Genomic DNA, 54,798 nt, shown 5'->3' on the forward strand with positions numbered 1-54,798 from the left:
AGATTGCATTGGCCATTGGCGAGCCGCCGGCGACCAAGGGTTATCCGCCTTCGGTGTTTGCCAAGCTGCCACAGCTGGTTGAGCGCGCCGGCAATGCCGAGCAGGGCGGTGGGTCAATTACCGCGTTCTACACGGTGCTGTCCGAGGGGGATGACCAGCAGGATCCGATTGCCGACGCCTCGCGGGCGATTCTCGATGGGCACGTGGTGCTGTCCCGTCGCCTGGCCGAAGAGGGGCATTATCCGGCCATTGATATCGAAGCTTCGATCAGTCGCGCCATGCCGCAGATTGTCCCGCAGGCGTATTTGCAGAAGGCGCAGCTGTTCAAACAGCTCTATGCCCGTTATCAGCAAAGTCGGGATCTGATCAGTGTGGGTGCCTATGCCGCAGGCTCGGACCCGTTGACGGACAAGGCAATGGAAAAGATGCCTTCGATGCAGGGCTTTCTGCGTCAGGGGTTGCACGAGAGCGTGTCGCTGACCGACAGTCAGACCGGCCTGGAACAGATTCTGGGCAATGAGTGAAGCGCGTATTCGCCGGCTTGCGCCGGTACTGGATATGGCGCTGGACGAGGAGCGCAAGGCAGCCAAGGTGCTTGGACAATGCCAGAAGCAGTTCGAAGAGGCTGAGGTTCGTTTGCGTGATCTGGAATACTACTGCTCGGAATACGCCAAGGGTTGGAGCCAGCGGGGCTCCCAGGGCGTTGGTCGCGACTGGTTGATGAACTACCAGCGCTTCATGGCGCAGATGGAGGTGGCGATTGATCAGCAGCGGCAGACCGTACGCTGGCATGGCGAGAGTATCGACCGTGCGCGAGAGCACTGGCGCCAGCGCTATCAGCGGCTCGAAGCGTTGCGCAAGCTGATCGAAAAGTATCGGCAAGAGGCGCAGGCCAGAGCAGACAGGCAGGAGCAGAAGCTGCTCGACGAGCTATCCCAGCGCGCCCACTCGCAGCGCACAAATAATTCCTGACAGTAGCCGGACCCTGTGCTAAAACAAATTCTGAGTTGGCGTTTGCCAGCGTAGGACCTGACAGGGAGAAAACATGTCGATTCAGGCGTCAATGTCCACCGATAGCCAGGTTTTGACCATCAGCGTAAACGGGCGTTTTGACTTCAGTGCCCATCAGGATTTTCGCAACGCCTATGAACGTGGCGGCTTGACACCCAGGCAGTATGTCGTTGACCTGCAGGATACCGACTATATCGATAGCTCGGCGCTGGGCATGCTGCTGCTGTTGCGTGATCATGCTGGTGGCGACAGCGCCGATGTGCGTATCGTTCACTGTAACCCGGATGTACGCAAGGTTCTGAGTATCTCCAACTTCGAACAGCTGTTCAGCATCGAATAATCATGTCCAGTACCGGCGCTGACGGCATAGACCCGGATCAGGGTGCCCGGCCGTTGATGGTGCTGGTGGCTGATGACAACCCTGCCGACCGCATGATCCTTCGGCGCCTGGTCGAACGCCTTGGGCACCAGGTCCATGAGGCAGAGCATGGGCAACAGGCCGTCGAGCTGTTCGCCTTGCATTCCCCCGATATTGTGCTGCTTGATGCGCTGATGCCCACCATGGACGGCTTTGAAGCAGCCCGCAGTATCAAGCTTCATGCGGGTGAGGATCTGGTGCCGATCATTTTTCTCACCAGCCTGACGGAGACGGGTGCGCTGGTGAAGTGTCTCGAAGCCGGCGGTGACGACTTTTTGACCAAGCCCTATAACCCGGTGATCCTGGAAGCCAAGATACGCGCGTTCCGACGCATGCGTGAAATGCATCAGACCCTGCAAAGCCAGCGCGATGTCATCGCCGGGCAGCATGCCGGGCTGCTGCGGGATCAGCAGCTTGCCAAAATCGTGTTTGACCGGGTGGCGCACGCTGGTGCACTGAATGACAGCTGCCTGCGTTACCTGCAATCGGCCTACGCGATGTTCAATGGCGATATTTTGCTGGCGGCGCACCGACCGTCCGGTGAGCTGCACCTGCTTCTGGGCGACTTTACCGGCCACGGGCTCTCTGCCGCGATCGGGGCGATGCCACTGGCTGAAGTGTTTTATGCCATGACCGCCAAGGGGTTTGCGCTGCGGGATATTCTGCTTGAGCTTAATTGCAAGCTTGGCCGCATCCTGCCGGTGGGGATCTTCTGCTGCGCAGTACTGATCGAGCTGAACGCCGCCAAGGGGCTGGTGGAAGTCTGGAACGGCGGTCTGCCTGAGGTGCTGATTCTCGGCCGCGATGGCGCGTTGCTGCAGCGGGTGCCGTCCTCCAATTTACCGCTTGGGGTGGCCAATCGTGAGCGCTTCAATCCCGAGCCGACGGTGATGGCAATGCAACCGGGCGAGCGTTTGCTGTGCTGGACCGATGGCATCATTGAATGCCGCAATGCTGCGGGCGAACAGTTTGGCGAGCATGGGGTGCTGCAGGCGGTCGCTGCGCATGCCGGTCGGCCGGATGAGGTGTTTGACGGATTGCTTGACGCTCTGGCGCATTTCCACGGCAGTGCAGAGGACGATATCAGTCTGTTACAGGTTGTCATGCCAGAGCGTGAGCTGGCGCAGGCGGTATTGCCCGCGGCCATGGGGGCGACAGCCCAGACAGGGCAAGACTGGCAGCTGAGCTACACCTTTCGCGCGGCAGCCATTCGCGAGCAGAACCCGTTACCATTTCTGATGCAGACGCTGATGTCGGTACAGGGGCTGCGCAGCCGCGCCGGGAGTCTGTTCACGGTGCTCAGCGAGCTCTACAGCAATGCTCTCGAACACGGCCTGTTGCGACTGGAGTCAGCCTGGAAGCAGGACTCCGACGGCTTTGCGTTCTACTATCAGGAGCGCGGTGCCCGTCTGCAGAGGCTGGACAATGGCTGGATTCGCTTCTGGCTGGACCACCAGCCTGTTGCCGGGGGGGGTTGTCTGACCATCGAGTGCGAGGACAGTGGCGCCGGTTTCGCGTCGCCTGGTGCCTCGGCTGACTATGCCGGGCGCGGGCTGGCGCTGATCAGCGCGTTGGCCGATGAGGTCAGCTTCAGCGCGCAGTGCAGCCGGGTCAGGGTGGTCTTCCACTGGTCGCTTGGGCATACTGATCCGCACTGAGAATTGAACATACCCCCATCGAAAAGGAATACAGCGCGATGGCAGATCGCAAGCCGGACATGGATGTGACTGTGCAGCAGGGCCTGCGGGAGTTGATGCAGGATGACTACCCGCTGTTGCTGGAGACGTTTCTGGCCGATGCCGGCAAGCGTTTGCGTCAATTGCACGACGCCCTGGCTCAGGGTGACATGAATGCCTACCGTCAGGCAGCGCACAGCTTCAAGGGCAGCGCCGGCAACATGGGAGCCCTGGCGCTGGAACAGGCCTGTCTGGACGCCGAAGCCGCTGGTGTAGCGGGGGATCAGCAGGTCGCAGCCAGCGTGCTGATCGAGATTGAGCAGGCGTTTGACCGCCTGCAACCGTTGCTCGCGTAGTCTTTACTTCCCACGTTTTCAATATTGGCCCGCAGTTTGCAGATACTCTCCTGACATATTGGCCAAGCCTTTTCAGGTGGAGATGACATCATGCCGGTCGGGCAGAATCTGATGGCGCTTTTCAGCGCCGACTTTTCCCGTGACACAGTCTCCGGTATTGCTTCCGGTCGCAGCAAGGCAGGCGATTCCGGGGCAGTGGCGGCGTTTTCGGCGATTCTTGCCGAGCAGACGCCAGAGGATCTGGATGCCCTGATGCAGCAGCTTGCTCAGGCGACCGGCGCGGACCAGGCGGCGCTGCCGCTGCCTGCCCTTGTTGCCGCAGACGGCAAGGATTTGCCGGAAAGCATGCAGAGCTGGTTTCAGCAGTTGGCGCAGCTGGTGGGCGCCGCCGACGCTGCCTCTGCAGAGGATGTGGCTACGGACGATGGACTGGCTGGGGATGACTCCGACAGCATCCTGGCGGGAATCAGTGAACAATGGCAGCAGTGGCTCGCACGTCTGCCGAGTCAGGAAGCATCCGCTGGTACTGAAGCTGGCGACGGGGCTTTGACGCCTGGCGTCAATCCTGCTGCCGCTGCGCTTGTCGCTGTTGAGGCAGCGGCGCAGGCTGCTCCTGCTGAGGATGAGGCGGGTGACCCGCTGCTTGCGGGCGCAGGACGCGGCCCGTCCGGAGTCGATCTGGCTGCGCAGCTGCGCGCGCTGCTGCGGGGTGACGCTCAGGCCGGCGCGTCCGCCGATGCGTCTGCCCGCGAGGCGGCAACCCGGGCGGCGGAGGGCACCACAGCTCAGGCTGAGGCCGGCAATCGTCAGGTGCTCTCCGACACCCAGCAGCAGCGTGTGCTGCAGGGGGTGGGCGGTGAACAGCCGGCCTCTGTCGGCAAGCTTATCGAGCAGCTTGAGTCACGCCTCGCGGCGCGCGCTGGCGGCCTGGATGCTGAATCAGCTGATGCCGGCAAGAGCGCCGCGGCGGCGCAATTGCATGCCAATGGGCAGTCTGCGCTGACCGCTCGACCGGTCACTGGCGTGGCTCAGACCCTGGGTGTACCCATGGGGCAGGCCGGCTGGAGCGAGGCGGTGGTCAACAAGGTGATGTGGATGTCCAGCCAGAATGTGAAGTCGGTTGAGATTCAGCTCGATCCGGCTGAGCTCGGGCCGCTGGAAATCCGGATTCAAACCCGTGGACAGGAGCACCAGGTGCAGTTTGTCAGTCAGCATGCAGGCGTGCGCGATGCGCTGGAAGGGCAGATGCATCGACTGCGTGAAATGTTTACCCAGCAGGGGGCATCGCTGGTCGACGTCAACGTATCCGATGGCTCGGCGGATGGACGTCAGTCCCAGAGCGCTTTCGCCGGTCTGGCGGATCAGGGCGGCAGCAGTGGCCGCGGCAGTCATGGCGCTGCTGCGTCCCATGGTAATGAAGACATGCCAGTCGATGATCCTGTCGCTACACTGCAGACCCGACTGGCGGCCGCGCGGCTGGTTGACTACTACGCCTGATACACCCGCTCAGGGTTATCTGACATCGAGGTAGCTTCGGCTGCCTCGGTTCTGTCGCCCGGCCCGCACCGGGCAGCAAAGACATTTTTCCTTCAAGTCAGTATCCTATGACCTTTGCTGGCGCGTCGGTATTGCTGCAGTGCGCTGGAGCGCACAGTTGGCCTGATACTGGCACGCTGGATGCATGCATCTACATGAACCGTGGCTGAAAGGCCTAATTGACGGAATATTGGCATGGCAAAGCAATCGGAATCTGTCGAAGACGACGTGCAGGAAAAGCCGGCAAAGAGCCGCAAGAAACTCTTCATACTGATCGGTATCGGGCTGCTTGCTCTGCTGATCTCGGCGGGCGGCGTTGCCTTCTTTCTGCTCGGTGGCGAGGATGCCCCCGAGCAAGAGGTGCCGGCAGAGCCGGTACAACAGGAGGCCATTTATCAGCCGCTGGATCCGGCCTTTGTCGTCAACTATGCAGTGTCCGGTCGCCAGCGCTACATGCAGGTCAGTGTGGTGCTGATGAGTCGTGATGCCGCCGGCATGGCCAAGCTCAACCAGCACCTGCCGCTGATTCGCAATCAGCTGGTAATGCTGTTTGGCAGTGAGGATTTCGAGTCGCTGATGACTCCTGAAGGCAAGCAGGCGCTGCGCGACAAGGCGACCCTGGCCGTCAAGGCGTTGCTTGAAAAGGAAGTAGGTAACCCGGTCATCGAATCGGTGCTGTTTACCAACATGGTTCTTCAATAGGACACATCTATGGCCGTACAGGATCTGCTGTCCCAGGATGAGATCGACGCCCTTCTGCATGGTGTGGATGATGGCGCCATTGATACCGATCTCGACAGTGACCCCGGTTCGATCAAGAGTTATGACCTGACCAGCCAGGATCGTATCGTACGTGGGCGTATGCCGACGCTGGAAATGATCAACGAGCGTTTCGCCCGCTACACCCGTATCAGCATGTTCAACCTGATGCGTCGCTCCGCTGACGTGGCCGTTGGCGGCGTGCAGGTGATGAAGTTTGGCGAGTACGTCCACACCCTGTATGTGCCGACCAGTCTCAATCTGGTGAAGATGAAGCCGCTGCGTGGCACGGCCCTGTTCATCCTGGACGCCAAGCTGGTGTTCAAGCTGGTCGACAATTTCTTTGGTGGCGATGGTCGTCACGCCAAGATCGAAGGGCGTGAATTTACGCCGACCGAGCTGCGCGTCGTGCGCATGGTGCTGGACCAGGCGTTTGTGGATCTCAAGGAGGCCTGGCAGGCGGTTCACGATGTCACCTTTGAATACGTCAACTCCGAGGTAAACCCGGCACTGGCCAACATTGTCAGTCCGAGCGAGGTGGTGGTGGTCTCAACCTTCCATATCGAGCTCGATGGCGGCGGTGGCGATCTGCATGTCACCATGCCCTATTCGATGATCGAGCCCCTGCGCGAGGTTCTGGACTCGGGCGTTCAGTCTGATGTGGACGAGCATGACGAGCGCTGGGTGCGTGCCCTGCGAGAAGAGATCACCGGTGTGAAGGTGCCGCTGAACGCGACCGTGGTCAAAACCGAGCTCAAGTTGCGTGATCTGCTGAGCATGCAGGCAGGTGATGTGATCCCGGTGGAGATGCCCGACTATATGGTGCTCTGTGCCAACGGCGTGCCCACCTTCAAGAGCAAGCTGGGGTCGGTCAAGGGCAACCTGGCGCTGCAGATTCTTGGGCCGGTCACGCGACCGCGCTGACCGACCACCACAATCAATAACAGGGGACAGCGAGATGGCTGACGACAACAAACCCGATGAAATCAGCCCGGAAGAGCAGGCTCTGGCGGATGAGTGGGCGGCGGCGCTGGATGAGGCCGGTAACGCCAATCAGGACGACATTGATGCGATGCTGGCTCAGACCGGTTCGCAGCCACGCATGCCGATGGAAGAGTTCGATGCCCCGGCACGCACCAGTCGCTCCGCCGAGGACATGGACCCCGGCGACAGCCCGAACCTGGACGTCATCCTTGATATTCCGGTTACCATCTCGATGGAGGTCGGCAATACCGAGATCACCATTCGCAACCTGTTGCAGCTGAACCAGGGCTCGGTGGTGGAGCTGGATCGGCTGGCCGGGGAGCCGCTGGACGTCAAGGTCAACGGTACGCTGATTGCACATGGAGAGGTGGTGGTGGTGAACGAAAAGTTCGGCATCCGTCTGACCGACGTGATCAGCCCCTCCGAACGCATCAAGAAGCTGCGTTGATGCGCACGTTGATCGCGACGCTTTTGGCGTCTGCGCCGTTGCAGGTGCTGGCGCAAGGGACTGAGCCTGCAGCCGTCGCGGCAGTCGGTAATGTCGGCGGCGGATCACTGGCCTTGCAGCTTGGCCAGTTGGCCCTGGGGCTGGGGTTTGTGGTTGGCCTGATTGTGCTGCTGGGGTGGCTGCTGCGTCGAGTCGGCCCGCTCGCAGCCCAGGGTGGCCAGCATATCCGTCTGGTCAGCAGCCTGCCGCTCGGGCCTCGCGATCGTTTGCTTCTGGTCGATGTGGGGGGGACGCAGATGCTGCTCGGGGCTTCCCCAGGTCGTATCAATACATTGCATGTGTTTGACCATCCTATAGCGGATCTTCAGGCCGATGTCGCAGCCAATGGCGATTTTGCTCGCAAGCTGCAGGCGCTGCTGAAAAGAGAGGGGCAATCGTGATGCGCTGGCTGGGACTTTTCCTGATCCTGCTTGCGCCGTCGGTTCTGGCCCAGTCGGCTGCAGATCCGCTGACCATGCCGGCGATCACCTTGAGTACCGACAGCGAGGGGCAGCAGACCTATTCGGTCAGTCTGCAGATTCTGCTGCTGATGTCGGCGCTGACCTTTATTCCCGCCTTTGTCATGATGATGACCAGCTTCACCCGGATCATCATCGTGTTCGCTATCTTGCGTCAGGCGCTGGGCTTGCAGCAGACGCCGTCCAGTCAGGTATTGATCGGTCTGGCGCTGTTTCTGACCCTGTTTATCATGGCGCCGGTGTTCAGCAAGATTAACGAATCGGCCCTTCAACCCTATCTCAATGAGCAGATGCAGCCGCAGCAGGCGCTGGAAGCGGCCAGCCTTCCACTGCGTGAGTTCATGCTGGCGCAGACCCGTGAGACGGATCTGGAGCTGTTTGTACGTCTGGCCAAGCGTACCGATCTGACCGGGCCGGACGAGGTGCCATTTCATATTCTGGTGCCGGCGTTCGTGACGTCCGAGTTGAAAACCGCCTTTCAGATCGGCTTCATGATTTTCATCCCCTTTCTTGTCATCGACCTGGTGGTGGCCAGCGTGCTGATGGCCATGGGTATGATGATGTTGTCGCCATTGATCATATCGTTGCCGTTCAAGATCATGCTGTTCGTACTGGTTGACGGCTGGGCGCTGATTATCGGTACCCTGGCCGCCAGTTTCGCGGTTCCCTAGGAGGCCTGCAGATGAGTCCGGAAGTGGCGGTTGGTCTGTTCAGTCAGGCGTTGTGGCTGACCTCGGTGGTGGTCGCCATTGTGGTTCTGCCCAGTCTGGTCATTGGTTTGATCGTCGCCATGTTTCAGGCTGCGACCCAGATCAACGAGCAGACGCTCAGTTTTCTGCCGCGTCTGCTGGTCACCTTTATTACGTTGATCTGGCTTGGCCCCTGGCTGGCTACCCAGATGGTCGAATTTACCGACACGCTGTATCGCCAGATTCCCGGATTGATCGGCTGATGATCGAGTTGTCCAGCGCCGAGCTCAGTCGCTGGGTGGCAAGCTACCTGTGGGTGCTGTTTCGCATAGCCTCCCTGTTGATGACCATGCCGGTACTTGGCACCCAGCTGCTGCCTGTGCGCGTGCGTCTGTATTTCGCATTGGCTCTGACCTTGCTGATTGCGCCGCAGGTGGGTGAGGTGCCGTTGCTGGACGCGCTGTCCCTGAGTACCTGGATAGTGATTGGCGAACAGATCCTGATCGGCGCGGCAATGGGCTTCTCGTTGCAATTGCTGTTTCAGGTCCACGTGTTGGCGGGGCAGATTATTGCAATGCAGATGGGCCTCGGTTTCGCCTCCATGAATGATCCGTCGACCGGCATTTCCGTTGCTGTGGTGGCGCAGGTGTTTACCATGCTGGTCACGCTGCTGTTTCTGGCGATGAACGGCCATCTGGTGGTGCTGGAAGTGCTGGCCGAGAGTTTCACTACTCTGCCAATCGGAGAGAGTCTCGGGCGTATGGACTTTCAGGCCCTGGTGCTGCGCTTTTCCTGGGTGATGGCCGCGGCCATTCTGATCGGTATGCCGGCCATTACCGCGCTGCTGATCGTCAATATCTCATTTGGCGTCATGATGCGCGCGGCACCGCAGCTGAATATCTTCTCGATCGGTTTTCCGCTGACGCTGGTTTTCGGCCTGTTCATCATGTGGGTCATGATGGGTAACGTACTGGGGCAGTATCAGGAGCTGGCGTCGGATGCGCTGATCTGGCTTCGCGGTTTGGTGAGGGCGAGCTGATGGCAGAGTCCGACAGCGGTCAGGAACGCACAGAGGAACCCACGAGCAAGCGACTCAAGGAGTCGCGTGACAAAGGGCAGGTTGCGCGCTCGCGCGAGCTCAATACGCTCGCCGTCGTGATGGTCGCAGCGGTTGGCTTGCTGATGCTGGGCCCGGCAATGGCGCAGAAGATGATGGACCTTATGGTCTTCAATTTCTCGCTGGAGCGTGAAGCGCTCTATGGTACCGATGCCATGGGGTTGCATCTGTTTGCCTCCTTGCGCGAGGGTCTGGAGATCCTCGGGCCGCTGTTTGGCCTGTTGCTGATTGCATCCATTGTCGGCCCGATCATGCTCGGGGGCTGGCTGTTCAGCATCAGCTCGCTGGCGCCGAAGTTCGAGCGCATGGACCCGTTGGCGGGTCTCAAACGGATGTTTTCGATCAAGGCGCTGGTGGAGCTACTCAAGGCGCTGGCGAAGTTTCTGGTGGTACTGGGTGTGGCGCTGGTGGTGCTGCAGGTGCGCACCGAGGACTTGCTCAGCATGGCCAAGGAACCGCTGCCGGCCGCCATCATTCACAGCGCCTGGGTGCTCGGCTGGTCGCTGCTGATTCTGTCCTGTTCGCTGATTTTGATCGCAGCGGTGGATGCGCCTTTCCAGCTGTGGGATCACAAGCAGAAACTGCGTATGACCAAGCAGGAAATCAAGGATGAGTACAAGGATTCCGAAGGCAAGCCCGAGGTGAAATCGCGGATCCGTCAGTTGCAGCGGGAAATGGCCGAACGGCGGATGATGAGCAAGGTGCCGCAGGCAGACGTCGTCATTACCAACCCGACCCATTTTGCGGTTGCCTTGAAGTATGATCCATTGTCTTCTGGTGCGCCTGTGGTACTCGCCAAGGGGGCTGATTTTATCGCCCAGCGTATTCGCGAGGTAGCTAACGAGAACCAGATCATCATCCTCGAGTCGCCGCCGCTGGCGCGAGCAGTTTATTACAGCACCGAGATCGACCACGAGATTCCATCCGGGCTGTATCTGGCTGTGGCGCAGGTGCTGGCATACGTATTCCAGTTGCGCCAGTATCGGGCGGGGCAGGGTAAGCGGCCGGGGCCGATGCCGGACCCGACCATCCCGGATGATCTCAAGCGTTGAGGCTTAAGCCAGTTCAGGGCTGGCTGGCTGGCGCCTGATGCAGTTCCAGATCCTGAATCAGATCGCCAAGATCCTCCTCCATCAGACGGCGCAATTCGGTTTCGTACTCTTCAATGGAACCGGACAGATCAAGAATAATTTCCACCCGGCGATTCAGGGCGCGGGTCTCTGGCCACTCGTTGCTGGCCCGCGGGCGCGTTTCTGCATAGCCTTGTACGCGCATGCGTTCGGGTTTGATCGTCTCGTTGTACAGCAGCGCGTTGGCTACCGAGGATGCACGGGCGGCCGACAGATCCCAGTTGGACTGGAAGCGGCTGGTGTTGATGGGAATGTTATCGGTATGGCCTTCGATGGTGATTTCACCCGGCAGCTCGGCGAGTACCGTGGCGATGCGATCGAGCATGTCCTGGAACTCGGGGGTCATCTCTGCTGAGCCGGAGGGAAATGAACCCTTTTCCTCGACCCGAATGATGATGCGCTTGCGGTCATTTTCCAGCTGCAGACGACCTTGAGCCAGTTCGTTTTCGAGCACGTCGCGCAGGGCATCCATGCTGGTGTCGATCTGCTCTTTGGTGGTGTCCTGAACCTGCTTCTGGACATCCGCTTCCAATTCCTCACGCAGTGTTTCGAGCTTTGGATCCTGTTCGGTCGTTTGCTGGCGTACGCTGTCTACCGGCGTTGGCTCTGGCTTGCCTGGCGAGAACTTGTCAAAGATAGGGCTGGTTCCCATGGGGATCTCCAGCGCCGGTACCTCGCGTTGCACGCCAAAGGCCGCAGACAACTCGCCGGCGATTTGCTTGAACTTCTGCGCGTCGATCTCGGAGAACGACAGCAGCAACACGAAAAAGCACATCAGCAGCGACATCAGGTCGGCAAAGGTCATGACCCAGGCGGGTATGCCCGGGCTGTCGTCTTCCTGCTCTTCCATCAGCCTTCCTTCGCCTCTTCGCCTGTCTTGCCGCGCTTCTCGGCAGGCAGATAGCTGCTCAGCAGTTGCTCGATAACCCGAGGGTTGGTGCCTTCCTGAATCGCGAGGATGGCATCAATCCAGAGCGATTGCATGCGCGCCTCTTCGGTCATGCGCAGTGCCAGCTTGTCGGCAATGGGCAAACAAACCATGGTGGCGAGCATCGCGCCGTACAGGGTTGTCAGCAGTGCGACCGCCATGGCCGGGCCAATGGATTTGGGGTCTTCCATGTTGGACAGCATTTGCACCAGACCGATCAGCGTCCCGATCATGCCCATGGCCGGGCCGACATCGCCGAGGGCGGAGAAAATTTTGGCCCCCCAGCGGTTGCGCTCCATGGTCAGCACCCGTTCCTTCTCGAGAATGGCTTTCACGGTCTCCTGGGGATGACCATCAATCAGCAGCTGGATGCCGCTGGCGAGGAAAGGGGAGGCGATTTCCTTTTCCTCGAGGGCCAGCAGACCGGACTTGCGGGCGATGGTGGCGAGCTCAACCAGTTCGTTGATGCTGCTCTCGGTATCGGGCAGCTTGAATCGAAAGGCGCGGCCGGCAACTTTTATGGCGCCAATAAATTGACCAACATTGAATTTTGCAAGTACCACAAACAGGCTGCCACCAAACACGATAAGCATCGATGGTACGTTGAAGAACACCTGAGCGCCGGTGCCCAGCAGAATGGATGCGGCGATGATGCCGAGTGCGCCGATCAGGCCAATCAGGGTTGCGAGATCCAACGGGGACTCCTGGGGTGTGTTGCGACGGGATGCACAGCAATGATCGCCCGCATTAGGGCCATAGCGGCTATTCTAAGGGGGATGGCCAAGATTGCAAACGCCGATTGAAGTCGGCTTTGTGCCAAATTTACCGGTATTCGGAGCGTTGTCATGGCGGGAGTTGCTCGTGTGTCCTCAGGCTCGGTGTTGGCAGCGGTGCTGCTGGCAGGAGCGCTGGTCTTTATCGGATTTAGTCTGAAAACCGGGTTGCTCGAGTTTCGAGGGGCCGACCGGATTGTCAGTGTCAAGGGATTGGCGGAGCGTGAATTACCGGCTGACCTGGCTCTCTGGCCGATCAATTTCAGTGTTGCGGGCGACAGCCTTGATCGCCTTCAGGCAGACGTCGAACATCAGCAGGGGCTGGTACGGTCTTTCCTGCTGCTCAAAGGGTTTGAAGAGCAGGACATTCAGTTGTCGATGCCCAAGATAGTCGATCAGCACGCCAACAGTTACGGGGCTAATCTGCCACCCGAACGCTACCGGGCCGAGGTGACGGTTCTGGTTCGCACGGCGGATGTGAATGGCGTCAAGGCAGGCATGCAAACGGTCGGGGAGCTGGTCAAGTCGGGGGTCGCGCTTACCCAGAGTTATGAATTTCAGCCCACCTTTCTGTTCACCCAGCTGGACTCGATCAAGCCTGACATGATCGCGGATGCCACCCGTGACGCGCGCGCCGCTGCGGATCAGTTTGCCCGCGACTCCGGCACCTCCGTGGGCGCCATTCGGCGCGCCTCCCAAGGTTACTTCTCGATTGATGATGTTGATCCGTTTACCCCGGAGATCAAGCGAGTTCGGGTGGTGACCAACATCGATTACAGCCTGGAGTAGCGCCTAACCTGCTGTGTGCCGGCGGACAAACTCGCTGATCTGCAGCGGCCAGCGCTGCAGGTCGCTGGCGCTGTCAATGATGTGCAATTCCGCTACTGGCAGTGCCTCAGCCAGGAGCTCCGCGCTTTGTGTCGGATGAATCGGATCATCGCGCCATCCCAGAATCAGTGTCGGCACCTCAAGTTGACGCAGTGCGCTGCGGGCCGGCAGGTCGCAGGCGCAGGCAGCCTCAAGTATCGCGTTCAGTGTTGGCGGGTGCATGGCACTGAGCGCCTGTTGTGACGCTGTGGCGTGCTGCGGATGGGCTTGCAGCAACCAGTCAGGCAGGGCGGGGTTCTGCATTGTCAGATTGACCAGGCTGGCCAGGCCGCGTTGCTCGATGATGCGCTGCATCTGTCGATAGCGGCGTACCTGCCTGGACCTCGTCTGCCAGGCGGTTGGCGGGGTTGCCAGAATGAGGCAGGAGGTCAGTTCGGGGGATTTCAAGGCTGCGAGCAGTGCGCTGGCCGCGCCCATCGAGTGGCCGCCCAGTGCGCGCGGCAACGCCGTGTGCGCGCTGGCAATGGCGAGTAAGTCGTCAGCCTGTGCGCTCCACAGGTAGGCAGCGCTGGTTGTGCCTCCCGGGGAGTGCCCGTGTCCGCGCGTATCGTAGCGTACTCGACATACCCCATCCTCTGCTGTGGGGTGAAACCAGCCGGTGCGGGTCTCGAAGTCCATGGAGTGCATCAAGCCGTGTGCCCAGACCAGAACGGGTCCCGAGCCGGATACTGTTGTGTTGAACATGCAGGTGTCATCATCAAGGCCGAATTGCCAGATTAACAGACGGGTATGCCACTGACAGCCGCAAACTGCCGAATTAGACTGTCTGACTTATTTTTCCGGGGGGGCGTGTTAATGGATTTGGTGGCCTGGGCACATCGAGGTAGCGCCGGTTTTACCCTGCGAGGCTGGCACAGTCGGCCGAGTGGCAAACCCGTGCTGCATTTTCTGCATGGCAACGGTTTTTGCACCCGAACCTATGAGCCGATGCTGGGATTGCTGGCCGAGCAGTTCGATCTGTGGCTGTGTGACCTGCAGGGACACGGTCAGAGCGATCACGGCGGGCGTTTTGTTGGCTGGAATCGCAACGCCGAGCTGGCTGCCGAGGCTTTCAGCATGCAGGGTGCGCTGTTTGGCGATGTGCCGCGCATGGCCTGCGGTCATAGCTTTGGTGGAGTGTTGACGGCGCTGATGATGGCCCGCCAGCCGACCCTGTTCGAGCGTGCGGTGCTGCTTGATCCGGTGTTCTTTCCGCCCGGCTTGATTGCCCTGCGCCGTGGGCTGGCACTCGTTGGCCTGGATGACCACTCGGTAGCCAAGCGGGCTGCAGCGCGCAGGGACTATTGGCCAGATCGTACTGCCGCGCATGCGGGGTTGCACAATCGCGGTATGTTCAAGGGCTGGGATGAAACGGCTTTTGAGGCGCACATCGCGCACGCTCTGCGGGATCGGGAGACTGGCGGTGTCGAGCTGTGCTGCAAGCCGGAAAGAGAGGCAGAGGTTTTTCGCAGTATGCCATCGGCGCTGTGGTCGTCATTAAGACGGCTGACGACGCCAACGGAGATTATCTACGGTGATCGAACCTATCCGTTTGTGATTCGTTCCGCCCGCCGTTTGGCGGCCAGTAACCGTCATGTTCGCGCGCACCAGACGGCAGGTGGTCACTGTTTCATGCTTGAGCATCCGGCCGCGGCGGCAGCGGCCGTGCGCAAGTTCCTGCTGGAAGGCTGATTCCGGCTCAGGTGCTGCTGGCGTTTTCGGCCAGTAGCGCGCTGCGCTCCTGGATGCTGCGGGCAACATGCTCTGCCAGGCCCGTGCCGGCCTCACTCATGGTCAGGTAGGTATGGTCCGCGCCAGCCTGAATAATCCGGCGGGCGATGTCCTCGTACATGGCATGGGACACGATCAGTCCGTCAAAGCCCCGTGCCCGCAGTTTTTGGGTTGCGATGGTCTTGGCTTCGGCATCGTTCATCGCGAGGATGACCGAGTGAATGTTGGGCATGTTCAGATTCTGCCAGAACACCGGGTCCTCCGCGTCTGCGAACAGCGCGCTGCGCCCTGCCTGAAGGCTGGTATCCACGGCGACCGGGTCTGAATCCAGACCAATGATGCGATAGCCTTTTTCGGCCAGGTTGTCGTAGGCGGCTCGACCGGTGCGACCCAGGCCCATGACCAGTACCTGCGCGTCCCCCAGAGTGATTGGCTGCTCGTCCGGGTGGCGGATGTCGCGCTCGAATCGCCGCAGCAAGGGGCCGATGCGCTCGTATATGGAATGTGCAACGCGGTTCAGTGGTGCCGATATGATGAACGAAAACGACACTGTCAGCGCCAATGGCACAAGCCAGGCGGGTAACACCAGACTGGCCATGATCAGACCGAATTCGCTGTAGTTGGTCAGCGTCAGGCTGCTCAGGAAGGCGCTGCGCGCACGCAGTTTGAAGCCGACAAACAGCAGGAAGAACAGCGCGGCTTTCAATGGCAGCAGCAATGCCATCACCAGTGCAAAGATGACCGCGTGCTGATCAGGCAGACCGCCGAGACCAATCTGCAGGAAGAAGCCGACCAGAAACACTTCCTTGAGGCTCCACAGTGATTGCGACAGTTCGCCGGCGCGTTTGTGATTGGCCAGCATCGCACCAAAGGCCAATGCGCCCAGTTCCGAACTCAGCCCCAGCGCTTCAAAACCGACGCCGCCGACTACCAGGGCCAGCAGCAGGCCGAGCAGAACCATCAGCTCCTCGCGGCCGCTCAGGTCCAGCAGCTTAAACAGCAGTGGCCGGCACAGCGGCAGGATCAGGACCATCAGCGCCCAGCTTGACGGAGTCTTGCCGCTGGCCACGCTGATGGCTACCAGCGCGATGAGATCCTGCATGATCAGCACGCCGATCGCGACCCGACCATGAAATGCACGCAGCTCGCGTTTGCTTTCCAGGACTTTGGCGGCGAGTACGGTGCTGGAAAACGACAGCGCCATGGCCAGCAGGATGGCCTCGCCCGCCGGCATATCCAGGACGTACATGAAGGCTGGCAAAAACAGCGCGCTGGAAATGCCGAAATGCAGCAGGCTACCGCCAACCACCTCCGGACGTACCAGATTCTTTACCTTGAGCTTGAGGCCGACGGTGAAGAGCAGCAGCAACACGCCGAGGTGGGCGATGTGATTGAGCACATAACTGTCTTCCGGGCCCACACCAACACGTTCCCCCAGTGCCGAGAGCGCAAAACCGGCACCCAGGTAGCCGATCAGGGGAGGGAGGCCTGCCTGCTTCAACAGCAGGCCCAGGCCAAAAGCAAAGGCAATCCAGACTGCTTCAATCACAACCGCGTTCCATTATCCGTGTGTGGGGCCAATCATGGCCGCTCACGGCAGCCTCGTCTGCGCAGACTATATCGAACTTGGCGCGGTTTTGCCGAGTGCAGTGGCCAAAATGCACGAACCCGGCCGGAGCCGGGTTCGTGCAATGCCTTGCCACTTTTGGCGTCAGGCGGCGACGATGACGTCGCCGTGGTTTTCCGGTTCGATCAGCGCCCGGTGGAGTGCTGCGATGGCAGCGTCGTAGTCCTCTTCCTGCACGACGCACTGCATCTCGACCTGACGGATCGACTGGTGAACCGCCTGGATGCTGATGCCGGCTTCGGCCAGAGCCGCTACGGTCTTGGCCAGGATGCCCTTTACCTTGAGGTCGGAGCCGATCGCCGAGACGATGGCGATGTTATGCACGTTGACCTCGGCCATCGGATAACGCTCCTCGATCAGGCGTGAGGCGCGGTTGATCATCTTGCGTGATGCCGAAACATAGTAGGTGATGCTGTTGGCGTCGGAGTCCTTGTTGACCACATACAGCTTCAACTGTTTGAGCAGGCGGGTGATTTCCAGATCGTATTCAACATCGCCGAGCATTTCCTGATCAAATACCTCAATGCCGAAGACATCCTTGCGGCCGGCGATAATCTCGACGCAGGGCTTTTCGCTGCAGTAGTCCTGGCTGATCAGTGTGCCCTGGTGTTCGGGCTCGAAGGCGTTCTTGATGCGCAGGTGGATCCCGGCACGGCGCAAGGTGCGCGCGGCCTTCGGGTGAATCGCCTCCATGCCCAGGTTGGACAGCTGGTCTGCCACGTCATAGTTGGTCCGGCCGATGGTTACGACCTTGTCCACGCCAACCAGAGCCGGGTCGGCGCTGGAAAGATGGTATTCCTTGTGGATGATCGCTTCACTGGCGCCGGTAGCTGCTGCAATCTGGGCGAAGGTGATCTCGCTGTAGCCGCGGTCGAAGGTGTTCATCAGGCCTTCGCTGCAATGGGTGTAGCCGGTTGCAACAACCAGTTCACTGTTGAAGTCGATCCCGGCGAAGCTGTCACGGACCATATCCTGAAAGGCCTTGGGTTCGCGCTGGTTCCAACCGGTCAGGTCGGCCAGGCGAGCATTGATGCCGTGCTTCTTCAGCGCCAGAACAGTGTTGAAGGCGCTGTGTGCCTCGCCCAGTGAGGCGAGCATTTCGCGTACCTTCATCAGATGTTCGGTCAACTGGAAGTGGCCGTAGGAGCACAGCTGCTGCAGGCTGACCATGCAGTCGCGAACGTCGCTGATGCGGCCTTCGATGAAGCGGTTGGCAGCCTGCAGCTCATACTCGCCCTTGAACAGCTCGGCGTTCTTGGCGGTCATGGCTTGCTGGACGTTGTCCAGGGCTTCCAGCCAGGCGTCTTCGTTGTGGGCGTCGGCGAAGCGCTCGTAGACACCGGGCTCGCCGGTCTTCTTGTGTTCGAGCAGCATGTTGGTCATGCCCGAATAGGCAGAGACCACAAAAATGCGCTGGTACAGCTCAGCACCCTGACGTTGGCCAATGAAAATGTTCTGCAGTACTTCCTCGAAGCGGCTCATTGAAGTGCCGCCGATCTTCTCTACTGTATGCATGGTCCTGGTTTCTGTCGTTGGTGAATGCTGGCCTGCCATCGGCAGGTCGGAGCCTCGTGCTCCGCCGCGTGTGCCGGTCTGTTGCTGCCCCTTGGGCGCAGCCGGCAGATTATCCACATCAAGCTGGCGTCGGAATAGATGCCTGAGTGCATCTATTTGTTGCATCAGACGCGCGGTCTGTGGGACGCGGTCACTATTGCCGTGCACCGCTGCCGGAGTCGCCATCCATATCGGCGCGACTCCGGCCGGCATGATCTTCAATTCGGCTCTGCCATCTGGGCAGGCGCTTGGATCATGCCCGTGGGCGGGTGCGACTCAGTCCATGTCGACGGGGTAGACGCCGTCCTTGTCATGAACTTCCTTGCCGCTGAGCGGCGGGTTGAAGACGCACGCCATTTTCATGTCCTCGGTGCCACCACGCAGCATGTGCTCGTCGTGCTTGTCGAGGATGTAGAGCGTGCCGGGTCGGATCTGGTAGACCTTGCCGTCGGACAGGGTCTCGATCTCGCCGTTGCCACTCATGCAGTAGACCGACTCCAAATGGTTCTTGTAATGGATGTGGGTCTCTTTGTTGGCATAAATGGTGGTGATGTGGAACGAGAACCCCATGTTGTCGTCCTTGAGCAGCATCCGGGTGCTCTCCCAGGTCTCGGTGGCGACACGGCGCTCGGAGTTTTCACAGTCTTGCAGTGTACGTACGATCATGGATTCGGGTTCCTTACGAAGCTTGGTTGGCTACCTGCTCTGCCATGACCTTGGCAAAGGCGGCATCAAGAATTTTCAGTGCCTTGTCGATCTGCTCTTCGCTGATGGTCAGTGGGCACAGGCACTTGACGACCTGGCTGTGGTTGCCGCTGGTTTCGATTACCAGGCCGTTGGCGAAGGCTTCCTGGCAGATGGCGGCAGCGATATCGCCGTCCGGGCAGTTGATGCCGAGCATCATGCCGCGACCCTTGATGTAGAGAGAGTCGGGGCCGTGTTTGCGGACGATTTTCTGCATGCCTTCACGGATGCGCTGGCCCTTGGTCTGGACGCTCTTGGCGAAGCTGTCGTCGGACCAGAAGTGCTCAATCGCGGTGGCTGCGGTCACGAATGCGTGGTTGTTGCCGCGGAAGGTGCCGTTGTGCTCACCCGGTTTCCACTGATCAAGCTCGTTGCGCATGACGACAATGGCAAACGGCAGACCGAAGCCGCTGAGCGACTTGGACAGGGTGATGATGTCCGGCTTGATGCCCATTTCTTCAAAGCTGAAGAAGGTGCCGGTACGACCGCAGCCGGCCTGAATGTCATCAACAATCAGCAGCATGTCGTGCTTGCGGCACAGCTTTTCCAGTTTGCGCATCCAGTCGGTCGATGCGGTATTCAGGCCGCCTTCGCCCTGAACCACCTCAACAATTACTGCAGCTGGCTTGTCGATACCGCTGCTCGGGTCGCTGAGCATCTTGTCCATCATGGAGATCGTGTTGACCTTGTCACCGAAGTAGTTGGCGTAGGGCATGCGGCTGACGTCAGTCAGCGGTACGCCAGCAGCGCCGCGGTGATGGCCGTTACCGGTGGCAGCCAGTGCACCGATGGTGCAACCGTGGAAGCCATTGGTAAAGCTGATGATATTGCTGCGGCCGGTTACCTTGCGAGCCAATTTCAGGGCTGCTTCAACGGCGTTTGCGCCGGTCGGTCCGCTGAACTGAACCTTGTACTTGTCCAGGCCGCGCGGCTGCAGAATTACCCGGTTGAAGGTTTCCAGAAAGCGTTCCTTGGCATCGGAATACATGTCGAGTCCGTGGGTCAGACCGTCATCTTCCAGATACTGGATCAGGGCCTTCTTCAGGACTGGATTGTTGTGGCCGTAGTTCAGCGTGCCAGCACCGGCGAGGAAGTCGATGTAGTGCTTGCCTTCACGGGTGATCAGCTCCGCGCCGCGGGCCTGCTTGAAAATCACCGGGAACGAGCGGCAGTAGCTGCGAATATCCGATTCGTTTTTCTCGAACTGTTCAAAGGTATTCATGAACTCTCCTGGTTTCAGTGCTGAGCGTCGTTGGGTGCTGATTGGGTAAAGGGGCCGGCGCGATAGATGACTTCGTCATCGTGCTCGCCGTTGAAGTGGGTCTGGCGCGAGAACAGCACTTCGGTGCTGTAGTCGGCGCCGAGCAGGCGAAACGCCTTTTTGAACAGGGCTTCGGATGCTGCGTTGCCGGGGGAGATGGTGGTCTCCAGGCGGCTGACGCCGGTCGGGCGCAGGCGCTCGACAAGCGCCAGCAGCATCTTCAGGGCCAGGCCTTGGCCGCGCATGCGGCTGTCTACCGCAACCTGCCAAACGAACAGCGTGTCCTGGCGTGCCGGCGGGCGGTAGCCGGAAATGAAACCGACCAGATCGCCGTCCGCCGTTTCGGCTGCGATGGCGGTGTCAGCGAAGTCGTGACACTGCAGCAGGTTGCAGTACACCGAGTTGGTGTCCAGCGGCTTGCAGCGCTCGACCAGGCTGTTAAGGGCATAGCCATCCGTGCTTTCAGGCTTTCGTAGTGTTACGGGTGTAAGGTCCAAAACGGGTTCCTAATGCTTATGCATAAATGCTTTTTTAATAATAAACATATCCAAAAAATTATCTCAACCGGCTGTAAGTACTGATTTTTATGGGATTTGCTCGAATGTCATATATTTATAGCTGTTAAATAGATCTGTAATGAAAGTGTTTTTTAGTATAAAGATTTTGCCGGAAAGCCAGCTGCGGCAAGGCCTGCGCCCGGATTGGCGCATCAGGCATCGGTAGGAAGAGGAAGGGCGTTGCGGGAGGGAGCGCACCCGCTCGTCAGAGCGGGTGACAAAAGCAGTACGTCAGGGCGTCACAGGGTGAAGCCGCCATCGATGGGGATGATGTTGCCGGTCATATAGGCTCCACCAGTTCCGGCAAGCATGATCGCGAGGGCGGACATCTCCTCTTCGCGTCCCCAGCGCTTCATCGGGATGTGTTTGCAATCCTCGGCCATGGCGTCGGGATCGGAGTGAATGTGGCTGGTCATCTTGCTCGGGAACCGTCCCGGCGCAATGACGTTGACGTTGATATGTTCGCTCACCAGTTCGCGGGCCAGGTTGCGCGACAGTTGATGCACTGCCGCCTTGCTCGGGCCGTAGGAGTAGGCCTGTTCGCCGAACGAGCTGATGCCGGCAACCGAGCCGATGTTGATGATGCGGGCCGGATTCTCGGCGCTGGCGGAGCTGCGCAGCAGCGGCAGCAGTTGCTGGATACAGCTGAACACCGAAATCACGTTCAGTTGCATGACCTTTTCCCAGCCCGATACCGGGAACTCCTCCAGCGGGGCGCCCCAACTGGTGCCGGCGTTGTTGACCAGAATGTCGAGCCGGTCGGTAATTGCCTGCACGTCTTCGGCCAGCTGGCGGGCGCCCTGCTCGGTGGAGAGGTCTGCAGCCAGAGCGATGCACTCGCCATAGTGGCTAAGCTGCTCGGCGGTTTGCTGGCCCTCGGCAATCTTGCGGCAGCAGATGATGACCCGGGCGCCTGCTTCGAGGTAGCCCTGAGCGATCATGCGGCCAATGCCGCGGCTGCCGCCGGTAACCAGCGCAGTGCGGCCGGCCAGACTGAAATAGTGCTGCATGGAGTGCTCCTTCAGGTAAGTAAATCGCAGGTTGTTGTGCCGATTCTTACGGTAAACCAGCGTTCAGCAGCCACCCTAGGGTTATCCAGTGCGCAAATGCTCTGTTATGGCCGGCGGATGACTGTCGCTGCGAGTCATCCGCTTTTCGCTTATCCTGTGACGCATGGACCTGCGGAACTGTCGTCATTATCGGCGTTCACAATGGCGAGCCAGTGATTGAGTAAAGTGAGGAAGCGATGGGACCTGTTCGACGTTCGCGCAAAGAAGATGCATCTGCCTGGACCGTGGCCGACAGCCGCAGTGTTTACGGCATTCGGCACTGGGGTGCCGGGTATTTCAACGTTAATGAACAGGGTCATGTCGAGGTCATGCCACGTGGTCCGGAAGGCGCCGGTATTGACCTGCATGAGCTGGTTGGTCAGCTGCGCGAAAGCGGGCTGGACCTGCCACTGCTGGTGCGTTTCCCGGACATTCTGCAGGCACGGGTACGGCAGTTGACCGGTGCCTTTGATCGCAATATCGAGTCGCTGGGCTACGGCAGCGGCTATACCGCGCTGTATCCGATCAAGGTCAACCAGCAGGAAGCCGTGGTCGAGAACATCATCGCCACCGAGAACGTGTCGATCGGCCTGGAAGCCGGTTCCAAGCCGGAGCTGATGGCGGTGCTGGCGCTGGCACCCAAGGGCGGCACCATCGTCTGCAATGGCTACAAGGATCGCGAGTTTATCCATCTGGCGCTGATCGGCCAGAAGCTGGGTCATAAGGTGTTCATCGTTATCGAGAAGGAGTCCGAGGTCCGTCTGGTGATCGAGGAAGCCGAAAAGCTCGGGGTGACGCCGAACATCGGGTTGCGCGTGCGCCTGTCATCGCTGGCGTCCAGCAAGTGGGCCGACACCGGTGGGGAAAAATCCAAGTTTGGGCTGTCGGCAGCGCAACTGCTGCGGGTGGTAGAGGCGTTCCGCGCGGCCAATTTGCAGGATGGGGTGCGCCTGCTGCATTTTCACATGGGGTCACAGATTGCCAATCTGGCCGACTACCAGCATGGCTTCCGTGAGGCCATTCGCTACTTCGGCGAGCTGCGTGCGTTGGGGCTGCCGGTTGATCACATCGACGTTGGTGGCGGCCTGGGCGTCGACTACGACGGCACCCACTCGCGCAATGCCAGCTCGATCAACTACGACGTCAACGAGTATGCCCAGACCGTCGTCGGCATGCTGCGCGATTTCTGCGATGAGCAGGGTCTGCCGCATCCGCACATCTTTTCCGAGAGTGGCCGGGCGATGACCGCGCACCATGCGGTGCTGATCGTGCAGGTAACCGATGTTGAGCGTTACAACGACGTCATGCCGCAGATTGATGATCTGGAGGCGTTGCCGCTGGTGGTGCGCAATCTGGTCAGGCTGCAGGACCAGCACGATGTCGAGATGGTGACCGAGACCTACTGGCGGGCCACCCACTATATGGCGGATGTAGCGGCGCAATACGCCGAGGGCAAGCTGACGCTGTCGGAGAAAGCGCTGGCCGAGCAGTGCTACTACGCGTTGTGCAACCGTCTGCATACCCTGCTCAAGGCGCGCCAGCGCTCGCATCGTCAGGTGCTGGACGAGCTGAACGACAAGATGGCCGACAAGTACATCTGTAACTTCTCGGTATTCCAGAGCCTGCCCGATACGTGGGCGATTGATCAGGTACTGCCGATCATGCCGCTGGATCGCCTGGAGGAGGAGCCGCTGCGCAGGGCAGTGCTGCAGGATCTGACCTGTGACTCCGACGGCAAGATCCGCCATTACGTGGATGAACAGAGCATCGAGAACAGCCTGCCAGTTCACGATCTGCGCGAGGGTGAGGACTATCTGCTGGGGATTTTCCTGGTTGGTGCCTATCAGGAAATCCTCGGCGACATGCACAACCTGTTCGGCGACACCGACTCGGTCAACGTCTACCTGCGCCCGGATGGCAAGGTAGTGCACGGTGGTATCGAAACCCACGACACCATCGAAGACATGCTGCGCTATGTGCACTTCGCGCCGGACGAACTGGTGACGCTGTATCGCGACAAGGTCTCCGGCGCCCGCCTGAGTCCGGCCGAGCGCACGCGCTTTGTGGATGCGCTGCGGCTCGGCCTGACGCGTTCGTCCTACCTGAGCGCTGAGTAAGGCGTCAGGCGGCCTGTTTCTGCAAGCTGATCCAGGTCGCTTCGGCCCAGCCTACGGGTTGGCCAGCGGCGTCGTAGAGGGCGGTGCCGGCCTGGTGCTTGCGCCCGTCATGGGCAATGGCCCAGCCGGCCACTACCAGTTGTTCTCCCACCCTGATTGGCCGCTCGATGTGCGCCGCGAAGCGGCCAAGCAGGGCGGTACCTGCATGCTCTCTGACCGCAAAGTATCCAGGGCAGTCCAGTGCTGCCCAGATGAACTCCGGCGCCACGGTACCGTCTCCCGCATCCAGTGTGCTGTCGGGTGTCCAGGGGCAGGCCACGGTGCTGTCGCGGCCGGTCACTGGACCGGTGTGCAATAGCAGTCCGTCATGCTCGCAGCGGTTGGTGCCGCAAACAAAGCAGCCGGGCAACCCGTGCTCCTCATAGCCGCTGAACCGTGGCCGCGCCGCTTCGGCGTCGGCCAGGCTGATCGCAGCAGGTGGCGTCAGCTCAAGCTGGTAGGGTCTGGCGCTGCCGAGCAGGGTGTCGCCCTGCAGCAGGCGAGCACCGTCGCTGTCGCGAACAATCTGCAGTTCGGTATCCAGCGGCGGCGGTGCGTGCAGGGTGACCTGGCAGGGTTCGGCCATGGCGTTGGCCAGCAGGCCGCAGACGTAACCGCCGTTGCCACTGTTTGGCGGTCCGCAGAAGCGCTTGCGAATGATGGTCGGGATGGTGCTTTGCATGAACATTTTCCTTAATGGCTCCAGCCGCCGCAGACCGGAAACACCTGGCCAACAAAGCAGTTGGCGGCGTCGGAGCATAGGTAGGCGGCAAAGTGGGCGTCTTCTTCTGCCGACACCAGACGGCCGAGTGGGACTTCCCGTTGCAGTCGCGCCTGAAACGCCGGGTTGGCCTGGATCTCGGCGGGGAAATAGGTTGGGTTGTCGACGAAATTCTGCGCGATGGCATTGACCTGAATGCCCTTTGCGGCGACCTCGGCGCCCACCGCCTGGACCCAGGCCAGTTGCGCGCCACGGGCGGCGCTGTAGCTGGAGGCGCGCTTCATGCCGCGCAGGGCCGAGGCGCTGCCCATCAGCAGAATCTTGCCGTGGCCGCGCTCAGTCATCGCAGGCAGAACCGTACGGGCGAAGCGCGGCAGCGGATCGACCATGTGGCGAAACAGCAGGCCCCATTCCTCGTCTGCTACCTGGTCGGCCGGTGTGCTCGGTGCAGGAACGCCGAGGTTGAGCAGCAGCACGTCGAACTCGCCGGCTTCGGCAATCAGCTTCTGCGGCGCCTTCGGGTCCAGAAAATCGCGTGTGTCGGCGATAATCTCAGCACCGCAGTTCTCAAGCGTACGCTGCAGCGCCGGCCCCATGAAATCGCTGGCCTGGGTCAGCAGGATGCGCTTATTGCTGAGGTCGCAAAGGCTCATTGTGTGTCTCCCTGTCAGGTTGCGGGGAAGTGGCGTTCCAGGAAGGGCAGCAGGAAGCTGTTTACCTCGTCTGGCTTCTCGGCCTGAATCCAGTGCCCGCAGTCGGCAATGACGTGCTGCTCAACCTTCGGCACCACGCCCGGCATTTTCTTGATGGTATAGGCTTCAAGGGTGCCGACCGGGTCGCGGTCACCAATCAGGAACAGCGCCGGTTGTTCGATCTGACGGCCTGCCAGCGGCTCGGTGCGCTCCCAGTTGCGCTCAAAGTTGCGATACCAGTTGACCGGGCCGCGGAAGCCGCTTTGTTCAAAGGTTTTGACGTAGACCTCGAAGGCCTCTTCCGAGCACCACGCAGGGGGCTTGTCCGGATCGGTGTAATCGTCCAGCCAGGCCGCGTCGGCTGGCTTGTCCTGCACCAGGGCGCCACCCTCCTGGCTGTCCAGGCCGTGCATCATCAGACGCATGGTGCGCGGAATGTCAGACGCCAGCTCGGCCTCGGCAAGACCTGGCTTCTGGAAATAGAGAATGTAATGGAAGCGGTCCTTGTAGGCCTCGCGCATCATGTTGATGGCCGGCTGCCTGGGCCGCCCGCCGAAGGGGACCGACATGCCGCAGACCGCCTTGACACGCGCTGGCTCCAGCAGCGCCAGGTGCCAGGCGACCGGTGCGCCCCAGTCATGCCCGATCATGGCCACCTGCTGATGGCCAAAATGGTTCATTGCGCCCTGGATATCGGCGCACAGGGTGATCAGGTCGTAGGCCTCGACCGCTTCCGGTGCTTCGGTTGCGCCATAACCGCGCATCTCGGGAGCAAAGACGCGGTAGCCCTGCGCCGCGAGTGCTGCGATTTGATGGCGCCAGGAGTACCAGCATTCGGGAAAACCGTGCAGCAGCCAGACCGGCTTGCCGCTTTCTGGGCCGGCGATATGCACGCTAAGCCTTATGCCGTTGACCTTGATCAGCTGTTGATGTGTCTGCTGCATACTGCTCTCCAAAGAATCATAAGCCGACACTATGGCAAATCGATGCCGTCATGGCGCGATTGTCGCATGCGTATTCACCAGCCGAAGTGACGAATATCCGTACGATGCATGATTGACAATGTCTGTTGCCGACAGGCCTGAATAGTCGCAGCGGTTTGGTTTCGCTGAGCTATGCTCAGCCTATTATTGCAACAGCATGCAGTCCATTCAGGGAGCAAGGGCGGCAGATGAAGAAGACACGTCCATGGATAACGCTTCAGGGACTTATTGCAGTCTCCATTGTTGTCTGCCTGCTGGCCATGTTGGTGGTCACGGCGTTTCAGGGGTACCGGGGGGCGAGAGCCGTGCTGGTGGCGGCGGCGACCGATTCGGCTAACCAGGTTGGCTCGCTGCTGGACGAGCGCGCCGAGAGGTTGCTGTCGCCCGGCGAAAACGCCCTGCGAATGCTGGTGCACGATCCGTTGGTGAGCGCTGGCAACCTTTCTGATCGGGTCGACAGGTTGCCGGCGCTGGTTCAACTTGTGCGTGATGGGAGCCCCGTCAGTGCGGTCTATGCTGGCTATCCCGATGGGGAGTTCTTTCTGGCTCGCCGGGTACCGGAGGGTGGGATAGACGGATACCAGTTGCCCGCAGGTACGTATTTTCTGGTGCAATCTATCGAGCGTGACGGTGACGCAATGCGCGGCAGGTGGCTGTTTTTCGATCAGTCGCTGCATCAGATTGGCAGTAGGCCGGTACCCGAATACCGCTTTGACCCTCGGACCCGACCCTGGTATCAGATGGCGCAACAGTCTGACGACGTCGTCCTGACAGAACCTTACCTGTTCTTTACCACCCATCAGGTTGGGCTGACGATGGCGCAGCGCAGCATGCTTACAGCTGCGGTCATCGGGCTGGATGCGGCGGTGGATGATCTTGCGGTTGAGGTCAAGGATATGCACCTGACGCCGGGGACTGAGATGGCCATCGTGCGCGGCGAACGCGTTGTTGCCTACCCTGACCTGGAACGGCTGATTGTGCTTGAGGGTGCAGATGCGCCCCGGCTGGCGACGCTTGAGGAGCTGCAGGTACCGGTGCTCAGCGAGCTGGCAGCCATGCGGACGGGCTTCTCGCAAGTGCAGCTGTTGTCGCGGGATGATGGTGACTGGTACGTGATCAGCTTGCCGCTGACCCGTCTCGCCGAAGACCTGGGGCGGGTTCTGATCGCTATTCCCGCCAGGGAGTTGCTGTCCGGTGTCATTTCTATTCTGAAGCAGCAGGCGATGCTGGCACTGCTGATGATGTTGCTTCTGGTCATGATCGGCTGGGCGCTGGGTCAGCGCCTGGGCGGGCCTCTAAAGGCGCTGTCTGACCAGGTTGGCAAACTGGCGGACATGGACTTCAGTCAAAGCATCAGAGTGCGCTCGCGTATCCGTGAAGTGAGCGATCTGGGTGGGGTGCTGGGGCGCATGGCTGGTGCGATTCACCACTTTCAGCAGATATCGCTGGCCCTGAGTCGTGAAACACGACTGGAGCGCATGCTGGATGTGGTGCTGGAGAATCTTATCGAGATGGCCAAGGGGCGCGGTGGTGCCGTGTTTCTGTACGAGGAGGACAGCGGCGAGCTGACTCTGGCCACCGGCATCAACAGTGAGTATTACCCGCAGTCGCTGAAACTGGATGAGGCGCTGCGGTCCGACCCCGCCCGCGTGCTGTCGACCCGCCTTGATCGTGAGCATCGCTATCTGACCCTGGCGCTGCGTGATCGCCAGGAGGCGCTGCTGGGGGTGCTGGCACTGGAGGTGTCTCCCGCTTTGCCGGCGGCGGCCGTGAAGAGCCTTCGGCAGTTTCTGGACAGCCTGTCCGGGACGCTGGCCGTAGCGATTGAAACGCGCCAGTTGTTTGAGGGCCAGCAGCACCTTCTGGAATCGATCATCCGCCTGCTGGCTACGGCGATTGACGCCAAGTCTCCCTATACCGGCGGGCACTGTGACCGGGTTCCGCAACTGGCGGAAATGCTGATCAATCGCGCGCTTGGGGCCGATAACGGATCGCTTGCGGGCTTCTCGATGGACGCAGAGGAGTTCTATGCGTTTCGTATCGCCGCCTGGCTGCATGACTGCGGCAAGATCACCAGTCCGGAATATGTTGTCGACAAGGCAACCAAGCTGGAGACGCTCTACAACCGAATTCATGAACTTCGAACCCGCTTCGAGGTGCTATGGCGTGACGCCGAAATTCGCTACTGGCAAGGGCGTGTCGACGGCCGTGATGAGCACGAACTGGCGATCGAGCTGGCGCAAACCCATGAACGGCTGCAGGCAGAGTTTGCCGAGGTCGCCAGGGCCAATGTTGGTGGCGAGTTCATGCAAGAGGAGGACATAGAACGGCTGGGCAGGATTGCCGAGCAGACCTGGACCAGGCACTTCGATGACCGGTTGGGTCTGTCCCATGAGGAGTTGAAGCGACTCGAGGGCGTGCCTGCGCCAGCACTGCCGGTAGTGGAGCACCTGATCAGCGACAAGCCCGAGCACAAGGTGCCTTGGGGTGACCGGAAACCGCCGGTGGCCAAGGATGATCCGCGTAACAGATGGGGTTTTGATATGGACCCGCCCGAGTACAGCTTCGACCGCGGAGAACTCTACAACTTGTCGATCCAGCGCGGCACCCTGACCGCCGAGGAGCGCTTCAAGATCAATGACCATATTGTGCAGACGCTGATGATGCTCAGTACCTTACCGTTCCCACGGCATCTGAGAAGCGTGCCGGAGTTGGCTGCGACGCACCATGAAAAGCTTGATGGCACTGGCTATCCACGTCGGCTCGACGAAGATCAGCTGTCAGTGCAGGATCGGGTGCTGGCCATTGCCGATATTTTTGAGGCGCTTACAGCGGGCGATCGTCCCTACAAACCGGCCAAGACCCTGTCTGAAGCCGTCAGAATCATGCTGTTCATGGCGAAGGACCGGCATATTGATGCGGTCCTGCTGGCATTGTTTTTGCGCACCGGTGTGCACGAACAGTACGCGCAGCTGTTTCTGCACGATGCGCAGCGTGATCAGGTCGACGTGGCGGGTTGTCTCGCCCAGTTGCGTGACTGGGGGTTGATTGATGAGCGGGACTGTTAGCCGATGCTTGACCACCGATAATGCAGTTGTGGCACTCTGTGCGACCTGATCGCGTTCGCCGCTCGCGGCGTCATAACTAGAGAGTTGTCATGCTGAGTCTGTCGCCCGTTGCTGAATCTGCCACTCTGCTGCGCCGCGTTGGTGTGGTAGTCGGCTCCGTGCTGGTTACCCTGGGATATTGTCTGGATGTGCTGTGGCGAGCGGCCTTTCGTCGTCTGGATCGCGCCCGCGTTGATCGGTATACGCGGGGCTGGGCCAGCAAGCTGCTGCGTCTGGTTCGGTTGCAGGTGAGCGTGTTTGGCAAGGCCCCGGACTTCTCCGATGGCCGCCGTTATATGGTGCTCTGTACCCACGCCAGCCACTACGATATTCCGGTCAGCTTTGTTGCCCTGCCTGGCTCCATTCGCATGCTGGCCAAGGCAGAGCTATACCGTATTCCAGTTCTCGGGGTGACCATGCGGCTGGCGGAGTTTCCCTCGATCAATCGCCACAACCGGGAGCGGGCGCTCGCCGATCTGTCACGGGCGCGGCAGATGATGGAGTCGGGCATTGTGCTGTGGGCCGCGCCTGAGGGCACCCGCTCTCGGACTGCCGAGTTGCTGCCCTTCAAGAAAGGCTGCTTTCATCTCGCACTGGATACCGACGCTATCATCGTCCCGGTCGCCATCCGTGGCATTCACAACGTGCTGCCCGCGCGCAGCTGGCGTTTCAATCTCGGGCAGCAGGTGTCTGTACACATCGGTGAACCACTGGACGCGGGCAGCTATGATCGCGAGCAGCTACCTGAGCTGATGGCGGAGACACGGAAGCGCATCGCCGGGTTGCTTGGTCAGGGATAGCGCGGGTTTTCAGACAGTTTCTCAGGCCGGTCTGTGGCGGTGAACTTCTTATTTCTTTTTGTGCTATGCATAGAATGAAAATAAAGTTTATATTTTTCTTAATTGTTTGCCGCGGGGGCCTGGCATGCAGCTACCCGCTGTTGCCGGTGCGGTCTCTGCGGGCTTGAGTCTGCCATGTTCAACCTACTGGAGTGACCTATGAAAACAGCCCATGACCTGGTAGCCGCCGCCAAGGCGCATATCAAAGAGGTTGACCTGACGGAAGCGGATGCCGCCATTCAGGCTGCTGATGTGCTGATCGACGTGCGCGAGGCGGACGAGTTTCAGGCTGGCCATATTCCCGGCGCAATCAATATTCCCCGTGGGTTGCTGGAATTTCGGCTCAGTAATGATCCTGTGCTGTCGTCCCGCGACCAGAAGTTGGTGCTCTACTGCAAGAACAGCGGCCGCTCGGCGCTTGCCGCCAGCGCCTTGCAGGAGATGGGCTACCTGGAAGTCCTGTCGATTCTGGGCGGCTTTGATGCCTGGGCCGCGGCATCAAAGCCGGTGGCCGGTGCGGCATTGCCCCCGTTCGAGTAGGGTATGGGCCGTGCCGGCGCCGTGTTACGCCGGCACGGTGCCCGGGCTCAGATCGTCCAGGGCCAGGTGGAACTGTCCGCCCTCAATCTCCAGCGGTGCCAGCAAAGTGGTGCAGTAGCTCAGTTCGTCCAGCAGATCGCGTACCTTCGCGCTGTTCAAGCCGCTGTGAGGGGTTCTGCGCAGGTGTTGCTCCAGCGCCTCAAGCGTGCTCATACCAGTGGCTATCGGCTGCCAGCTGACGTCCTCGATGCCCCAGATATGACCGGTCTCCGGCTCTATCTCGGGCAGGGCGTCACTGCTGCCTTCTTCCTTCAGCATGGCAACAGCGGTCTGCAGTTCCAGGGCTGTTGTGTCGACAAACTGGCTCAGTTCGGTGACGCCCAGGGTACGGCACAGGCCGTCGAGCAGTTTCAGTTCGTTGCGCAAATGTTCGAGTAGCCGGTCGCCAGACTGGAATTGGCGGCCCAGCAGGGTATTTAACCGCAGGGCGCTTGCCACATGCTGCTCCTGATGTACTGGTGTATTGCTGGAGCCTACTGTACCGCAGACCGCTACCGGACCGCACGGATACTGCGCAGGCTTACGGCTGCGTTGTGCGGTATTCGCTGCGCTGGGCCAGCCCCTGCTTCAGGTAATCGACCAGTTGCCGTACCTTGGGGGAAAGATGCCGTTGCTGCGGATACAGTGCCCAGACTGCAGTGTGTGGCGGTTGGTGCTGAGGCAGCAGGGCACGCAGGGAGCCGCTGCGCAGGTGCTCCTGCACGTAATAGTCGGGCAGCTGACACAGACCAAAACCGCGCAGGGCTGCATCCAGCACCGCCTGACCACTGTTGCAGCGCCAGTTGCCCTGCACGCGTACAGGCAGTTCGCGACCGCGCTGTTGAAACGACCAGACGTCGCTGCTGCCGATCAGGCAGTTGTGGCGCGGCAGTTCCGACAGGCTGTGCGGTGCGCCAAAACGTTCCAGATAGGACGGTGCGGCGCATAGGTACATATGCCGCGGCGCAATACGTGTGGCGATCAGGCTTGAGTCCTGCAGCCGGCCCAAACGAATGGCCAGGTCGTAGCTGCCGTGCAGCAGATCCAGGGTCTGGTTGGTCAGCGTCATCTCGATCCGCAGCTGCGGGTGCTGCTGCATGAAGTCGTTGACCAGCGGCATGATAAAACTTTCGCCATAGGCCACCGCGCAGGTCATGCGCAGCAACCCTTTGGGCTCGCTGCCCAGGTCGGTGATGGCCTGCAGGGCTTCGTCTCGGGCGTCGATCAGCCGCTGGCAGTGTTGCAGAAAGGTCTGGCCGGCTTCGGTCAGACTGACGCGGCGGGTGCTGCGATAGAACAGGCGGCTCTGCAGGCGGTCTTCCAGTCTGGCAATCTGGCGGCTGACATGGGATGAGGAAACACCCAAGCTAGCGGCAGCGCCAGTGAAGTGTCCAGTCTCGGCTACGGCGACAAATTCGTCGATACCTTCCCAGTTGCTCATGGATTATCCCTGTGGGGCAATAATGTTTTTTCTGGTGGGTGATTATCCACGAAACAGCTCTCTACTACACTTGCCAGCCTGTACTTCCGTCATCCAATGGAGAATCCCATGATCAAGTCCCGGGCCGCCGTAGCCTTTGCGCCGAATGAACCCCTGCAGATTGTTGAAGTGGACGTTGCGCCGCCGCAGGCTGGCGAGGTGCTGATTCGCATTGTTGCCTCCGGTGTTTGCCATACCGATGCCTACACCTTGTCCGGTCAGGACAGCGAAGGCGTATTTCCCTGCATTCTCGGTCACGAGGGCGGCGGTGTGGTCGAAGCGGTCGGCGAGGGCGTGACTTCGGTGAAGGTCGGCGATCACGTGATTCCGCTGTATACCGCCGAATGCCGCGAGTGCAAATTCTGCAAGTCCGGCAAGACCAACCTGTGCAGCTCGGTGCGCACCACCCAGGGCAAGGGCCTGATGCCCGACGGCACCAGCCGCTTCAGCTACAACGGCAAGCCGGTCTACCACTACATGGGCTGCTCCACGTTCTCCGAGTACACCGTACTGCCGGAGGTCTCGGTTGCCGTGATTCCCAAGGAAGCACCGCTGGAAAAGGTCTGCCTGCTGGGCTGTGGCGTCACCACCGGTATCGGCGCAGTACTGAACACTGCCAAGGTGGAGGCCGGTTCAACGGTTGCCATTTTCGGTCTGGGCGGTATCGGTCTGGCCGCTATCATCGGCGCCAAGATGGCCGGTGCCAGCCGCATCATAGGTATCGATATCAACCCGGCAAAGGAAGGTATTGCCCGTGAGCTGGGCATGCATGAGTTTGTCAATCCGAAGGATCACGACAAACCGATTCAGGAAGTGATCGTCGACATGACCGACGGCGGCGTGGATTACAGCTTCGAGTGCATCGGCAACGTTCAACTGATGCGCGCGGCGCTGGAGTGCTGTCACAAGGGCTGGGGCGAATCCACCATCATCGGCGTCGCACCGGCCGGTGCCGAGATCAGCACCCGCCCGTTCCAGCTGGTCACCGGTCGCGTCTGGCGCGGCAGCGCCTTTGGTGGCGTCAAGGGCCGTACCGAACTGCCGAGCTACGTCGAGAAATCCCAGAAAGGCGAAATCCCGCTGGACAGCTTCATCACCCACACCATGGGCCTGGAGCAGATCAACGAGGCGTTTGAACTGATGCACGAAGGCAAGAGCATTCGGACCGTCATTCATTTCTAAATCAGCCGCAAGCTTCAAGCCTCAAGCTTCAAGAAAAACCTGCCCGGTAATGAATCGGGTGGGTTTTTCGAAGCTTGATTTGGTAACCCAGACTCGGAATGTATTTGCGGGTCCTGCAGTGATGCACACTTCGCTTGTCGCTTGTCGCTTGTCGCTGAAACCGGAGGTTTCCCATGAACGACATTGAACTGGTCTCCGCCAACAAGAGCTTTGGCGGCTGGATGAAGCGTTATCGTCACCGCTCCCAGGTGCTGCACTGCGATATGGTGTTCGGTATTTACCTGCCGCCGCAGGCGGATCAGGGCAAGCCGCTGCCGGTGCTGTACTGGCTGTCGGGGCTGACCTGTACCGATGAAAATTTCATGCAGAAGGCTGGTGCGCAGCGCTTGGCGGCCGAGCTGGGCATGGTCATCGTTGCCCCGGACACCAGCCCGCGGGGCGAAGGCGTGCCGGATGACGCCGAGGGCGCCTATGACTTCGGTCTGGGTGCCGGTTTTTACGTCAATGCCACCGAGCAGCCCTGGGCGCAGCACTACCGCATGTATGACTACGTGGTACAGGAGTTGCCGGCTCTGATCGAAGAGCACTTCCCGGTGTCGGACCAGCGCTCAATCAGCGGCCACTCGATGGGCGGCCACGGGGCGCTGATCTGTGCGCTGAAGAATCCGGGGCGCTATCGCTCTGTTTCGGCGTTTGCACCGATCACCAACCCGAGCGACTGCCCCTGGGGTCATAAGGCACTGGGGCAGTATCTGGGCAACGACAAAGCCGCCTGGAAGGCGTGGGACGCCTGCGAGCTGCTGGCCGGGGCGACCGAACGACTGCCGCTGCTGGTTGATCAGGGCGAGTCCGACAACTTCCTGGCTGAACAGCTCAAGCCCGAAGCGCTGGAAGCGGCGGCAGCGGCAGCGGGTCACCCACTGACCCTGCGTCGTCAGCCCGGCTACGACCACAGCTACTACTTCATCGCCAGCTTTATCGATGATCACCTGCGTCATCACGCGGCGGCGCTGGGGCTCTAGCAATCCGGCAAGCCGGCCCGACCTGTCCCTTGTCATGTCGAGGCGGTAGAATCGCTGCCATCGACTGACGGGAGACACCACATGCGCATTGGCCACGGCTACGACGTTCATCGCTTCGGCGAAGGCGACTTCATCACCTTGGGTGGCGTCCACATACCGCATGGCCGTGGGCTGGTTGCCCACTCCGACGGTGATGTGCTGCTGCACGCGCTGGCTGATGCCTTGCTTGGTGCTGCAGCACTGGGTGATATCGGTCAGCACTTCCCGGATACCGATCCCGAGTTCAAGGGGGCCGACAGCCGCGTGCTTCTCCGCCACGTCATGGGTCTGTTGCGCGAGCGTGGCTGGAAGGTGGGTAACGTTGACGCCACCATCGTCGCCCAGCGCCCGAAGATGGCGCCGCATATTCCGCTGATGCGTGAGCAGATCGCGGCTGATCTGGGCGTGGCGCTGGATCAGGTCAACGTCAAGGCTACTACCACCGAGAAGCTTGGCTTTACCGGTCGTGAGGAAGGGATTGCCGTACACGCGGTCGCCCTGTTGCTTGCCGATGACTGAGCAACTGCTGGGCCCCCGGGCCTGGGGTGAAAGCTGCGGCAGGGCAACACTTAAGGCAACGCCAGACGACTTTCGCGTGACCGAGGTGCTGGATATCGCGCTGAGTGGCGCCGGTGAGCACCTCTGGCTGCTGATTGAAAAGCGCGGGTTGAACACCGAAGAGGTGGCCAGACAGCTAGCCCGGGCCGCTGGTATTTCCCTGCGCAACGTCAGCTACGCAGGCCTTAAGGACCGTCAGGCAGTAACCCGTCAGTGGTTCAGCTTGCAACTGCCGGGGCGCGCCGATCCGGATTTCAGCGCGCTCTGGAACGATCAACTGCGTTGTCTTGAGCAGGCGCGCCATCAGCGCAAGCTGCAGCGCGGCGCTCACAGTGCCAACGGGTTCTTTATTCGTCTCACTGACCTGGTTGCCGATCAGTCGCAGCTGGATGAGCGGCTGCAGATTATCGCCGCCCAGGGTGTACCCAACTATTTCGGCCCGCAGCGCTTCGGCCGCGACGGCAGCAATCTGCACGATGCCCGCCGTTGGGCCGGGCAGGGCGGCTACCCGCCGGCTCGCGGAACACGCTCGCGGCTGCTGTCGACGGCGCGCAGTCTGCTGTTCAACCGGATGCTCGCCAGGCGCGTTGCCGATGGCAGCTGGAACCGCATTCTGGACGGCGATTGCCTGGCCTTTACCAACAGCCGGAGCCAGTTTCCGGCCAGGGAGCTGGTCGCTGACGACCCGCGCCCGGCGGCGCTGGACCTGCATCCTACCGCAGCGCTTTGGGGGGCTGGTGAGCTGGCCAGCAGTGGCGCCACGGCGCAGCTCGAGCAGCAGGTCGCAGCGGCAGAACCACAATTGGCTGCCTGGCTCGAAGGGGCGGGGCTGGAGCAGGCCAGACGGATTTTACGCCTCCCCATTCAGGGACTTACGTGGCATTATCCGTCCACCGATTGTCTCGAACTGGAATTTACCCTGCCTACCGGCTGCTTCGCCACGGCGTTGCTGCACGAGCTGCTGGAGCTCTCCAGTGTTCCCGGTGGCGGGCTGGAAACGGAAAACTGATGCGTATTCTGATTGCCAATGATGATGGTGTGCTGGCGCCGGGCATCAAAGCCCTGCACGGTGCGCTGGCCGATTATGCCGACTGTGTGGTGGTTGCTCCAGCGGAGGACCGTAGCGGCGCCAGCAGCGCGCTCAGTCTGGACCGGCCGCTAAGGCCGTTCACCCTGGAAAACGGCTTTATCGGTATCAACGGAACGCCGACCGACTGCGTGCATCTGGGCCTCAATGCGCTGTATGAAGACAGCATTGACATGGTGGTGGCAGGAATCAACCTCGGCGCCAACCTTGGCGACGATGTGCTGTATTCCGGCACTGTCGCTGCGGCGCTGGAAGGGCGATTTCTGTCTCGTCCTGCCATGGCATTCTCTCTGACCGGCCGACAAACCGATAACCTGCCGGCGGCAGCCTACTTCGCCCGGCAGATGGTCGAGGCTCATGATCAGCTTGATCTGCCGCCGCGTACGGTGCTTAACGTCAATATTCCCAATCTGCCGCTTGAGCAGATCAAGGGCATTCGCCTGACCCGGTTGGGCCACCGCGCGCGTGCTGCCAAGCCGGTCAAGTGGGTTGACCCGCGTGGCAAGGAGGGATACTGGATTTCAGTGGCCGGCGACGCCGAGGACGGTGGTGAAGGGACGGACTTCCATGCCGTCATGCAGGGCTATGTGTCGGTTACGCCTCTGCGTGTCGACAAGACCCTGTACGAGGTGTTCGACCACCTTGAGAGCTGGCTGGACGGATTGGGCTGAGCATGGGACACGACGACCTTTACCGTGCCGGCATCGGCATGACCTCGCAGCGCACACGTGAGCGCCTGCTTGAGCGGTTATTTGAAGAAGGTATTCGTAATTTGCACGTGCTCGAAGCCATTCGCCGCACGCCTCGCCACCTTTTCGTCGATGAAGCACTGTCGCACCGGGCCTACGAAGACACAGCGCTGCCGATCGGCCACAACCAGACCCTGTCCCAGCCGTATATCGTCGCCCGCATGACCGAGCTGCTGCTCGGTGGCGGGCCGCTGGACAAGGTGATGGAGGTCGGCACCGGCTCCGGTTACCAGACTGCCATTCTGGCCAAGGTGGTTGAGCGGGTCTTCAGCGTTGAACGTATTCTGCCGCTGCAGGAACGTGCCAAGCGCGTGCTCCGAGACATCGACGTACGTAATGTGGTGTTTCGTCATGCGGATGGTAACTGGGGTTGGCCGCAATATGGCCCCTACGACGCCATCCTGGTCACCGCGGCGCCGGCCGAGATACCGCGTGAGCTGCTCGGTCAGCTGGCCGACGGTGGTCGCCTGGTCATTCCGGTTGGCGAGCACGAGCAGCATTTGATGCTGGTTGTTCGTCACGGCGACGAATTCACCTATCAGCAGGTCGAACCTGTGCGCTTCGTGCCGCTGCTGGCCGGCGCTATCCATTCCTGATTCTGTCTTTAAGGACGTCTGTGTGAAGGCATTTCTGTTGATCTTTCTCCGTGGTGTCGCCATGGGGGCGGCCGATGTTGTTCCGGGCGTCTCGGGCGGCACAATTGCCTTCATTTCCGGTATTTATGATCGCCTGCTGGCCGCGATTGCCGCCTGCACGCCAAACAAGCTGGTGTGGCTGTTGCGTGGCCGCTTTGCCGATACCTGGAGAGCCATCGACGGTGCCTTTCTACTCACGCTGCTGGCCGGTATTGTCTGCAGCATTGCTACCCTTGCCCGGCTGATAACCTACCTGCTGACGCATCACGGTTTGCTGGTCTGGTCGTTTTTCTTCGGTCTGATTCTGGTCTCGGTCTATCTGGTAGGGCGCGAGATCCCGCGCTGGAATCTGGCTGCCGTGATGGCTGCCGTGTTGGGTGCCCTGTTTGCCTATCTGATTACCGTGGCGTCGCCGCTGGCCTTGAGCCTGACACCGTTGAACGTGTTTTTGGGCGGATGCATCGCGATCTGCGCGATGATTTTACCTGGCATCTCCGGGAGCTTTATCTTGCTGCTGCTGGGGTTGTATACCGGTATTCTTCAGGCGGTAAAAAGTGCCGACTTTGCCCTGCTTGGGCTGTTTGCACTGGGCTGCATAACCGGGCTGCTGTGTTTTTCGCGGTTGCTATCCTGGCTGCTGAATCACCTGCGCAGTGTAACTCTGGCCTTCCTTACGGGCCTGTTGATCGGCTCGCTTAACAAGGTGTGGCCCTGGAAACAGACCCTGACCTGGCGGGTTGACAGTCATGGTGAACGGGTGCCGCTGCAGGAGCTGAATCTCTTGCCACAGCGCTATGCCGAGCTGACCGGAGAACCCTCTCTCTGGCAGGCCGGAATGGCATTGATGGTGCTCGGCGTGGTATTAGTGTTGCTATTGGAATGGTGGGGACGGCGCGCTGCAACCTGAGAGCAGGTGGCACGTGTGCATTGCGGGTGAGACTGAACGGGAGCCAACCAGGAATGGGGCTGTGTGTGCGTTACCGGCATGGGGCCGTTGGGTCGGCACAAGGTGTCGGCATCGTGTTTTTGGCGGCAATACTGGCCGCATGCGCCGGGCCTTCCGGCACCGTCCCTATTGACGACCGCGGTCGCGGTGGCACCCGTGCGCAGACAATAACTACCGGACATCACACCGTACAGCGCGGCGAGACGCTCTACCAGATTGCCTTTCGCTATGGCTGGGACTGGAAAGAGCTGGCCAGCGTCAATAACTTGCGCGCGCCTTATACCATTTACCCCGGTCAGCGCATCAGCCTCGGTCGAGCTTCGCGCTCGGCGGGCGCTACCATTGCCGCTGCACCGGTCACCCCCCGGCCCACGGCCGCCTCTGGGCCAGCACGCTCAGCCTCTGCTGCGGTACCAAGTGCACCGCCTGTGACGAGCACCTCCGCCGTCGAAAATTCTCGTAATACTTCTGTTGCCAATCGATCGCCGGCCTCTGCAGCGCGCCCCGCAGAGGCTGCCTCCGCTGCGGTCAGCGCCGCTGGCTGGAGCTGGCCGGCGCGGGGCCAGCTTTTGGCGCGGTTTCAGTCAAACGGCAGTTTGAATAAAGGGATTGATATTGCCGGGCAATTGGGTGAGCCTGTGAGAGCAGCATCCGACGGGGCCGTGGTTTATGCTGGCCGTGGCCTGATTGGATATGGCGACATGATCATCATCAAGCACGACGAAACCTATCTGAGCGCCTATGCGCACAATAGCCGTCTGCTGGTCAAGGAAGGCGATCAGGTCAAGGTTGGTCAGGTTATTGCCGAAATGGGCAGTAGTGGTACTGACCGGGTCAAGCTGCATTTCGAGATCCGGCGCAAGGGTCAACCTGTAGACCCGTTGGCGTATTTACCGAGAATTTGATGGTACTGTGTCGTCGGTGCTGACACAGGGTTGTCACTTTTGACAGGCAGTCTGCCGTGAGGTGAGAGCCCTGTTGCATTGCGACAGTCAGAAGGAAGCACTGCCCATCTTGGGGTGTGATTCGGTGGGTTGTGTCTTTTCCGCGTTTTACCGGAAGTGGGGCACGCATATGGCAGTAAAAAATAAGAAACAGCCAGAGCAGGTCAGATCGTTGGACAACGCGTCGCCAGACAGCGTCATCATGGATGATGGGGAGGGGAACGAAATGCCTGTGTCCGTAGACAGCAAGCGGGTTACGCCGCGCAATCATCGCCGCGAAAACGCGTTTGACTTCACCAAGCAACTGGATGCGACCCAGTTGTATCTCAACGAGATCGGTTTTTCCCCCCTGCTGACGCCCGAAGAGGAAGTACATTTTGCGCGCCTGGCGCAAAAGGGCGACCCTGCCGGACGAAAGCGCATGATCGAAAGCAACCTGCGGTTGGTTGTGAAGATTGCCCGGCGCTACGTCAACCGTGGGCTGACCCTGCTGGATCTGATCGAAGAGGGCAATCTGGGCCTGATCCGGGCGGTGGAAAAGTTCGACCCGGAGCGCGGCTTCCGCTTTTCAACCTACGCGACCTGGTGGATTCGTCAGACCATTGAGCGGGCGATCATGAATCAGACACGTACCATTCGTCTGCCGATTCATGTCGTCAAGGAACTGAATATCTATCTGCGCGCGGCCCGCGAGCTGACCCAGAAGCTCGATCACGAGCCCTCTCCGGAAGAAATAGCCCAGTTGCTGGACAAGCCGGTCGAAGACGTCAAGCGCATGCTTGGACTCAACGAGCGGGTTGCCTCGGTCGACATGTCACTGGGCCCCGATTCGGACAAGACACTGCTCGACACCCTGACCGATGAACAGGGCTCCGATCCGTGCGACTTGCTGCAGGATGATGACCTGAACGCCAGTATTGACCAGTGGCTGGGAGAGTTGACGGAAAAGCAGTGCGAAGTGGTTACGCGGCGCTTCGGTCTGCGTGGCCACGAAAGCAGTACTCTGGAAGAGGTCGGCCGCGAAATCGGCCTTACCCGCGAGCGGGTAAGACAGATTCAGGTCGAAGCGCTCAAACGCCTGCGCGACATTCTCGAACAGCACGGGCTGACCGGCGAGTCGCTGTTTCAGTAGAGGGTGCGGCCTGCCAATCGTTGTTCTGAAAGCCGCCTGCGTTCGCGCATGGCGGCTTTTTTTCAATCTCTTTATAGTGAGTTATTCGGATCCGTCGGGGGTCTGCACGAGCGCGTGGCCGTAACGCCAGTATTCGGCCGGGTGGGGCGCTCGACCGTCAAATCAGATGAGTGGAACAGGAGAGCAGGGAATGGAACTGACAACGGTCATTGTGTTGGTAGTGCTGGGCGTTGTGCTGCTCTACGCGATCATGCTCTACAACCAGTTGGTGAGCGTAAAGCATGCGGTCAGCCAAGCGTGGTCCAATATCGATGTTCTGCTGCGTCAGCGGCATGATGAGCTGCCCAAGCTGGTTGAAGCCTGCCGGCGCTACATGCAGCATGAGGCGCAAACGCTTGAGCGGGTCATTGCTGCGCGGGGTGCGGTTGCCTCTGCGCGCGCAGAGTCGGATGTGAAGGGCGTCGGACGGGCAGAAACGGCGCTGCGGGCGGGACTGGGGCAGCTGTTCGCGCTGGCCGAGAATTATCCCGATCTGAAGGCCAGCGAGTCGTTCCAGCATCTGCAGGAGCGTATTACCGGGCTGGAGAACGGGATTGCCGATCGCCGCGAACTGTACAACGCGGCGGTAAATATCAACAACGTGCGCATCGAGCAGTTTCCCGAGGTGCTGCTGGCGCGGCTGTTCGCGTTCAAACCGGCCACATTGCTGCAGTTCAGTGATGAAGAGAAGGCCGACGTGGATATCCGGACCCTGTTTTCATGATTGATGTGCACGGCGTACTGCTGCTGTCGCCGGTCAATTATTATCTTTTCGGTTCGCTTATCACGGCGGCGGCGCTTGTCTGTCTGTATGTCATGCTCAGTCGTCTGCGTCGTGCTCGCTGGCTCGAAGACACCCCGACGTCGAAGGTGCGCTCGGCCGCCCAGGGGCTGGTTGAGCTTCAGGGGCGGCTCGATGCGGGAGGTCACTCACTGCTGGTTTCACCGCTCGGGGGTGTTGATTGTCTCTGGTACCGCTTTCGTGTCGAGGAGTACCGCCGCAGTGGTAAGAACGACAATTGGCAGACGGTCGAGCAGGGCTGCTCCGAACGGCCCTTCCTGCTTTGCGACGATACCGGGAGCTGCTGGGTCATGCCCAAGGGCGCGGAAGTTCATCCGCGTCACCGGCGGCGCTGGGAGGGCTCTCAGCGCTGGCCTGCTGGCCAATCGGTCAAGACCGGCCTGCTGGCCAGCCTGATCGGCAAGCGCTATCGCTATACCGAAGAGTGGTTCGCGGAAGGTGAGGTGCTTTACGCACTGGGCTGGTTCGAGAGTCGTGGCGGTGGGCGCGACGAATTCGATCGCCAGGCGGCGGCGCGCCAGGTAATCAGTCGCTGGAAGGCGGACTATGACGATCTGCTGGCCCGCTTTGACCGTAACGCTGACGGCCAGCTGGACATGACGGAGTGGGATCGGGTCAGGCAGGCGGCTGATGTTGAGTCAGAGCGGCTCGCCCGACTGGAAGGGCAGCGCCCGCTGGTACACGCGCTGGGCAAGCCGAAGCGGCGCGGGCTGCCGTTTATTCTCTCGGATCACCATGAGCAGGACCTGAGTCGTCGCCTGCGTCGCCGCTCACTCTGGAGTCTGATCGGGTTGGTTATCACTGCACCACTGGCGTGCTGGTTCTGGATCGCCTGACGATCAGCTCAGCTCGGATCGACGCGCCTTGTTGCTGGCGCCCTCGTAAGCGTGCAGCCAATCGGTAAACGCGGTGGCGGACAGTGGGCGGCTGTAGTAATAGCCCTGACCCTCATTGCATCCCTGAGCGATGATGTAGGCCTCCTGCTCTGCCGACTCGACGCCTTCGGCAATGACCTGCATATTAAGGCTGCGACCCAGCTGGATGATGGCGCGAACGATGGTTGCGTCGTCTTCGTCAATCAGGACATCCTGAACGAAGCTACGGTCGATCTTGATCTTGTCCAGCGGCAGCCCGCGCAGGTAACTGAGCGAGGAGTAGCCGGTACCAAAATCGTCGATTGCAATCTGCACGCCGGCCTTTTTCAGGCTGTTGAGATGACCCGCGGCGGCTGAAATATCTTCCATCAGGCCGGTTTCGGTGACTTCCATCTCAAGGCAGCGGGGTGGCAGCTTGTAGCGCTGGATCAGGTTGGTCACGACGCGGGAGAGTTCGCTGTGGTGCAGTTGCACGGTAGACAGGTTGACCGCCATGCGCAGTTCGGTCATGCCGCTGTCGTGCCAGATACGCAGCTGGCGACAGGACTGGTCCAGAACCCATTCACCGATTTCAATGATGCTGCCGTTCTGCTCGGCCAGCGGTATGAACAGATCCGGTGGTACCAGTCCGCGCTCGGGGTGGTGCCAGCGCACAAGGGCCTCCACGCCAACCACGCGGTGATCATCAAAGGCTATCTGCGGTTGGTAGACGAGGTGGAATTCGTTGCGCTCCAGCGCTCCGCGCAGCTCCTTGTCGAGTTCCCGGCGTACGCGCATTTCGCTGTCGAGGCTGGCGATGTAGAACTGGTAGCGATTCCTCGAGCGCGCCTTGGCCAGCATCATTGTCTGTTCGGCCTTCTGCAGCAGCTTCTCTGCATTATCGCCGTCGTCCGGGAACAGGGTGATGCCGATTGTCGCTCGCAGGCTGACGGTGTGGTCACCAATCTCGAACGGTCGACCAAGGTCGTCGAGGATGGTTTGCGCCAGCTCGGCTGCCTCGTATGGCTCACTGACACCGGTTTGAACCAGGGCGAACTGGTCGCCTCCCAGTCGTGCCAGGCTGCCGAGCCGTCCGCTGTTGGCGCGCAGGCGGTCGGCAACGGTGACCAGTAGGCTATCGCCGGACTGGTAGCTGAACTGCTCGTTGATTTCCTTGAAGTCGTCCAGCCCGCAGCACAGCACGGCAACCCCCCGTTGGCGCCTGCCGGCGTCGCCGAGGATACGGCTGAGCTGCTCCTGCAGCATGCTGCGATTGGGCAGGCCGGTCAGGTGGTCATGCTGGGCCATGTGCAGCAGGTTCGCTTCGGCTTCGCGTCGGCGATTGCTGTTGCGTTCGATGGATTCCAGCAGTTCGTTGGCCTTGTTGATCCACAGGCCGAGTTCGTTCCTTTCCTGGCCTGGCAGCATCGGAATATGCATCTTGCCCGGATGGTCGGGGTTAATGTCACTGATCCGATCAATGATGCCCGCCAGTGGTTTGGTCAGCAGAAAGTGATAAAGCAGGTAGAGCGCCAGCGCCATCGCCACCGCTCGCAATATGCCGGATACAAGGATGACGAGGGAGCTTTGCAGGAAATCTTCGCCGTAGGGCGCGGTGTCCAGGACGATTCTCAGATCGCCGTAATACTCGTTGTAGGGCTCTCGGCCAAATAGAGCAACGCTGTAATGCTGCTCGACGCCGAATAGCCAGTCTGTAACGCTGCGTAGTGGACTTTCAATCAGTGGACGCTCGCGGCTGGCCAGCTGGGTTTCGTCCGGATGGCCAATGGAGGCAAAGCGTACGGCGGGGTGTTCGAACAGGCCACCTATGACCTGCAGTGCCATTTCCCGGTCCAGGCTGTAGACCGCCTGGGTTGCAGGGTCCTGGGACATGGCGAGGATCTGCTCGGCAGTCTGATCGATCTGCTGGCGTTCCTTGCGAAGGTCAAACGCAATCTGCCCCAGACTCAAAATCAAGCCGACCAGCAACGCCCAGAGCAATACAAGGCGAAGCAGCTTTATAGAGAGACTGTGCCGGCGCTCGAGCTTCAAGATATTGTTATTCCTTTCCTGATGAATTGCGCGGTTAAGTCATCATGCAGGCATTTCCCGCAGCAGCGCAAGACTCCCATAGGTACATTGTTAAGCGAACCTACGCCTGAGTATCGACAATCCTTTGGGTGAGGTCAAAGTGCGATCATGTTACCGATGCCTGAAAGCACAACACCCTGCCGGAGCAGGGTGTTGTGGTGACGCAGAATCAGTCAGGATCAGGCAGCGTAGTTTTTCGCTACGAAGTCCCAGTTGACCAGGTTCCAGAACGCTTCGACGTACTTCGGACGTGCATTGCGGTAATCGATGTAGTAAGCGTGTTCCCAGACGTCGCAGGTCAGCAGCGGGGTGTCGCCGCTGGTCAGCGGGCAGCCCGCGCCGATGGTGCTGGCCAGTGCCAGGGAGCCGTCAGCCTTCTTGACCAGCCAGCCCCAGCCGGAACCGAAGGTGCCGATAGATACCTTGCTGAACTCTTCCTTGAATGCTGCGAAAGAGCCGAACGCCTTGTTGATGGCTTCGGCCAGTTCGCCTGTCGGCTCACCGCCGCCGTTCGGGCTCAGGCAGTTCCAGTAGAAGGTGTGGTTCCAGATCTGCGCTGCGTTGTTGAAGACGCCGCCACTGGAAGTCTTGATGATCTCTTCCAGGCTCTTGCCTTCGTACTCGGTGCCCGGAACCATGTTGTTCAGGTTCACAACGTAGGTGTTGTGATGCTTGCCATGGTGGTAGTCCAGAGTCTCGGCAGAGATGTGCGGTTCCAGTGCATTCTTTTCGTAAGGGAGTGCGGGTAATTCAAAAGCCATGGTTTATCTCCATCGTCAGGTATCACGTTCCGGGAACGATCACGTCGTCCGTCTCGACATTCGGCCAGGGCTGGCTGGCAGCCTGTGGCGAGTTGTCTGCGCCTTCTTGCCGGTAGCTGCTGCTTGCTCCGCCGGGCGCTGCCCGTCTTGCGATCGGGAAGCCCCGATCATAGCACCTGAATGTGCCGCTATCCACGCACCTTCCATGTGGGTTTAGCCCTCCCAGAGGGTCTGCAGCGCGGGTTTTGCCAGTGACCAGGCGATAGCCAGCATCATTGCAGCAACTGCGAGGTCGATGCAGCGCCAGGTAATCGGTCGGTGAAGTACCGGAGCCAGGCGGGCCGAGCCCAGTGCCAGCAGGGTGAACCACAAGATGGATGCGCTGGCCGCGCCGAGGGCGAAAACCAGGGGGAGGCTGTGCTGTGCCGCCAGGCTGCCAATCAGCACCATGGTGTCAAGATAGACATGGGGATTGAGCAGAGTGACCGCCAGGGTTGAGAGCAGCACGGCACGACGTGATCGCGAGGGTGCGCCCATCGCTTCCAGACCCCGTGGGGTCAGTGCGCGCAACAACGCTTGCAGGGCGTAGACGGTCAGGAAGGCCACGCCGCCCCAGCGAGTGATCTCCATTGCCAGCGGATGGGCCTGCAGCAGCGCGGCAAGGCCGAAGGTGCCGGCGAGAATCAGGATGGCATCGCAGGTCATACAGATCAGCGCGACGCTGACGTGATGTTCCCGGCGCAGGCCCTGGGCAAGGACAAAGGCATTCTGTGCGCCGATGGCCATGATCAGGCCGGCGGCAGCGATCATTCCGCTGAAGTAACTGTAGAACAGGGTGGGCATTTTGGGGCTCCGGCTGATAACGGCGCCAGTGTGCAGTAGATTGCGTTATTAGAAAAAACAATAATGCTGATGTCACATTAGGAAAGATGATCATGCTGGATTACAAGCTTCTGGCCGCATTGGCCGCGGTGGTAGAGCAGGGCGGCTTCGAACGGGCAGCCGGTGTGTTGGGGCTATCCCAATCGGCGATCTCGCAGCGCATCAAGCTGCTGGAGGCACGCTTGGGCGCTCCGGTGCTGGTCCGTGCAAATCCGCCCCAGGCAACCGCAGCGGGTCAGCGGTTGCTTAACCATGTCCAGCAGGTCAGGCTGCTGGAGCGCGATCTGCGCCATGACCTGCCGCAGATCTCCAGCGACGCCGGCCGCACCCGGCTGAGAGTGGCCCTGAATGCGGACAGCCTCGCGACCTGGTGGGCTGGCGCGGTTGCACCCTGGTGCGAGCGTGAGAGGGTGCTGCTGGACCTGCAGCTGGAGGATCAAGACGTAGGGCTAAGACGAATGCGCAGTGGCGAGGTGGCTGCCTGTCTGTGCGCGGTTGAGCAGCCGGTTGCCGGTGCCCGCAGCTTGCTGTTGGGCGAGATGCATTATCTGGCGGTAGCGAGCCCCGGTTTTATTCGGCGCCACTTCCCCGATGGGCTCTCGCAGGCCGACGTGCGCAGTGTTCCCGCTGTGGTGTTCGGCCCGGATGATCAGTTGCAACATCGGTTTGTCAGGCAGTTGGGTGTTGATGGTGAGTTTGAGTATCACCTGTGTCCTTCGTCCGAGGGCTTTGTCCGTATGCTTGAGGCGGGTATTGGTTGGGGTATGGTGCCTGCACTGCAGATTGGCGACGCGCTGCGTGCGGGGCGGTTGCAGCAGCTATCGCCGGGCTGGTCGCAGCCTGTGCCGCTCTACTGGCACTACTGGCGAAGCGGCGGGCAGCTGCTTGAGGGGCTGACCGCAGAGTTGGCCCGCCGGGCGCCGGCCTTGCTGGCGCCCGGGGTATCACACTAGTCGGGCTACTCGATGTGCATTGGGCCGGAACCAGGCAGGTTCTCGATACACTCCGGACCCAGCAGCCGGGACGGTGTGTAGTAGCCCGGAGCCGGCTGGTTTTCCAGCAGAAAACCAACTGCGTAAAGGGCTCCCTCGACTGTCACATCATAGGCGTTGGCCGTTTCGATGCGGGCAACTACCTTTTTACCGGCGCGGTTTTGCGCTTCGCCCCAGACATAACAGCGAGCGGCTTCGCGCTGCTGATGATCGGGCCCCTGGATGCGACGACCAACCAGATATTTCAGCAGTGCCTGTACCGGTGCCAGGCCAAGCAGCGCACGGAACCGGTCCAGGCGGCGCAGACGGGCGGCGGCGCTCGGCGCCATCGGGATAAACACTTCGATATCGTCTATGCCGGTGGTGAACCAGGCGGTGGCAATATCACCCCAGGGAATGGTGACCGCATGTTTTGTCCCGTTGCCAAAATCGATTTCACGGCTTTGATACGCCAACGGAACGGTTTGAATGCGATCATCCTTGCGGACCCGGCCGCCGTATTTCAGCCCTTCCACCGAGGTTCTGGCAGTGCCGGGCGACAGCGAGCTGTGGGTGTCAAAACCCAGAGCCAGGCGGTCTGCATCATGCAGTGCGAGTTTCAGCCTGGCGGCGATGCAGTCGGTCGGGATGACATCGAACCCGACGCCGGGGCAGAGGACAATGCCCGCCTGCTCTGCGTCGGCCTGGCGCTGCTGGGCGGCGACGAACACATCGATTTCGCCGGTAATGTCGAGGTAATGACAGCCAGCCGCCAGACAAGCGTCGATCATCGGGCCACTGGTAGCGGAAAACGGGCCGGCACAATGCAGTACGACCTGAATGTCCTGCAGGCCTTCACAGATCTGCTGCGGACGATTGAGATCGAAGCAGCGGAAGGGCAGATTCAGTTCATTTGCCAACGCACTGATGGTCTGGCGATTGCGTCCGGCCAGTATGGGGCGCAGGCCACGTTGCGCAGCGGCTCTGGCCAGTAGTTGGCCGGTGTAGCCGTTGGCGCCGTAGATCATCCATTGCTGCATGCGCGTGCTCCTGTCTGAAAAGGAGCTCTCAGAGTAATGACTTGAGTCGGCGCGCGCCAGCGCGGGCCCGGTTGGCGTCAGCTGCGAATGACCTGCCCGCGATAAATACGAACGCTGCCGCTCGGCGCCTCAGCGTGCTCCGACTCGGCCTCCAGGCGGGCTCTGTTTTCCTGTCGATGCTGGAATTGACGGGACGCAATTGCGCCCTGTGCCAGTGGCGATTGCGCCTGATCATCCTGGCCCGGCCTGATCATGTCCGCCAGGCGGGTGCCGAGTTCGCGAATCTCGGCCGAGCTGCTGTCCCGGCTTAATCCGATCATGCTCTCGACGGCGTCCGGATCGCCCAGGCGGATGGTTACGCCCAGAGTGCGTTTGAGCTGTCGGCGCAGTGCTGTCATGCAATCCAGGGTGGCGCGGTTGAACTGTGCTTCGGCAATCATGCTCATACCCCCTTAGGTGATTGGCGATAAAAGGTGTTATAGCCAAGTCGAATTTCCGCAAGCAGAATACGTACCAATATGCGTTGGGTCGCGGATAGCAGCCGTTTGACGCAGGTCAAAGCATCGCCACGGCAGCGATCGGCTCTGTTTTGCGGTCTGTGGTGCGGCCTGCTGGTGCATCCTTGCACTGCTCTGGCGCAGGGGTTTCAGGGTTTGATTGCCGAGAGTTTGATTGCTGAGAGGTTGAGATGAAGGAACCGGAGTTGGGTGAACTGCCGAGCATCAGTGCTACTCGTGACAGTCGGTCGGATGGCCGGGGAGGACTGCCGCCGCATGTGGACGGGTTGCGAGCAGAGCCGTCGGCACCGGTCGCGGCGGCTGGCAGCGGGCCGCTCTGGGCATTGTGTGGCGCGCTCTTTCTGGCATTGCTGGGCTTGGGCTACTGGACCCATCAGCAGCAAAGCCAGCTGAGTCAGCAACTGGTTGCAACCCAGAACAGTTTTGCCCGCATCAGTGAAGAAGCCTCCGGGCGCATTCAGGACATCACCGGAAAGGTGTCGGCGACCGAGGACTCCCTCGGTGCTGCCGAGCAGGATCGCAAGGCGCAGCTGGTTCGTATTGAGGACATGCTGCAGGCGGTACGCAAGGAGCAGGGTGAGCACAGGCAGCAACTGGCATCACTGCAGCAGGCCGACCAGCGCAGCTCAGAGCGGGCAACGACCCAGCAGGCGGCGATTACGGCGCTGCAGGCCAGCTCCGCGGCGTTGCAGGAGCAGGGCAAGGAGCGGTCCGACAGCCTGGCAGCACTGCAACAGCGCTTTGCCGAGACCGACCAGGCGCTGGAACAGATGCAAACCCAGCTCGGGACCTTATCGGTGGTTCAACTGCAACTGGGTCAGCAGGCCGAGCAGCTGGATGAACTCAAGCAAGGGTTGGCCGCACTGCAGAACAAGGGCAACGACGAGGCGGTGGAACAGGCGGTGCTGGCGATGCGAGCGGAGCTGGATCGACGCTTGGCCGCCAATGATCAGGCGCTGCAGGCAATCGACAGTTTCAGGCTGCAGACCAATCGCAGTCTGACGACGTTGCAGACGCAGGTCGCCGCACTGCACGCTCAGGTGGAAGGCAACTGATGAATTTCCTCGCGCACTTGCTGCTGGGCTCGCAGTCGCCGGAACAGGCGCTGGGCAGCATGCTGGGCGACTTTGTAAAAGGACCGGTCCACCGGCTCGAACTGCCGGAACCGGTGCGCGAGGGTATTGTTCTGCACCGGCGGATCGACAGCTTTACCGACGCCCATCCGCTGGTGCTGCAAAGCAAGGCCAGAGTAAGCAGCCGGCGTCGGCGTTTCGCCGGGATTCTGGTTGACATGTTCTACGATCATTTGCTGGCGCGGCACTGGTCGCGCTTTGCTGACCGGCAGCTCGAAGACTTCACCCGGGATGTCTATCGGCAGCTTCTGGCGCAGCGCGAATGGATGCCTGAGCGGGCCTGGACGGTGGTGCACTACATGAGCGAGCAGGACTGGTTGAGCAGCTATGCCGAGCTGACCCACCTGCACCGGGCGGTAGACAACATGGCGCGGCGGCTGCGGCGCGAGAACCCGTTGCCGGGCGGGGTGGCTGAGCTGGAAGCGGCCTATGAGGCCTTTGAGGCCGACTTTCTCGCATTCATGCCCGAGCTGCAGCGCTACGCCGAGGGTCAGGCTGCCGCCTTGACCTCGGCTGATTCCTCCTCGACCCTGCCGTCCTCCAGTCCCAACGCCTGACAGACCGAGGCGTGTGCACTGCGCGCCAGCTGGTTACGGTTCAGTCGGGTGCTGTCGAGTATCGGCAAGAACCGAACGTCGACCTCGATATCCTTCGACCCAAGCAGGCGCCACAGGTGCTGCGAGAATTCATCGTCGTTGATGAACGGAGCAGTTGAGTCACGTTCACCCGCGTAGCGGTAGGCAACAGCCACTGGCTGGGTCGGCACCTGCGCCTCGATGGCGGCTGACAGCAGGCGGCCATGGAAGGTGCGCACCCTGTCGCCAGCGGTAGTGGTGCCTTCTGCAAAAATCACCAGGCTGCGCTGAGCTGCCAACGCACTGGTCAACTGATCCTGAACGGTGCTGGACGTACCCTGACCACGCTGGATAAAACAGGTGCCGGCGGCGCCCGCCAGCCAGCCGATCACCGGCCAGTCACGTACTTCCGCCTTGGACAGAAAGTGCACCGGCGCCTGCGCGCCGAGCACCACGATATCCAGCCATGACACATGATTGCTGACCCACAGGGTGGTGCCTGAAACCGGTGCGCTGGTAACGCGAACCTGCAACGGCAGAATGCGGATCAGGTTGCGCATCCACCAGCGGGTGAGCTTCTGGCGCTGACGGTCCACCCTGGCGGGTTGCAGCTGTTGCATGAGCTGAACCCAGCAGACCAGCAGCAGGCCACAGGCAATCCAGCCAATCACTGCCATCAGGCGGATGACCCGGCGGGGCGTGCTTACCGAGCGGCCAGGCATGCTCAGCTCGCCTTGAAGTGGCGCGCGTAGCGCGGGCAGAGCTGTTCGCGGCGCAGCAGAATAAAGACGTCGGCGCAGTTGAACTCCGGATCCCAGCAGGGTTCACCGCAGATTTTGGCACCCAGACGCATGTAGGCCTTCAGCAGCGGCGGCAGCTGGGCGGTGACGTTATCGGGCAGGCTGCGCTCCGGTAGCGGCAAGCGCGGAATCGCGTTCAGATGCTCGCGGCACAGGTAGCGGTTGCGCAGGCGTTGCATGATCGCGTGAGCCTGCACGCCGCCGTCATGCATTTCGATGCTGGCGCACCCCATCAGGTAGCTGTAGCGTCGCTCATTCATCAGTTGGGCAAGGCCAGACCAGAGAACCGAAATGGTTGCACCGTTGCGGTAGTCGGCGTGCACGCACGTACGACCGATTTCCATGACGTCGCCGCGCAAATCGCCCAGGCCAACCAGCTGAAACTCGCTTTCGCTGTAGAAACCGCCGGCACTGCGGGCGCGCTCGCTGTCGAGGATACGGGTGGTCGCTACCACTTCTCCGCTGCGCTGGTCGCGGACGATCAGGTGTTCGCAGTGCAGATCGTAGCGATCCTGATCGAGTCCCTGCTCGGCGCCGTGCAGACGGGCTCCGCATTCTTCGCCGAAGACGCGGTAGCGCAGGGCTTGGGCGGCGCGCAGACTGTCCGGGGTGGCGGCCAGTTCGACCGTCAGACAGCGGTTGGCTGATTCTTCAAAGGCAAGGGCTGCATCTGTCATGGACACCTCCGTCCGGGCATCTTCAGTGATGTTCAGGCTGAGGCTATGGCGTGGCAGTGTCAGGCTGGTGACGGTGCGATGACGTTACTGTGACGTCTTTATCCCTTGATGCAGGTCACTGGCGCTCAGGTTCTGGGCGTATACACTCCTGAGACTCTCTTTCCACTGCAGGTTAAGGTGATTGTCTATGGCGAGTCCGCCCCGAGTATTGTTCGACAATGGTTCGCACCAGGTGCTCTGCTTCGATCAACTGGTGACGGGTGATGGCGTGCAGTCGAACCAGTTTCTGATCATTGATCATGATCAGCATGCACTGCTCGATCCGGGCGGTGACCTCACCTACACACCGTTGTCGATGGCGGTCAGCCGCTATATCCCGTTGCGCGAGCTGACCTATGTGTTTGCCTCGCACCAGGACCCGGACATCATTGCATCGCTGGACAAGTGGTTCCTGCATACCAACTGCCGGGTGGTCTGCTCGAAACTGTGGGCGCGTTTTCTGCCGCACCTGAGTGCGGGTTTTTTGACCAAGCACACGGGCATGACCACCACCGAACGCATGATCGCTGTGCCCGATCGCGGGATGGATGTGCCGCTGGGACAAACGGTGCTCAAGGTATTGCCGGCGCATTTTCTGCACTCGGTCGGCAATTTGCACTTTTATGACCCGATCAGCGGCATTCTGTTTTCCGGTGATATGGGGGCATCGATGGTCGATGATGCGGAACCTGTGACCGACTTTGCGACTCACAAGAGCACGATGGAGGGGTTTCATCGGCGTTACATGGCGGGCAACAAGGCCTGCCGTCTGTGGGCCAACATGGTCAGGCAACTGAAGCCGAAGATGATCGTGCCGCAGCATGGACGTCCGTTTGCCGACCCGGATACCATTTCGGCGTTCCTCGACTGGATCAGTAACCTGGAATGCGGCCTCGATCTGTTGACGCAGGAGGACTACCGCATTCCCTCATAAGACAGGGAGTGACATGACTGCGCGGGTGTACCAGTGGCGAACCGGCAATCGGTTCGAATTGCTGATCGATGGTGACAACTTCTTCCCGCGCATCCTTGCTGCGCTCGATCAGGCGGTCGAGCGTATCGACATTGAGCTGTATCTGGTGGACTCTGGCCGCAGCACCCGGCAATGGCTGGAGGCGCTGCAGCATGCGCGTCGACGCGGCGTGCAGGTTCGTTGCCTGCTTGATGCCATCGGCACCGACGGTTTGAGCCGCCGTGAGCGGCTTGAGCTGGAGCAGATGGGAGTGGACCTGCAGTTTTATAATCCTCCCAGTCTGTTCAGTGGCCATCGGCTGTTCCATCGTGACCATCGAAAACTCTTCATTATTGACCGGCGCATGGCCTTTGTCGGCGGCACCGGTATCACCGATACCTTTTGTCAGCTTGACCCGGAAACAGGCAGAACACCCTGGCACGAGCAAATGCTGGAAGTGCAGGGGCCGGTAGTCGAGGACTGGGTCGACCTGTTCGAGCGTATCTGGGAGCAGGGCGGTCGACGTGAAAAGCGCGGGCTGTCTGCCGTGCGTCGGGTACATATTCCGCCAGTGCCCGCTGGCGGGGCCGGGCATGGCCGTGTCTCCTATATCGGTGCGCGCGAGCAGAAGGAAGTGGTCGTATCACTGTTGGCGGCGCTGCGCCGAGCCGAGCAGCGGGTTTGGCTGGCTACACCGTATTTCCTGCCCTCCTGGCGGATTCGCAGAGCGCTGGCACGGGCGGCCAAACGCGGCGTTGATGTGCGTTTGCTGCTGTGCGGTATGACCATTGACCATCCGCCCGTGCGCTACGCCGGTCAGCGTTTCTACACGAGGTTGCTCAAGGCCGGTGTGCGTATCTACGAATACCAGCCGCGCTTTACCCATCTGAAGACAGCGCTGGTGGACGACTGGGTGTCACTCGGCTCATGCAACTTCGATCACTGGACGTTGCACTGGAATCTCGAGGCCAATCAGCAGGCGGTTGATCCTGATCTGGCACACGCGGTTGCCGAGAGTTTCGAGCAGGATTTTGCCGAGAGCGATCTCTGGACATTGGCAGGCTGGCGCCGGTTGACGTTGTGGCACCGATTCAAGATTCGCTTCTGGGGGCAAATCAATCGATCGGTGATGTGGCTGTTCGGCATCCCGCGTTAGCTGAACCGCCTGCACCGGCCCCGCGGCGGGGCCGGCAGCGGGGCGGGTCAGGCGAAGACCGGCTTGCGCTTCTCCATGAAGGCAGTCAGTGCTTCGCGCGCTTCGGCGCCACCGAGCAACTGGGCGAAGTGCTGGCCCTCGGTTTCCATGACCTCATCGGCGGTGCGGCTGATGCCGGCACGGATCAGTTGTTTGGTCAGGCGAACCGATCCCGGCGGTTGCTCGGCGATGCGCAGTGCAGCCTTGCGGGCGGCCTGCAGAACCGCTTCACCGGCCGGTAATGCCTGATTGACCAGTCCGATCTCGGCGGCGCGGCTGCCGCTGATTTCTTCACCGAGCAGCAGCAACTCGGCGGCACGCGGGTGACCCAGCAGGCGCGGCAGCAGGAAGCTCGAGCCAGCTTCCGGGCACAGGCCGAGATTGACGAATGGCATTTTCAGGCGCGCGTTCTCGGCGGCGTAGATCAGGTCGCAGTGGAGCAGCATGGTGGTGCCGATGCCGACCGCCGGGCCATTGACCGCAGCAATCAACGGCTTGCTGGCGTGGCAGATGGCCTTGAGGAAGACGTACACCGGGCTGTCGGTGCCGCTGCGTTCGTTCTTGATGAAATCGGCAACGTCGTTACCGCTGGTGAAACACTCGGTACTGCCCTGGATGACGACGGCGCGGATGCTGGCATCGTCCTGCGCGGCGTTGATGGCCTCGCCCATGACGCCATACATGTCACGGGTCAGGGCATTTTTTTTGTCGGCGCGGTTCAGCGTCAGGGTTAATACGCCCTCGCTGCGGTCGATCAGCAGGTGTTCGCTCACGGTCTACTCCACATGTTGTTCGGGTATTTGGGGTGGCTGGCATGTTCGCATGCTTTGCCCGGGCAACCCACAACCCTGCGTCTGACGAATGCAGGCTTATAAACGCCGACGG

58 protein-coding genes (1 of these 58 cut by a window edge) are annotated in these 54,798 nt (G+C 60.6%); 36 read left to right on the plus strand and 22 right to left on the minus strand.

The features are described from left to right. The 14 genes from fliI to flhB all read left to right on the plus strand — a co-directional run. Nucleotides 1-524 carry the end of a flagellar protein export ATPase FliI gene (gene fliI, locus O5O48_RS10715; RefSeq protein WP_228247222.1) on the plus strand. Its footprint begins 829 nt before the window's first position, so only the last 524 of its 1,353 coding nucleotides appear in the window; its start codon lies off the left edge, out of view; the stop codon is at nucleotides 522-524. Further along, nucleotides 517-972: a flagellar export protein FliJ gene (fliJ, locus tag O5O48_RS10720; RefSeq protein ID WP_088273567.1), complete on the plus strand. Its 456-nt coding sequence runs from the start codon at nucleotides 517-519 to the stop codon at nucleotides 970-972. The genes fliI and fliJ overlap by 8 nt, the downstream gene beginning before the upstream one ends. 73 nt (nucleotides 973-1,045) lie before the next feature. Next, nucleotides 1,046-1,351 (plus strand): STAS domain-containing protein, encoded by a 306-nt coding sequence (locus O5O48_RS10725; RefSeq protein ID WP_088273568.1) that lies wholly within the window; start codon nucleotides 1,046-1,048, stop codon nucleotides 1,349-1,351. A 2-nt stretch (nucleotides 1,352-1,353) separates the two neighbouring features. Beyond that, nucleotides 1,354-3,087 (plus strand): ATP-binding SpoIIE family protein phosphatase, encoded by a 1,734-nt coding sequence (locus tag O5O48_RS10730; protein WP_269686985.1) that lies wholly within the window; start codon nucleotides 1,354-1,356, stop codon nucleotides 3,085-3,087. A 38-nt stretch (nucleotides 3,088-3,125) separates the two neighbouring features. After that, nucleotides 3,126-3,461 (plus strand): Hpt domain-containing protein, encoded by a 336-nt coding sequence (locus tag O5O48_RS10735; protein WP_228247224.1) that lies wholly within the window; start codon nucleotides 3,126-3,128, stop codon nucleotides 3,459-3,461. Nucleotides 3,462-3,551: 90 nt separating this feature from the next. After that, a complete protein-coding gene (locus O5O48_RS10740) occupies nucleotides 3,552-4,958 on the plus strand; it encodes a flagellar hook-length control protein FliK (RefSeq protein WP_269686986.1) in 1,407 nt (468 codons plus the stop codon). A 234-nt stretch (nucleotides 4,959-5,192) separates the two neighbouring features. After that, entirely contained in the window at nucleotides 5,193-5,699 is a 507-nt protein-coding gene (locus O5O48_RS10745) for a flagellar basal body-associated FliL family protein (protein WP_233048254.1), read from the plus strand. A gap of 9 nt (nucleotides 5,700-5,708) precedes the next feature. Further along, nucleotides 5,709-6,680 (plus strand): flagellar motor switch protein FliM, encoded by a 972-nt coding sequence (gene fliM, locus O5O48_RS10750; RefSeq protein WP_088273571.1) that lies wholly within the window; start codon nucleotides 5,709-5,711, stop codon nucleotides 6,678-6,680. 34 nt (nucleotides 6,681-6,714) lie between these two features. After that, the gene (gene fliN / locus O5O48_RS10755) at nucleotides 6,715-7,188 is read left to right on the plus strand and encodes a flagellar motor switch protein FliN (RefSeq protein WP_269686987.1); all 474 of its coding nucleotides are present in this window, start codon (nucleotides 6,715-6,717) and stop codon (nucleotides 7,186-7,188) included. Then, a complete protein-coding gene (gene fliO / locus O5O48_RS10760) occupies nucleotides 7,188-7,628 on the plus strand; it encodes a flagellar biosynthetic protein FliO (protein WP_269686988.1) in 441 nt (146 codons plus the stop codon). The genes fliN and fliO overlap by 1 nt, the downstream gene beginning before the upstream one ends. After that, the gene (fliP, locus tag O5O48_RS10765) at nucleotides 7,628-8,377 is read left to right on the plus strand and encodes a flagellar type III secretion system pore protein FliP (RefSeq protein WP_172409631.1); all 750 of its coding nucleotides are present in this window, start codon (nucleotides 7,628-7,630) and stop codon (nucleotides 8,375-8,377) included. Before fliO ends, fliP begins: the two co-directional genes overlap by 1 nt. An 11-nt stretch (nucleotides 8,378-8,388) precedes the next feature. After that, nucleotides 8,389-8,658 carry a flagellar biosynthesis protein FliQ gene (gene fliQ / locus O5O48_RS10770; RefSeq protein ID WP_088273575.1) on the plus strand — a complete coding sequence of 90 codons (270 nt, stop codon included), beginning with the start codon at nucleotides 8,389-8,391 and terminating at the stop codon, nucleotides 8,656-8,658. Further along, on the plus strand, nucleotides 8,658-9,434 hold the full coding sequence (fliR, locus tag O5O48_RS10775; protein ID WP_269686989.1) for a flagellar biosynthetic protein FliR: 777 nt from the start codon (nucleotides 8,658-8,660) through the stop codon (nucleotides 9,432-9,434). The genes fliQ and fliR overlap by 1 nt, the downstream gene beginning before the upstream one ends. After that, entirely contained in the window at nucleotides 9,434-10,564 is a 1,131-nt protein-coding gene (flhB, locus tag O5O48_RS10780) for a flagellar biosynthesis protein FlhB (RefSeq protein ID WP_269686990.1), read from the plus strand. The genes fliR and flhB overlap by 1 nt, the downstream gene beginning before the upstream one ends. A gap of 13 nt (nucleotides 10,565-10,577) precedes the next feature. Here flhB and O5O48_RS10785 read toward each other — a convergent pair whose 3' ends face one another. Together O5O48_RS10785 and pomA are read right to left on the minus strand one after the other, a co-directional pair. Further along, nucleotides 10,578-11,492 carry a flagellar motor protein MotB gene (locus O5O48_RS10785; protein WP_420915474.1) on the minus strand — a complete coding sequence of 305 codons (915 nt, stop codon included), beginning with the start codon at nucleotides 11,490-11,492 and terminating at the stop codon, nucleotides 10,578-10,580. Next, nucleotides 11,492-12,265, minus strand: coding sequence for a flagellar motor protein PomA (gene pomA, locus O5O48_RS10790; RefSeq protein WP_088273579.1), 774 nt, complete (start codon nucleotides 12,263-12,265; stop codon nucleotides 11,492-11,494). Before pomA ends, O5O48_RS10785 begins: the two co-directional genes overlap by 1 nt. A gap of 150 nt (nucleotides 12,266-12,415) precedes the next feature. On the opposite strand from pomA, the gene O5O48_RS10795 reads away from it, so the two are divergent. Next, nucleotides 12,416-13,132 carry an SIMPL domain-containing protein gene (locus O5O48_RS10795; RefSeq protein WP_269686991.1) on the plus strand — a complete coding sequence of 239 codons (717 nt, stop codon included), beginning with the start codon at nucleotides 12,416-12,418 and terminating at the stop codon, nucleotides 13,130-13,132. A 3-nt stretch (nucleotides 13,133-13,135) separates the two neighbouring features. Here O5O48_RS10795 and O5O48_RS10800 read toward each other — a convergent pair whose 3' ends face one another. Continuing rightward, nucleotides 13,136-13,915, minus strand: coding sequence for an alpha/beta fold hydrolase (locus O5O48_RS10800; RefSeq protein ID WP_269686992.1), 780 nt, complete (start codon nucleotides 13,913-13,915; stop codon nucleotides 13,136-13,138). Nucleotides 13,916-14,026: 111 nt separating this feature from the next. Between O5O48_RS10800 and O5O48_RS10805 the strand changes: the two genes are divergently transcribed. Then, the gene (locus O5O48_RS10805; protein ID WP_269686993.1) at nucleotides 14,027-14,902 is read left to right on the plus strand and encodes an alpha/beta fold hydrolase; all 876 of its coding nucleotides are present in this window, start codon (nucleotides 14,027-14,029) and stop codon (nucleotides 14,900-14,902) included. A 7-nt stretch (nucleotides 14,903-14,909) separates the two neighbouring features. On the opposite strand, the gene O5O48_RS10810 is transcribed toward O5O48_RS10805, so the two are convergent. From O5O48_RS10810 to O5O48_RS10835, 6 genes are all read right to left on the minus strand, one after another. Continuing rightward, entirely contained in the window at nucleotides 14,910-16,490 is a 1,581-nt protein-coding gene (locus O5O48_RS10810) for a cation:proton antiporter family protein (RefSeq protein WP_269686994.1), read from the minus strand. Nucleotides 16,491-16,652: 162 nt separating this feature from the next. Next, nucleotides 16,653-18,083 carry an aspartate kinase gene (locus O5O48_RS10815; protein WP_088273584.1) on the minus strand — a complete coding sequence of 477 codons (1,431 nt, stop codon included), beginning with the start codon at nucleotides 18,081-18,083 and terminating at the stop codon, nucleotides 16,653-16,655. A gap of 315 nt (nucleotides 18,084-18,398) precedes the next feature. After that, nucleotides 18,399-18,788: an ectoine synthase gene (locus O5O48_RS10820; RefSeq protein ID WP_088273585.1), complete on the minus strand. Its 390-nt coding sequence runs from the start codon at nucleotides 18,786-18,788 to the stop codon at nucleotides 18,399-18,401. A 13-nt stretch (nucleotides 18,789-18,801) separates the two neighbouring features. Next, nucleotides 18,802-20,088, minus strand: coding sequence for a diaminobutyrate--2-oxoglutarate transaminase (gene ectB / locus O5O48_RS10825; RefSeq protein WP_269686995.1), 1,287 nt, complete (start codon nucleotides 20,086-20,088; stop codon nucleotides 18,802-18,804). Between the two features lie 14 nt (nucleotides 20,089-20,102). Continuing rightward, a complete protein-coding gene (gene ectA, locus O5O48_RS10830; protein WP_269686996.1) occupies nucleotides 20,103-20,624 on the minus strand; it encodes a diaminobutyrate acetyltransferase in 522 nt (173 codons plus the stop codon). Between the two features lie 299 nt (nucleotides 20,625-20,923). Further along, complete coding sequence (locus O5O48_RS10835; protein WP_269686997.1) at nucleotides 20,924-21,694, minus strand: SDR family oxidoreductase; 771 nt, start codon at nucleotides 21,692-21,694, stop codon at nucleotides 20,924-20,926. Nucleotides 21,695-21,930: 236 nt separating this feature from the next. Between O5O48_RS10835 and speA the strand changes: the two genes are divergently transcribed. Beyond that, nucleotides 21,931-23,850 (plus strand): arginine decarboxylase, encoded by a 1,920-nt coding sequence (gene speA, locus O5O48_RS10840; RefSeq protein ID WP_269686998.1) that lies wholly within the window; start codon nucleotides 21,931-21,933, stop codon nucleotides 23,848-23,850. Nucleotides 23,851-23,854: 4 nt separating this feature from the next. On the opposite strand, the gene O5O48_RS10845 is transcribed toward speA, so the two are convergent. From O5O48_RS10845 to O5O48_RS10855, 3 genes are read right to left on the minus strand one after another with little or no spacing between them, the layout of a single operon-like run. Then, a complete protein-coding gene (locus O5O48_RS10845) occupies nucleotides 23,855-24,571 on the minus strand; it encodes a hypothetical protein (protein ID WP_269686999.1) in 717 nt (238 codons plus the stop codon). 11 nt (nucleotides 24,572-24,582) lie between these two features. Then, complete coding sequence (locus O5O48_RS10850) at nucleotides 24,583-25,263, minus strand: SDR family NAD(P)-dependent oxidoreductase (RefSeq protein ID WP_228247239.1); 681 nt, start codon at nucleotides 25,261-25,263, stop codon at nucleotides 24,583-24,585. A 14-nt stretch (nucleotides 25,264-25,277) separates the two neighbouring features. Then, nucleotides 25,278-26,246 carry an alpha/beta fold hydrolase gene (locus tag O5O48_RS10855; protein ID WP_269687000.1) on the minus strand — a complete coding sequence of 323 codons (969 nt, stop codon included), beginning with the start codon at nucleotides 26,244-26,246 and terminating at the stop codon, nucleotides 25,278-25,280. 227 nt (nucleotides 26,247-26,473) lie between these two features. On the opposite strand from O5O48_RS10855, the gene O5O48_RS10860 reads away from it, so the two are divergent. The 3 genes from O5O48_RS10860 to O5O48_RS10870 all read left to right on the plus strand — a co-directional run bounded on the left by O5O48_RS10860 (nucleotide 26,474) and on the right by O5O48_RS10870 (nucleotide 30,771). Continuing rightward, nucleotides 26,474-29,353: an HD domain-containing phosphohydrolase gene (locus O5O48_RS10860; RefSeq protein ID WP_269687001.1), complete on the plus strand. Its 2,880-nt coding sequence runs from the start codon at nucleotides 26,474-26,476 to the stop codon at nucleotides 29,351-29,353. 89 nt (nucleotides 29,354-29,442) lie between these two features. After that, nucleotides 29,443-30,192: a lysophospholipid acyltransferase family protein gene (locus O5O48_RS10865; protein WP_269687002.1), complete on the plus strand. Its 750-nt coding sequence runs from the start codon at nucleotides 29,443-29,445 to the stop codon at nucleotides 30,190-30,192. A 198-nt stretch (nucleotides 30,193-30,390) separates the two neighbouring features. After that, the gene (locus O5O48_RS10870; protein ID WP_228247755.1) at nucleotides 30,391-30,771 is read left to right on the plus strand and encodes a rhodanese-like domain-containing protein; all 381 of its coding nucleotides are present in this window, start codon (nucleotides 30,391-30,393) and stop codon (nucleotides 30,769-30,771) included. A gap of 24 nt (nucleotides 30,772-30,795) precedes the next feature. On the opposite strand, the gene O5O48_RS10875 is transcribed toward O5O48_RS10870, so the two are convergent. Both O5O48_RS10875 and O5O48_RS10880 read right to left on the minus strand, forming a co-directional pair. Continuing rightward, nucleotides 30,796-31,269, minus strand: coding sequence for a hypothetical protein (locus O5O48_RS10875; protein ID WP_228247754.1), 474 nt, complete (start codon nucleotides 31,267-31,269; stop codon nucleotides 30,796-30,798). Nucleotides 31,270-31,351: 82 nt separating this feature from the next. After that, a complete protein-coding gene (locus tag O5O48_RS10880) occupies nucleotides 31,352-32,251 on the minus strand; it encodes a LysR substrate-binding domain-containing protein (RefSeq protein ID WP_269687003.1) in 900 nt (299 codons plus the stop codon). Nucleotides 32,252-32,359: 108 nt separating this feature from the next. Here O5O48_RS10880 and O5O48_RS10885 point away from each other — a divergent pair, with 108 nt between their 5' ends. The 11 genes from O5O48_RS10885 to O5O48_RS10935 all read left to right on the plus strand — a co-directional run bounded on the left by O5O48_RS10885 (nucleotide 32,360) and on the right by O5O48_RS10935 (nucleotide 42,261). Next, nucleotides 32,360-33,472: an S-(hydroxymethyl)glutathione dehydrogenase/class III alcohol dehydrogenase gene (locus tag O5O48_RS10885; RefSeq protein WP_269687004.1), complete on the plus strand. Its 1,113-nt coding sequence runs from the start codon at nucleotides 32,360-32,362 to the stop codon at nucleotides 33,470-33,472. A 173-nt stretch (nucleotides 33,473-33,645) separates the two neighbouring features. Next, nucleotides 33,646-34,494, plus strand: a complete 849-nt coding sequence (gene fghA / locus O5O48_RS10890; protein ID WP_269687005.1) for an S-formylglutathione hydrolase — start codon at nucleotides 33,646-33,648, stop codon at nucleotides 34,492-34,494. A gap of 81 nt (nucleotides 34,495-34,575) precedes the next feature. Beyond that, nucleotides 34,576-35,052 carry a 2-C-methyl-D-erythritol 2,4-cyclodiphosphate synthase gene (gene ispF / locus O5O48_RS10895; RefSeq protein ID WP_269687006.1) on the plus strand — a complete coding sequence of 159 codons (477 nt, stop codon included), beginning with the start codon at nucleotides 34,576-34,578 and terminating at the stop codon, nucleotides 35,050-35,052. Beyond that, nucleotides 35,045-36,100 carry a tRNA pseudouridine(13) synthase TruD gene (gene truD / locus O5O48_RS10900; RefSeq protein ID WP_269687007.1) on the plus strand — a complete coding sequence of 352 codons (1,056 nt, stop codon included), beginning with the start codon at nucleotides 35,045-35,047 and terminating at the stop codon, nucleotides 36,098-36,100. Before ispF ends, truD begins: the two co-directional genes overlap by 8 nt. Further along, nucleotides 36,100-36,849, plus strand: coding sequence for a 5'/3'-nucleotidase SurE (gene surE, locus O5O48_RS10905; protein WP_228247679.1), 750 nt, complete (start codon nucleotides 36,100-36,102; stop codon nucleotides 36,847-36,849). The genes truD and surE overlap by 1 nt, the downstream gene beginning before the upstream one ends. A gap of 2 nt (nucleotides 36,850-36,851) precedes the next feature. Continuing rightward, the gene (locus tag O5O48_RS10910) at nucleotides 36,852-37,523 is read left to right on the plus strand and encodes a protein-L-isoaspartate(D-aspartate) O-methyltransferase (protein WP_228247678.1); all 672 of its coding nucleotides are present in this window, start codon (nucleotides 36,852-36,854) and stop codon (nucleotides 37,521-37,523) included. 22 nt (nucleotides 37,524-37,545) lie between these two features. Further along, nucleotides 37,546-38,469 (plus strand): DUF368 domain-containing protein, encoded by a 924-nt coding sequence (locus tag O5O48_RS10915; protein WP_228247677.1) that lies wholly within the window; start codon nucleotides 37,546-37,548, stop codon nucleotides 38,467-38,469. A 65-nt stretch (nucleotides 38,470-38,534) separates the two neighbouring features. Next, nucleotides 38,535-39,413, plus strand: a complete 879-nt coding sequence (locus tag O5O48_RS10920; RefSeq protein ID WP_269687008.1) for a peptidoglycan DD-metalloendopeptidase family protein — start codon at nucleotides 38,535-38,537, stop codon at nucleotides 39,411-39,413. Between the two features lie 241 nt (nucleotides 39,414-39,654). Further along, nucleotides 39,655-40,584, plus strand: a complete 930-nt coding sequence (gene rpoS / locus O5O48_RS10925) for an RNA polymerase sigma factor RpoS (protein WP_235005721.1) — start codon at nucleotides 39,655-39,657, stop codon at nucleotides 40,582-40,584. A 190-nt stretch (nucleotides 40,585-40,774) separates the two neighbouring features. Next, nucleotides 40,775-41,347 (plus strand): LemA family protein, encoded by a 573-nt coding sequence (locus O5O48_RS10930; RefSeq protein ID WP_228247675.1) that lies wholly within the window; start codon nucleotides 40,775-40,777, stop codon nucleotides 41,345-41,347. Further along, on the plus strand, nucleotides 41,344-42,261 hold the full coding sequence (locus tag O5O48_RS10935; RefSeq protein WP_269687009.1) for a GIDE domain-containing protein: 918 nt from the start codon (nucleotides 41,344-41,346) through the stop codon (nucleotides 42,259-42,261). The genes O5O48_RS10930 and O5O48_RS10935 overlap by 4 nt, the downstream gene beginning before the upstream one ends. A 3-nt stretch (nucleotides 42,262-42,264) precedes the next feature. Here the strand turns inward: O5O48_RS10935 and O5O48_RS10940 are convergent, their stop codons facing one another. From O5O48_RS10940 to O5O48_RS10950, 3 genes are all read right to left on the minus strand, one after another. Then, nucleotides 42,265-44,331: a putative bifunctional diguanylate cyclase/phosphodiesterase gene (locus O5O48_RS10940; RefSeq protein WP_088273612.1), complete on the minus strand. Its 2,067-nt coding sequence runs from the start codon at nucleotides 44,329-44,331 to the stop codon at nucleotides 42,265-42,267. Between the two features lie 218 nt (nucleotides 44,332-44,549). Further along, a complete protein-coding gene (sodB, locus tag O5O48_RS10945) occupies nucleotides 44,550-45,131 on the minus strand; it encodes a superoxide dismutase [Fe] (RefSeq protein WP_088273613.1) in 582 nt (193 codons plus the stop codon). A 213-nt stretch (nucleotides 45,132-45,344) separates the two neighbouring features. Further along, complete coding sequence (locus tag O5O48_RS10950) at nucleotides 45,345-45,965, minus strand: LysE/ArgO family amino acid transporter (RefSeq protein WP_228247682.1); 621 nt, start codon at nucleotides 45,963-45,965, stop codon at nucleotides 45,345-45,347. A 101-nt stretch (nucleotides 45,966-46,066) separates the two neighbouring features. On the opposite strand from O5O48_RS10950, the gene O5O48_RS10955 reads away from it, so the two are divergent. Then, on the plus strand, nucleotides 46,067-46,966 hold the full coding sequence (locus tag O5O48_RS10955; protein ID WP_269687010.1) for a LysR family transcriptional regulator ArgP: 900 nt from the start codon (nucleotides 46,067-46,069) through the stop codon (nucleotides 46,964-46,966). A 5-nt stretch (nucleotides 46,967-46,971) separates the two neighbouring features. On the opposite strand, the gene O5O48_RS10960 is transcribed toward O5O48_RS10955, so the two are convergent. Then, nucleotides 46,972-48,024: a saccharopine dehydrogenase family protein gene (locus O5O48_RS10960; RefSeq protein ID WP_233048239.1), complete on the minus strand. Its 1,053-nt coding sequence runs from the start codon at nucleotides 48,022-48,024 to the stop codon at nucleotides 46,972-46,974. A gap of 77 nt (nucleotides 48,025-48,101) precedes the next feature. Then, on the minus strand, nucleotides 48,102-48,464 hold the full coding sequence (locus O5O48_RS10965; RefSeq protein ID WP_233048238.1) for a hypothetical protein: 363 nt from the start codon (nucleotides 48,462-48,464) through the stop codon (nucleotides 48,102-48,104). 248 nt (nucleotides 48,465-48,712) lie between these two features. Between O5O48_RS10965 and O5O48_RS10970 the strand changes: the two genes are divergently transcribed. Both O5O48_RS10970 and O5O48_RS10975 read left to right on the plus strand, forming a co-directional pair. Next, the gene (locus O5O48_RS10970) at nucleotides 48,713-49,597 is read left to right on the plus strand and encodes an ATPase (RefSeq protein ID WP_269687011.1); all 885 of its coding nucleotides are present in this window, start codon (nucleotides 48,713-48,715) and stop codon (nucleotides 49,595-49,597) included. Continuing rightward, nucleotides 49,597-50,232, plus strand: a complete 636-nt coding sequence (locus tag O5O48_RS10975) for an acyl carrier protein phosphodiesterase (protein WP_269687012.1) — start codon at nucleotides 49,597-49,599, stop codon at nucleotides 50,230-50,232. The genes O5O48_RS10970 and O5O48_RS10975 overlap by 1 nt, the downstream gene beginning before the upstream one ends. Here O5O48_RS10975 and O5O48_RS10980 read toward each other — a convergent pair. After that, nucleotides 50,166-50,972: a lysophospholipid acyltransferase family protein gene (locus tag O5O48_RS10980; RefSeq protein ID WP_269687013.1), complete on the minus strand. Its 807-nt coding sequence runs from the start codon at nucleotides 50,970-50,972 to the stop codon at nucleotides 50,166-50,168. The genes O5O48_RS10975 and O5O48_RS10980 overlap by 67 nt on opposite strands. A 2-nt stretch (nucleotides 50,973-50,974) precedes the next feature. Continuing rightward, nucleotides 50,975-51,727, minus strand: coding sequence for a GNAT family N-acetyltransferase (locus O5O48_RS10985; protein WP_269687014.1), 753 nt, complete (start codon nucleotides 51,725-51,727; stop codon nucleotides 50,975-50,977). A gap of 187 nt (nucleotides 51,728-51,914) precedes the next feature. On the opposite strand from O5O48_RS10985, the gene O5O48_RS10990 reads away from it, so the two are divergent. Both O5O48_RS10990 and O5O48_RS10995 read left to right on the plus strand, forming a co-directional pair. After that, nucleotides 51,915-52,700 (plus strand): MBL fold metallo-hydrolase, encoded by a 786-nt coding sequence (locus O5O48_RS10990; RefSeq protein ID WP_088273621.1) that lies wholly within the window; start codon nucleotides 51,915-51,917, stop codon nucleotides 52,698-52,700. A gap of 13 nt (nucleotides 52,701-52,713) precedes the next feature. Next, a complete protein-coding gene (locus O5O48_RS10995) occupies nucleotides 52,714-53,874 on the plus strand; it encodes a phospholipase D-like domain-containing protein (protein ID WP_269687015.1) in 1,161 nt (386 codons plus the stop codon). Between the two features lie 47 nt (nucleotides 53,875-53,921). Here the strand turns inward: O5O48_RS10995 and O5O48_RS11000 are convergent, their stop codons facing one another. Beyond that, nucleotides 53,922-54,686: an enoyl-CoA hydratase gene (locus tag O5O48_RS11000; protein ID WP_088273623.1), complete on the minus strand. Its 765-nt coding sequence runs from the start codon at nucleotides 54,684-54,686 to the stop codon at nucleotides 53,922-53,924. Nucleotides 54,687-54,798 lie beyond the last annotated feature (112 nt).

It is taken from the genome of Halopseudomonas sp. MFKK-1 (genome assembly GCF_027474385.1).
Taxonomy (GTDB): domain Bacteria; phylum Pseudomonadota; class Gammaproteobacteria; order Pseudomonadales; family Pseudomonadaceae; genus Halopseudomonas; species Halopseudomonas aestusnigri.

Excerpts from the sequence above, each read along its gene's own strand:
- fliJ (WP_088273567.1), top strand. The coding sequence starts at position 517 with ATGAGTGAAGCGCGTATTCGCCGGCTTGCGCCGGTACTGGATATGGCG.
- O5O48_RS10725 (WP_088273568.1), top strand. The coding sequence starts at position 1,046 with ATGTCGATTCAGGCGTCAATGTCCACCGATAGCCAGGTTTTGACCATC.
- O5O48_RS10730 (WP_269686985.1), top strand. The coding sequence starts at position 1,354 with ATGTCCAGTACCGGCGCTGACGGCATAGACCCGGATCAGGGTGCCCGG.
- O5O48_RS10735 (WP_228247224.1), top strand. The coding sequence starts at position 3,126 with ATGGCAGATCGCAAGCCGGACATGGATGTGACTGTGCAGCAGGGCCTG.
- O5O48_RS10740 (WP_269686986.1), top strand. The coding sequence starts at position 3,552 with ATGCCGGTCGGGCAGAATCTGATGGCGCTTTTCAGCGCCGACTTTTCC.
- O5O48_RS10745 (WP_233048254.1), top strand. The coding sequence starts at position 5,193 with ATGGCAAAGCAATCGGAATCTGTCGAAGACGACGTGCAGGAAAAGCCG.
- fliM (WP_088273571.1), top strand. The coding sequence starts at position 5,709 with ATGGCCGTACAGGATCTGCTGTCCCAGGATGAGATCGACGCCCTTCTG.
- fliN (WP_269686987.1), top strand. The coding sequence starts at position 6,715 with ATGGCTGACGACAACAAACCCGATGAAATCAGCCCGGAAGAGCAGGCT.
- fliO (WP_269686988.1), top strand. The coding sequence starts at position 7,188 with ATGCGCACGTTGATCGCGACGCTTTTGGCGTCTGCGCCGTTGCAGGTG.
- fliP (WP_172409631.1), top strand. The coding sequence starts at position 7,628 with ATGCGCTGGCTGGGACTTTTCCTGATCCTGCTTGCGCCGTCGGTTCTG.
- fliQ (WP_088273575.1), top strand. The coding sequence starts at position 8,389 with ATGAGTCCGGAAGTGGCGGTTGGTCTGTTCAGTCAGGCGTTGTGGCTG.
- fliR (WP_269686989.1), top strand. The coding sequence starts at position 8,658 with ATGATCGAGTTGTCCAGCGCCGAGCTCAGTCGCTGGGTGGCAAGCTAC.
- flhB (WP_269686990.1), top strand. The coding sequence starts at position 9,434 with ATGGCAGAGTCCGACAGCGGTCAGGAACGCACAGAGGAACCCACGAGC.
- O5O48_RS10785 (WP_420915474.1), bottom strand. The coding sequence starts at position 11,492 with ATGGAAGAGCAGGAAGACGACAGCCCGGGCATACCCGCCTGGGTCATG.
- O5O48_RS10795 (WP_269686991.1), top strand. The coding sequence starts at position 12,416 with ATGGCGGGAGTTGCTCGTGTGTCCTCAGGCTCGGTGTTGGCAGCGGTG.
- O5O48_RS10800 (WP_269686992.1), bottom strand. The coding sequence starts at position 13,915 with ATGTTCAACACAACAGTATCCGGCTCGGGACCCGTTCTGGTCTGGGCA.
- O5O48_RS10805 (WP_269686993.1), top strand. The coding sequence starts at position 14,027 with ATGGATTTGGTGGCCTGGGCACATCGAGGTAGCGCCGGTTTTACCCTG.
- O5O48_RS10815 (WP_088273584.1), bottom strand. The coding sequence starts at position 18,083 with ATGCATACAGTAGAGAAGATCGGCGGCACTTCAATGAGCCGCTTCGAG.
- O5O48_RS10820 (WP_088273585.1), bottom strand. The coding sequence starts at position 18,788 with ATGATCGTACGTACACTGCAAGACTGTGAAAACTCCGAGCGCCGTGTC.
- ectB (WP_269686995.1), bottom strand. The coding sequence starts at position 20,088 with ATGAATACCTTTGAACAGTTCGAGAAAAACGAATCGGATATTCGCAGC.
- O5O48_RS10835 (WP_269686997.1), bottom strand. The coding sequence starts at position 21,694 with ATGCAGCACTATTTCAGTCTGGCCGGCCGCACTGCGCTGGTTACCGGC.
- speA (WP_269686998.1), top strand. The coding sequence starts at position 21,931 with ATGGGACCTGTTCGACGTTCGCGCAAAGAAGATGCATCTGCCTGGACC.
- O5O48_RS10845 (WP_269686999.1), bottom strand. The coding sequence starts at position 24,571 with ATGCAAAGCACCATCCCGACCATCATTCGCAAGCGCTTCTGCGGACCG.
- O5O48_RS10850 (WP_228247239.1), bottom strand. The coding sequence starts at position 25,263 with ATGAGCCTTTGCGACCTCAGCAATAAGCGCATCCTGCTGACCCAGGCC.
- O5O48_RS10855 (WP_269687000.1), bottom strand. The coding sequence starts at position 26,246 with ATGCAGCAGACACATCAACAGCTGATCAAGGTCAACGGCATAAGGCTT.
- O5O48_RS10860 (WP_269687001.1), top strand. The coding sequence starts at position 26,474 with ATGAAGAAGACACGTCCATGGATAACGCTTCAGGGACTTATTGCAGTC.
- O5O48_RS10865 (WP_269687002.1), top strand. The coding sequence starts at position 29,443 with ATGCTGAGTCTGTCGCCCGTTGCTGAATCTGCCACTCTGCTGCGCCGC.
- O5O48_RS10870 (WP_228247755.1), top strand. The coding sequence starts at position 30,391 with ATGAAAACAGCCCATGACCTGGTAGCCGCCGCCAAGGCGCATATCAAA.
- O5O48_RS10880 (WP_269687003.1), bottom strand. The coding sequence starts at position 32,251 with ATGAGCAACTGGGAAGGTATCGACGAATTTGTCGCCGTAGCCGAGACT.
- O5O48_RS10885 (WP_269687004.1), top strand. The coding sequence starts at position 32,360 with ATGATCAAGTCCCGGGCCGCCGTAGCCTTTGCGCCGAATGAACCCCTG.
- fghA (WP_269687005.1), top strand. The coding sequence starts at position 33,646 with ATGAACGACATTGAACTGGTCTCCGCCAACAAGAGCTTTGGCGGCTGG.
- ispF (WP_269687006.1), top strand. The coding sequence starts at position 34,576 with ATGCGCATTGGCCACGGCTACGACGTTCATCGCTTCGGCGAAGGCGAC.
- truD (WP_269687007.1), top strand. The coding sequence starts at position 35,045 with ATGACTGAGCAACTGCTGGGCCCCCGGGCCTGGGGTGAAAGCTGCGGC.
- surE (WP_228247679.1), top strand. The coding sequence starts at position 36,100 with ATGCGTATTCTGATTGCCAATGATGATGGTGTGCTGGCGCCGGGCATC.
- O5O48_RS10910 (WP_228247678.1), top strand. The coding sequence starts at position 36,852 with ATGGGACACGACGACCTTTACCGTGCCGGCATCGGCATGACCTCGCAG.
- rpoS (WP_235005721.1), top strand. The coding sequence starts at position 39,655 with ATGGATGATGGGGAGGGGAACGAAATGCCTGTGTCCGTAGACAGCAAG.
- O5O48_RS10930 (WP_228247675.1), top strand. The coding sequence starts at position 40,775 with ATGGAACTGACAACGGTCATTGTGTTGGTAGTGCTGGGCGTTGTGCTG.
- O5O48_RS10935 (WP_269687009.1), top strand. The coding sequence starts at position 41,344 with ATGATTGATGTGCACGGCGTACTGCTGCTGTCGCCGGTCAATTATTAT.
- sodB (WP_088273613.1), bottom strand. The coding sequence starts at position 45,131 with ATGGCTTTTGAATTACCCGCACTCCCTTACGAAAAGAATGCACTGGAA.
- O5O48_RS10955 (WP_269687010.1), top strand. The coding sequence starts at position 46,067 with ATGCTGGATTACAAGCTTCTGGCCGCATTGGCCGCGGTGGTAGAGCAG.
- O5O48_RS10960 (WP_233048239.1), bottom strand. The coding sequence starts at position 48,024 with ATGCAGCAATGGATGATCTACGGCGCCAACGGCTACACCGGCCAACTA.
- O5O48_RS10965 (WP_233048238.1), bottom strand. The coding sequence starts at position 48,464 with ATGATTGCCGAAGCACAGTTCAACCGCGCCACCCTGGATTGCATGACA.
- O5O48_RS10970 (WP_269687011.1), top strand. The coding sequence starts at position 48,713 with ATGAAGGAACCGGAGTTGGGTGAACTGCCGAGCATCAGTGCTACTCGT.
- O5O48_RS10975 (WP_269687012.1), top strand. The coding sequence starts at position 49,597 with ATGAATTTCCTCGCGCACTTGCTGCTGGGCTCGCAGTCGCCGGAACAG.
- O5O48_RS10980 (WP_269687013.1), bottom strand. The coding sequence starts at position 50,972 with ATGCCTGGCCGCTCGGTAAGCACGCCCCGCCGGGTCATCCGCCTGATG.
- O5O48_RS10985 (WP_269687014.1), bottom strand. The coding sequence starts at position 51,727 with ATGACAGATGCAGCCCTTGCCTTTGAAGAATCAGCCAACCGCTGTCTG.
- O5O48_RS10990 (WP_088273621.1), top strand. The coding sequence starts at position 51,915 with ATGGCGAGTCCGCCCCGAGTATTGTTCGACAATGGTTCGCACCAGGTG.
- O5O48_RS10995 (WP_269687015.1), top strand. The coding sequence starts at position 52,714 with ATGACTGCGCGGGTGTACCAGTGGCGAACCGGCAATCGGTTCGAATTG.